The organism is Paenibacillus sp. DCT19 (assembly GCF_003268635.1).
Lineage (GTDB): Bacteria > Bacillota > Bacilli > Paenibacillales > Paenibacillaceae > Paenibacillus.
On sequence record NZ_CP029639.1, the window covers coordinates 583186 to 640213 of the forward strand.

61 protein-coding genes, 3 pseudogenes and 1 riboswitch are annotated in these 57028 nt (G+C 45.4%); of the genes and pseudogenes, 39 read left to right on the forward strand and 25 right to left on the reverse strand.

Annotated elements, in window-relative coordinates; all coding sequences use genetic code 11:
• The first annotated feature begins 53 nt into the window (after positions 1-53).
• Together DMB88_RS02670 and DMB88_RS02675 are read left to right on the forward strand one after the other, a co-directional pair.
• The gene (locus DMB88_RS02670) at positions 54-485 is read left to right on the forward strand and encodes a chemotaxis protein CheW (protein ID WP_128100098.1); all 432 of its coding nucleotides are present in this window, start codon (positions 54-56) and stop codon (positions 483-485) included.
• Positions 486-666: 181 nt separating this feature from the next.
• Positions 667-3878: pseudogene (locus DMB88_RS02675) on the forward strand (DEAD/DEAH box helicase).
• Positions 3879-3971: 93 nt separating this feature from the next.
• On the opposite strand, the gene DMB88_RS02680 reads toward DMB88_RS02675, so the two are convergent.
• Entirely contained in the window at positions 3972-4271 is a 300-nt protein-coding gene (locus tag DMB88_RS02680) for a hypothetical protein (RefSeq protein ID WP_128100099.1), read from the reverse strand.
• Between DMB88_RS02680 and DMB88_RS02685 the strand changes: the two genes are divergently transcribed.
• From DMB88_RS02685 to DMB88_RS02695, 3 genes are all read left to right on the forward strand, one after another.
• A complete protein-coding gene (locus DMB88_RS02685; protein ID WP_128100100.1) occupies positions 4249-4797 on the forward strand; it encodes a hypothetical protein in 549 nt (182 codons plus the stop codon). The two genes, DMB88_RS02680 and DMB88_RS02685, sit on opposite strands and share 23 nt — an antisense overlap.
• Positions 4798-5172: 375 nt before the next feature.
• Positions 5173-6147, forward strand: a complete 975-nt coding sequence (locus DMB88_RS02690) for a M15 family metallopeptidase (RefSeq protein ID WP_128100101.1) — start codon at positions 5173-5175, stop codon at positions 6145-6147.
• A 285-nt stretch (positions 6148-6432) separates the two neighbouring features.
• Positions 6433-6828, forward strand: coding sequence for a RidA family protein (locus tag DMB88_RS02695; protein ID WP_128100102.1), 396 nt, complete (start codon positions 6433-6435; stop codon positions 6826-6828).
• Between the two features lie 123 nt (positions 6829-6951).
• On the opposite strand, the gene DMB88_RS02700 is transcribed toward DMB88_RS02695, so the two are convergent.
• Positions 6952-8049 carry a copper amine oxidase N-terminal domain-containing protein gene (locus DMB88_RS02700; protein WP_128100103.1) on the reverse strand — a complete coding sequence of 366 codons (1098 nt, stop codon included), beginning with the start codon at positions 8047-8049 and terminating at the stop codon, positions 6952-6954.
• A 356-nt stretch (positions 8050-8405) separates the two neighbouring features.
• Here DMB88_RS02700 and DMB88_RS02705 point away from each other — a divergent pair, with 356 nt between their 5' ends.
• On the forward strand, positions 8406-9476 hold the full coding sequence (locus DMB88_RS02705; RefSeq protein ID WP_128100104.1) for a Gfo/Idh/MocA family protein: 1071 nt from the start codon (positions 8406-8408) through the stop codon (positions 9474-9476).
• Between the two features lie 94 nt (positions 9477-9570).
• Here the strand turns inward: DMB88_RS02705 and DMB88_RS02710 are convergent, their stop codons facing one another.
• From DMB88_RS02710 to DMB88_RS02720, 3 genes are all read right to left on the reverse strand, one after another.
• Positions 9571-9939 (reverse strand): hypothetical protein, encoded by a 369-nt coding sequence (locus DMB88_RS02710; RefSeq protein WP_128100105.1) that lies wholly within the window; start codon positions 9937-9939, stop codon positions 9571-9573.
• 154 nt (positions 9940-10093) lie between these two features.
• Positions 10094-10279 carry a hypothetical protein gene (locus DMB88_RS02715; protein WP_128100106.1) on the reverse strand — a complete coding sequence of 62 codons (186 nt, stop codon included), beginning with the start codon at positions 10277-10279 and terminating at the stop codon, positions 10094-10096.
• 304 nt (positions 10280-10583) lie between these two features.
• Complete coding sequence (locus DMB88_RS02720; RefSeq protein WP_128100107.1) at positions 10584-10985, reverse strand: hypothetical protein; 402 nt, start codon at positions 10983-10985, stop codon at positions 10584-10586.
• A gap of 189 nt (positions 10986-11174) precedes the next feature.
• On the opposite strand from DMB88_RS02720, the gene DMB88_RS02725 reads away from it, so the two are divergent.
• From DMB88_RS02725 to DMB88_RS02735, 3 genes and pseudogenes are all read left to right on the forward strand, one after another.
• Positions 11175-11993, forward strand: a complete 819-nt coding sequence (locus DMB88_RS02725; RefSeq protein WP_128100108.1) for a MerR family transcriptional regulator — start codon at positions 11175-11177, stop codon at positions 11991-11993.
• A 19-nt stretch (positions 11994-12012) separates the two neighbouring features.
• Positions 12013-13191 carry an MFS transporter gene (locus DMB88_RS02730; RefSeq protein WP_128100109.1) on the forward strand — a complete coding sequence of 393 codons (1179 nt, stop codon included), beginning with the start codon at positions 12013-12015 and terminating at the stop codon, positions 13189-13191.
• 322 nt (positions 13192-13513) lie between these two features.
• Positions 13514-14358, forward strand: a pseudogene (locus DMB88_RS02735) (hypothetical protein).
• Between the two features lie 139 nt (positions 14359-14497).
• Here DMB88_RS02735 and DMB88_RS02740 read toward each other — a convergent pair.
• Positions 14498-17068 (reverse strand): UvrD-helicase domain-containing protein, encoded by a 2571-nt coding sequence (locus tag DMB88_RS02740; RefSeq protein ID WP_128104279.1) that lies wholly within the window; start codon positions 17066-17068, stop codon positions 14498-14500.
• A 581-nt stretch (positions 17069-17649) separates the two neighbouring features.
• Here DMB88_RS02740 and DMB88_RS02745 point away from each other — a divergent pair.
• Complete coding sequence (locus DMB88_RS02745) at positions 17650-18441, forward strand: zinc ribbon domain-containing protein (protein ID WP_128100110.1); 792 nt, start codon at positions 17650-17652, stop codon at positions 18439-18441.
• On the forward strand, positions 18380-19315 hold the full coding sequence (locus DMB88_RS02750; RefSeq protein WP_254438424.1) for a TrmB family transcriptional regulator: 936 nt from the start codon (positions 18380-18382) through the stop codon (positions 19313-19315). The genes DMB88_RS02745 and DMB88_RS02750 overlap by 62 nt, the downstream gene beginning before the upstream one ends.
• Before the next feature lie 191 nt (positions 19316-19506).
• Here the strand turns inward: DMB88_RS02750 and DMB88_RS31885 are convergent, their stop codons facing one another.
• A complete protein-coding gene (locus DMB88_RS31885; protein ID WP_368028312.1) occupies positions 19507-19863 on the reverse strand; it encodes a hypothetical protein in 357 nt (118 codons plus the stop codon).
• A 116-nt stretch (positions 19864-19979) separates the two neighbouring features.
• Positions 19980-20234 (reverse strand): hypothetical protein, encoded by a 255-nt coding sequence (locus tag DMB88_RS31890; protein WP_368028313.1) that lies wholly within the window; start codon positions 20232-20234, stop codon positions 19980-19982.
• Positions 20235-20310: 76 nt separating this feature from the next.
• Between DMB88_RS31890 and DMB88_RS02760 the strand changes: the two genes are divergently transcribed.
• Complete coding sequence (locus tag DMB88_RS02760; protein WP_095291879.1) at positions 20311-20613, forward strand: hypothetical protein; 303 nt, start codon at positions 20311-20313, stop codon at positions 20611-20613.
• Between the two features lie 308 nt (positions 20614-20921).
• On the opposite strand, the gene mscL is transcribed toward DMB88_RS02760, so the two are convergent.
• Positions 20922-21416 (reverse strand): large conductance mechanosensitive channel protein MscL, encoded by a 495-nt coding sequence (gene mscL / locus DMB88_RS02765; RefSeq protein ID WP_128100111.1) that lies wholly within the window; start codon positions 21414-21416, stop codon positions 20922-20924.
• 263 nt (positions 21417-21679) lie between these two features.
• Positions 21680-21779, forward strand: a riboswitch (purine riboswitch).
• Between the two features lie 312 nt (positions 21780-22091).
• On the opposite strand from mscL, the gene DMB88_RS02770 reads away from it, so the two are divergent.
• A complete protein-coding gene (locus tag DMB88_RS02770; protein ID WP_128100112.1) occupies positions 22092-22679 on the forward strand; it encodes a xanthine phosphoribosyltransferase in 588 nt (195 codons plus the stop codon).
• 1 nt (position 22680) lies between these two features.
• Positions 22681-24033: a nucleobase:cation symporter-2 family protein gene (locus tag DMB88_RS02775; RefSeq protein WP_128100113.1), complete on the forward strand. Its 1353-nt coding sequence runs from the start codon at positions 22681-22683 to the stop codon at positions 24031-24033.
• A 184-nt stretch (positions 24034-24217) separates the two neighbouring features.
• Here DMB88_RS02775 and DMB88_RS02780 read toward each other — a convergent pair whose 3' ends face one another.
• The 11 genes from DMB88_RS02780 to DMB88_RS02825 form a co-directional block, all read right to left on the reverse strand.
• Positions 24218-24556: a DUF4870 domain-containing protein gene (locus DMB88_RS02780; RefSeq protein ID WP_128100114.1), complete on the reverse strand. Its 339-nt coding sequence runs from the start codon at positions 24554-24556 to the stop codon at positions 24218-24220.
• Positions 24557-24646: 90 nt separating this feature from the next.
• Complete coding sequence (locus DMB88_RS02785; protein WP_128100115.1) at positions 24647-25282, reverse strand: creatininase family protein; 636 nt, start codon at positions 25280-25282, stop codon at positions 24647-24649.
• Positions 25231-25395, reverse strand: coding sequence for a hypothetical protein (locus tag DMB88_RS30105; RefSeq protein ID WP_164848589.1), 165 nt, complete (start codon positions 25393-25395; stop codon positions 25231-25233). Before DMB88_RS30105 ends, DMB88_RS02785 begins: the two co-directional genes overlap by 52 nt.
• Before the next feature lie 30 nt (positions 25396-25425).
• Positions 25426-26415: an ABC transporter ATP-binding protein gene (locus tag DMB88_RS02790; RefSeq protein WP_128100116.1), complete on the reverse strand. Its 990-nt coding sequence runs from the start codon at positions 26413-26415 to the stop codon at positions 25426-25428.
• Positions 26412-27389, reverse strand: a complete 978-nt coding sequence (locus tag DMB88_RS02795; protein WP_128100117.1) for an ABC transporter ATP-binding protein — start codon at positions 27387-27389, stop codon at positions 26412-26414. The genes DMB88_RS02790 and DMB88_RS02795 overlap by 4 nt, the downstream gene beginning before the upstream one ends.
• Positions 27390-27469: 80 nt before the next feature.
• Positions 27470-28372 (reverse strand): nickel transporter permease, encoded by a 903-nt coding sequence (nikC, locus tag DMB88_RS02800; protein ID WP_128100118.1) that lies wholly within the window; start codon positions 28370-28372, stop codon positions 27470-27472.
• A gap of 2 nt (positions 28373-28374) precedes the next feature.
• Positions 28375-29307, reverse strand: a complete 933-nt coding sequence (gene nikB, locus DMB88_RS02805) for a nickel ABC transporter permease (RefSeq protein WP_128100119.1) — start codon at positions 29305-29307, stop codon at positions 28375-28377.
• Positions 29308-29365: 58 nt separating this feature from the next.
• On the reverse strand, positions 29366-30175 hold the full coding sequence (locus tag DMB88_RS02810; RefSeq protein ID WP_128100120.1) for a carbon-nitrogen hydrolase family protein: 810 nt from the start codon (positions 30173-30175) through the stop codon (positions 29366-29368).
• A gap of 108 nt (positions 30176-30283) precedes the next feature.
• Complete coding sequence (locus DMB88_RS02815) at positions 30284-31867, reverse strand: ABC transporter substrate-binding protein (protein ID WP_128100121.1); 1584 nt, start codon at positions 31865-31867, stop codon at positions 30284-30286.
• Between the two features lie 15 nt (positions 31868-31882).
• Positions 31883-32533: an RraA family protein gene (locus DMB88_RS02820; RefSeq protein ID WP_128100122.1), complete on the reverse strand. Its 651-nt coding sequence runs from the start codon at positions 32531-32533 to the stop codon at positions 31883-31885.
• 410 nt (positions 32534-32943) lie between these two features.
• Positions 32944-33225, reverse strand: coding sequence for a transposase (locus tag DMB88_RS02825; protein ID WP_128100123.1), 282 nt, complete (start codon positions 33223-33225; stop codon positions 32944-32946).
• A gap of 398 nt (positions 33226-33623) precedes the next feature.
• On the opposite strand from DMB88_RS02825, the gene DMB88_RS02830 reads away from it, so the two are divergent.
• From DMB88_RS02830 to DMB88_RS02900, 16 genes and pseudogenes are all read left to right on the forward strand, one after another.
• Positions 33624-33812: a hypothetical protein gene (locus tag DMB88_RS02830; protein WP_017690840.1), complete on the forward strand. Its 189-nt coding sequence runs from the start codon at positions 33624-33626 to the stop codon at positions 33810-33812.
• Positions 33813-34049: 237 nt separating this feature from the next.
• Entirely contained in the window at positions 34050-34811 is a 762-nt protein-coding gene (map, locus tag DMB88_RS02835) for a type I methionyl aminopeptidase (RefSeq protein ID WP_128100124.1), read from the forward strand.
• A gap of 597 nt (positions 34812-35408) precedes the next feature.
• Positions 35409-36461, forward strand: a complete 1053-nt coding sequence (gene coxB / locus DMB88_RS02840) for a cytochrome c oxidase subunit II (RefSeq protein ID WP_128104281.1) — start codon at positions 35409-35411, stop codon at positions 36459-36461.
• Positions 36462-36532: 71 nt separating this feature from the next.
• Positions 36533-38382 (forward strand): annotated as a pseudogene (gene ctaD, locus DMB88_RS02845) (cytochrome c oxidase subunit I).
• Positions 38379-39005 (forward strand): cytochrome c oxidase subunit 3, encoded by a 627-nt coding sequence (locus tag DMB88_RS02850; protein ID WP_128100125.1) that lies wholly within the window; start codon positions 38379-38381, stop codon positions 39003-39005. Before ctaD ends, DMB88_RS02850 begins: the two are co-directional and overlap by 4 nt.
• 3 nt (positions 39006-39008) lie before the next feature.
• A complete protein-coding gene (locus DMB88_RS02855) occupies positions 39009-39329 on the forward strand; it encodes a cytochrome C oxidase subunit IV family protein (protein WP_128100126.1) in 321 nt (106 codons plus the stop codon).
• Positions 39330-39436: 107 nt separating this feature from the next.
• Entirely contained in the window at positions 39437-40363 is a 927-nt protein-coding gene (ctaG, locus tag DMB88_RS02860; RefSeq protein WP_128100127.1) for a cytochrome c oxidase assembly factor CtaG, read from the forward strand.
• Positions 40364-40449: 86 nt separating this feature from the next.
• A complete protein-coding gene (locus DMB88_RS02865) occupies positions 40450-40914 on the forward strand; it encodes a DUF420 domain-containing protein (protein WP_128104282.1) in 465 nt (154 codons plus the stop codon).
• Positions 40915-41025: 111 nt separating this feature from the next.
• Entirely contained in the window at positions 41026-41397 is a 372-nt protein-coding gene (locus DMB88_RS02870; protein ID WP_128100128.1) for a hypothetical protein, read from the forward strand.
• Positions 41398-41743: 346 nt separating this feature from the next.
• Entirely contained in the window at positions 41744-42457 is a 714-nt protein-coding gene (locus DMB88_RS02875; protein WP_128100129.1) for a hypothetical protein, read from the forward strand.
• A 95-nt stretch (positions 42458-42552) separates the two neighbouring features.
• A complete protein-coding gene (locus tag DMB88_RS02880) occupies positions 42553-42942 on the forward strand; it encodes a GntR family transcriptional regulator (protein WP_128104283.1) in 390 nt (129 codons plus the stop codon).
• 13 nt (positions 42943-42955) lie between these two features.
• The gene (locus DMB88_RS31895) at positions 42956-43519 is read left to right on the forward strand and encodes an ATP-binding cassette domain-containing protein (RefSeq protein WP_368028314.1); all 564 of its coding nucleotides are present in this window, start codon (positions 42956-42958) and stop codon (positions 43517-43519) included.
• A gap of 53 nt (positions 43520-43572) precedes the next feature.
• The gene (locus DMB88_RS31900) at positions 43573-43854 is read left to right on the forward strand and encodes a hypothetical protein (RefSeq protein ID WP_368028315.1); all 282 of its coding nucleotides are present in this window, start codon (positions 43573-43575) and stop codon (positions 43852-43854) included.
• Between the two features lie 20 nt (positions 43855-43874).
• Positions 43875-44777 carry an ABC transporter ATP-binding protein gene (locus DMB88_RS02890; RefSeq protein WP_128104284.1) on the forward strand — a complete coding sequence of 301 codons (903 nt, stop codon included), beginning with the start codon at positions 43875-43877 and terminating at the stop codon, positions 44775-44777.
• A complete protein-coding gene (locus tag DMB88_RS02895; protein ID WP_128100130.1) occupies positions 44770-46068 on the forward strand; it encodes an ABC transporter permease in 1299 nt (432 codons plus the stop codon). Before DMB88_RS02890 ends, DMB88_RS02895 begins: the two co-directional genes overlap by 8 nt.
• A 228-nt stretch (positions 46069-46296) precedes the next feature.
• On the forward strand, positions 46297-46479 hold the full coding sequence (locus DMB88_RS02900; protein WP_128100131.1) for a hypothetical protein: 183 nt from the start codon (positions 46297-46299) through the stop codon (positions 46477-46479).
• A gap of 382 nt (positions 46480-46861) precedes the next feature.
• Here the strand turns inward: DMB88_RS02900 and DMB88_RS02905 are convergent, their stop codons facing one another.
• Both DMB88_RS02905 and DMB88_RS02910 read right to left on the reverse strand, forming a co-directional pair.
• Complete coding sequence (locus DMB88_RS02905) at positions 46862-47725, reverse strand: NAD(P)-dependent oxidoreductase (RefSeq protein ID WP_128100132.1); 864 nt, start codon at positions 47723-47725, stop codon at positions 46862-46864.
• The gene (locus tag DMB88_RS02910; RefSeq protein WP_128100133.1) at positions 47722-48093 is read right to left on the reverse strand and encodes a hypothetical protein; all 372 of its coding nucleotides are present in this window, start codon (positions 48091-48093) and stop codon (positions 47722-47724) included. Before DMB88_RS02910 ends, DMB88_RS02905 begins: the two co-directional genes overlap by 4 nt.
• Before the next feature lie 142 nt (positions 48094-48235).
• Here DMB88_RS02910 and DMB88_RS02915 point away from each other — a divergent pair, with 142 nt between their 5' ends.
• The 3 genes from DMB88_RS02915 to DMB88_RS02925 all read left to right on the forward strand — a co-directional run bounded on the left by DMB88_RS02915 (position 48236) and on the right by DMB88_RS02925 (position 51770).
• Positions 48236-49186, forward strand: a complete 951-nt coding sequence (locus DMB88_RS02915; protein ID WP_128100134.1) for a helix-turn-helix transcriptional regulator — start codon at positions 48236-48238, stop codon at positions 49184-49186.
• Positions 49187-49528: 342 nt separating this feature from the next.
• A complete protein-coding gene (locus tag DMB88_RS02920; RefSeq protein ID WP_164848590.1) occupies positions 49529-50089 on the forward strand; it encodes a DUF4367 domain-containing protein in 561 nt (186 codons plus the stop codon).
• Between the two features lie 925 nt (positions 50090-51014).
• Entirely contained in the window at positions 51015-51770 is a 756-nt protein-coding gene (locus DMB88_RS02925) for a hypothetical protein (protein WP_128100136.1), read from the forward strand.
• 69 nt (positions 51771-51839) lie between these two features.
• On the opposite strand, the gene DMB88_RS02930 is transcribed toward DMB88_RS02925, so the two are convergent.
• Together DMB88_RS02930 and DMB88_RS02935 are read right to left on the reverse strand one after the other, a co-directional pair.
• Positions 51840-52127: a hypothetical protein gene (locus DMB88_RS02930; RefSeq protein ID WP_128100137.1), complete on the reverse strand. Its 288-nt coding sequence runs from the start codon at positions 52125-52127 to the stop codon at positions 51840-51842.
• A 362-nt stretch (positions 52128-52489) separates the two neighbouring features.
• The gene (locus DMB88_RS02935) at positions 52490-53389 is read right to left on the reverse strand and encodes an AraC family transcriptional regulator (protein ID WP_128100138.1); all 900 of its coding nucleotides are present in this window, start codon (positions 53387-53389) and stop codon (positions 52490-52492) included.
• Positions 53390-53546: 157 nt separating this feature from the next.
• On the opposite strand from DMB88_RS02935, the gene DMB88_RS02940 reads away from it, so the two are divergent.
• From DMB88_RS02940 to DMB88_RS02960, 6 genes are all read left to right on the forward strand, one after another.
• Positions 53547-54167: a DMT family transporter gene (locus tag DMB88_RS02940; protein WP_254438425.1), complete on the forward strand. Its 621-nt coding sequence runs from the start codon at positions 53547-53549 to the stop codon at positions 54165-54167.
• Between the two features lie 151 nt (positions 54168-54318).
• Positions 54319-54453 carry a hypothetical protein gene (locus DMB88_RS30685; protein WP_254438607.1) on the forward strand — a complete coding sequence of 45 codons (135 nt, stop codon included), beginning with the start codon at positions 54319-54321 and terminating at the stop codon, positions 54451-54453.
• Positions 54454-54501: 48 nt separating this feature from the next.
• Positions 54502-54834 (forward strand): chaperone CsaA, encoded by a 333-nt coding sequence (gene csaA / locus DMB88_RS02945; protein ID WP_128100139.1) that lies wholly within the window; start codon positions 54502-54504, stop codon positions 54832-54834.
• A gap of 82 nt (positions 54835-54916) precedes the next feature.
• Positions 54917-55231, forward strand: a complete 315-nt coding sequence (locus DMB88_RS02950; RefSeq protein WP_128104285.1) for an ArsR/SmtB family transcription factor — start codon at positions 54917-54919, stop codon at positions 55229-55231.
• A gap of 138 nt (positions 55232-55369) precedes the next feature.
• Positions 55370-55783, forward strand: coding sequence for a DMT family transporter (locus DMB88_RS02955; protein ID WP_254438608.1), 414 nt, complete (start codon positions 55370-55372; stop codon positions 55781-55783).
• 20 nt (positions 55784-55803) lie between these two features.
• On the forward strand, positions 55804-56271 hold the full coding sequence (locus tag DMB88_RS02960; protein ID WP_251383809.1) for a DMT family transporter: 468 nt from the start codon (positions 55804-55806) through the stop codon (positions 56269-56271).
• Between the two features lie 130 nt (positions 56272-56401).
• Here the strand turns inward: DMB88_RS02960 and DMB88_RS02965 are convergent, their stop codons facing one another.
• Positions 56402-56872, reverse strand: coding sequence for a hypothetical protein (locus DMB88_RS02965; protein WP_128100141.1), 471 nt, complete (start codon positions 56870-56872; stop codon positions 56402-56404).
• Positions 56873-57028: the final 156 nt, after the last annotated feature.

Consider the following 57028-nt stretch of genomic DNA (forward strand, 5'->3'; position numbering starts at 1 on the left):
AGCGTGATGATGTAAGTTTCTAAAAATGGAAATGAGAAGGGTCTGAGGGATCTATGGATGAGAACATTCAATATATTAATTTCTCGGTAGGAGAACAGTTCTTTGCACTTCGGATTGATGAAGTTCAGGAGATCATTAGAATGGTGCCGGTTACAACAGTTCCTTTTGGAAGTCCGGAAATTAGAGGATTCACTTCGCTATACGGTAAAGTTGTCTCTGTTGTGAGTTTACGTGTGTTGTTGGGTATGCCGGATCAGGAGGACACTTCTTCCACACGTATTATTGTTGTACCGTACAAAGACGGGTTTGTCCCTCTTATTGTGGATACGGTGGATTCCGTTGTAACATACGAGCGATTTGAAAAGCCTGCGGAAGAGCACAAAAGCTTCATGAGTGGAATCTTCAATGAAATTGGATACGGTGAAGACCATACGGCGGGCATTTTGAACCTTGAAGTGTTGCTGGGCAGCTTGACTCACTCGTAATTTTTCCAAGGCTATATTATAAATTTCCCTAAATGCTCCTTAACCCCTTTCGGGGAATGAGGGGCATTTTTTGCATGCTAAACCATGAAAATAAGCAATTTTTATGGGTAAAGGTTTTTAAATCGACTCGTTTTCGTATATGATGGAGAGTAACAATGCGAAGGGATGACGGGAGACTGTAATGATGCAATCGCTGTATGGTGTATGGCTTGGTGACGTGTTTTTTTGTTTTTCCGGTGAAACATCGGAACCACGTGTAGATGCATGGAGTCACGTGGTAAGACGGCTAAATTTTGGCGACGGGGGTCGTTTATTTCAGCCTGCCGCTCTGCGCCTTGCGGAGTTGCGCTGGCCGAATCCGATGCGTAATGCTGCTGAAGCTAAGGGAACAAAGCGTCGGCAATTACTTGGAAGGACGCTCGAGGGACTGGCGATGTCGCCCAAAGATACATTTAAGCTGCTGCTTCATTGGGACGACAGCATACTGAATGCGGCGGGCATTCAAGCTGGAGAAGAGATTAAATATTGGGTAAAGGCAGCCGAGTTTACACAAGAATTGTTGCTGCGTGGAGAGATTGCGCCAGCGGCTGAATTTGCTGCGAAGACGGGAGCGCGTCGGCGTACGGGTCAAGAAACGTTAACGGGAGTATGGCGCCCACGCTTATTACATGAGGCGGACGTAGAGCGATTCCGTGAATTAGCTGAGGCTATGCCGCCAATTGGTCTATCTGCGCCGGGGGCATACGCGTCTTCGGAACCGGAATCACGAGAAGAGGCAGGCGCGGCTGTATTATTTTCATTTATGAGTGGTATGGTTCATGCTGTTGTCACAGGTGAACTGGAGAGCATGGATAGTGACATGTCACGGTATCGAACTCAGTTCCGGCGTGGATCTTCTCCGGTATCAGAGCTGTGGTGGAACAGTTTAATATCGATGTTCCGTCCTGTCACCGTTCAGGGGGCGACGGAGGAACTGACTGAATTCATGGAGATCATTCAGGAAGCAGGGGGCACATCTATGCCCTTGATGAGAACGGAAGAGATTGCTCCTACAGAAGGTGAAATTAAACTTGTATTACGGCTTGAGCCGCCCCTTGGAGAGCTGGAAACATTATGGGGCATTACGTTCTGGGTGGACAGTGTACAGGAGCCAGGGCTGAGACTGCCCGCTCGTACAATCTGGGCTCATCCAGAGCGTGATCTAGACCGGGGCAAGGTTCATTATGCCTCTATTGCAGAACAGCTGCTGATGGCGCTAGGGTACGCAACGGAGCTGGCTCCAGAGCTGGAGACAGCATTGCTTGAGCCGCGTCCTGAAGGAATCCAACTTTCACAGCAAGCCTTCTTCGAATTTTTAACACATGCCGTACCTCGTTTACAGAAGTCTGGAACGACGGTGCTCATGCCTTCTCGCTGGAGTCGAGCTGGCAAGCGTCGTGCTGGACTACGCTTGCAGATGCTGAATCGTAACACTGAACAGACGCCGAGCGCTCCATCTGCACTGGGTATGGAACAGCTTGTGGCGTTTAAGGCTGAACCGATGATCGACGGTAAACCTGTGACACCGGAGGAGCTGGCTGCACTGGCCGAAGCGACGGTTCCGTATGTCATGTTCCGCGGTGAGTGGATTGAAGTGGATACGAAGGAAATTCGCCAAGTTCTCCGTTATATGAAAAAAGAAGAAGAACAATACATGCCTCTATCGGAATGGCTGCATTTAGCCGCAGAAGAAGGGGAAGATGCCGCTTGGAAAGGTCTATCGGTCTTTGGCGCAGAATCGGAAGGTCTACTATCCTTCTTACTGGATGGACAGGTGCTACGCAGTATAGAACCGCGCCAAGTGCCAGGAGAGCTGCATGGCGAGCTTCGTCCGTATCAGGAACGGGGATATCAGTGGTTATCGGCTATGCGAGAGCTAGGGTTCGGTGTATGTCTGGCGGACGATATGGGTCTCGGTAAGACCATTCAGGTGATAACCTGTCTGCTCGACCTGAAGCACGAGGAGCAACAGATCGCCGCGCAGGAAGCGGAAGAGAATGATGGGGAGACATTGGAGACACGAGCAGATGGCACATCGGAATGGAATGCCGCTGCGTATTCGCAGGGAATTCATCTGCCTGCATTGATTGTGTGTCCAACCTCCCTTCTGGGAAACTGGCAACGGGAACTGAAACGGTTCGCTCCTGACCTAACCCTCTATATTCATCATGGAGGACAGCGACTGCACGGTGCTGCATTCCAGGCAGAAGCACAGGCGCATGATATTGTGTTAACGACATACCATCTAGCTGGACGGGATGGGCCTGATCTCGCTTCACTGCAATGGTCCACTGTGGTGCTTGATGAAGCGCAGTATATTAAAAATTATCGTACAAAACAGGCACAGAGCGTGATGCGTCTGTCTGCTCCCCATCGGATTGCAATGACGGGTACGCCGGTAGAGAATCGGCTCAGCGAGCTGTGGTCCATTTTCCAATTCTTGAATCCAGGGTACTTGGGCACGGCTTCGTCGTTCCGCCAGCGCTATACTGGTACCGGAACCTCGGAGGAGAATGGCGCTTCTTTGCGGGAGCTTCACCGACTCGTATCTCCATTCATGCTGCGCAGGCTCAAAAGTGATCCAGACATCCGAAAGGATCTGCCAGAGAAGCTGGAACTGAAATCGTACTGTTCCCTGACACCAGAGCAGACGGTGCTGTATCAACGTGTTGTGGATGATCTGATGGGGGATTGGATGGCAGAAATGGCATTGCCCGCAAAGGGATTGTGCTGTCATCACTGACTAAACTGAAGCAGATCTGTGACCATCCGGTGCTAGCGGACAGTAATCGCAAAGAGAATGCCAAGGTGGAGGCATCTGGCAAGATGGAACGCCTACTGGAGCTTGTAGACGCGATTCGAGACAATGGAGAGTCTGCATTGATCTTCACGCAGTATGTGGCTATGGGAGAATTGTTAGTATCGCGATTAACACAGCGCTATGAAGAAGAACCGTATTTCCTGCATGGTGGTGTATCCAAAATGCAACGGGACGAAATGGTCGAGACATTCCAAAAAGGGGAAGGGCCTTCGTTATTTGTATTATCTCTTCGTGCGGGCGGTGTAGGTCTGAATTTGACGCGTGCAAGTCATGTCATTCATTATGATCGCTGGTGGAACCCTGCGGTGGAGAACCAGGCTACGGATCGGGTGTTCCGTATCGGACAAAATCGCAACGTACAAGTGCATAAGCTGATCTGTCAGGGGACGTTAGAAGAACGGATTGATGAGCTGATCGAAAGTAAGAAGGCACTCTCCGAGCAGGTCGTAGGTTCCGGTGAGAACTGGTTAACTGAAATGTCAGACGATGAGCTGCGTGGACTGATCTCGCTTCAAGGCGAGACTTGGTTATAGGAATAAGTAAAGGGGGATTGTTGTGAGCGAAAAATGGAATGTCGAGCTGCATATGTCCCCCGCTGGATGGACAGCAGAAGTGAAGGAAGAGGTTCATGCATCAACGACTTCGAAGCCGAAAAAGGCTGCGCTAGATTCGGATGCAATAGATGCAGGAAGCGCTGCATCTGTTGCAACTGAGAAGGGTGTAAAACCCGCTGCCGCAGGTGAAGGTATGTTTACCGTAACCTGCACGCTGCCACAGCTTGGCGAAGCAGCGCGTGAGGCGATTCTTGCGGAGCTGCGCGAACGTCCACTCGCGCTGTATGCACTGCTGCGCAGCGGCGCGGCTAAAGCCCAAGCTCCGGTTCCAGCGGAGCTTGCAGCGCTGTTGCCTGCCGCAGCGGAGTTCACGCTGGCTGCGGAGCCTGCCGCGCAGGCCACGCTCGGCGCTGCCGCCACGTGCAGCTGCGGCAGCCCGGGCTGCGCGCATGTCGCAGCCGCCGTGCAGGCCGCAGCCGCGCGCTACGCGGCCGAGCCGCTGCTGCAGCTTGCGCATGCCGGCTTGCCGCGCGAAGCGCTGCTCGCTGGCGTGCTCGGTTCATGGGCGGAGGAACTCGCCCATGAACCCGGCGGCTCTGGCCGCGCAGCCGAGACGGCTGGCCGCCCGCAGGCGCGGGGCGGCGAAGGCGGCGCTGCCGTCGGCGAGTGGATCGCCGAGGCTGCCGCCGAAGGCGCCATGCACCAGCCGGGGCCGGGCTTCGGCGCCGTGCAGGTGCAGCTGGCGCAGCCGGGCAAGCCGCCGGCAACGCCGGAGCTAACGGCGCTGCTGCCAGGTGTGCCGGCCGTTGCGGGGCTTACGCTGATCCGCGAGCGTGTGGCAGCGCGGATCTGGCAGGCTGTCCAGAAGAAGAACAAGGACAGCAAGACGACCAAGTGATGCAAGGCGTTAAGCGGGGAGATCATAGATCATCCCTGCTTATTTGTCATGGTCATCCCCTAGGTATTTGTTTGACATTTGGAGGGGATTTCCATTGGGCTACTTGGAACGACAACAACTGGGATTGGGCTATAAAAGGCTGAAAAACAGTCTAATATGCAGATCATCCCATCTGGGGTAATAATGAGTTCGGGTGAAGGGAGTCTTTGGCGGTGGAGCTTCGCCCGCATATAAGGTATACTGTCGCAGGGGAAGAATGCTTTGCTGCAGATTCCCCTAAACTTAACAGTTTGCAATATATGAGGTTGTTCAAAAAATCCGCTTTTGATTACTTTGAACACGCACTATAATTTGGATGGCGATAGGAGTTTTTACATGAAATCACGTACAGGCAGACAACGGAGCATCACTGTGATGCTGTCCTCATTTATATTATGCGGCATGTTGCTATCAGCTTGTCAGGACGGTTCGAGTGCGAATGAGAGCCAGAATCCGAGCACAGCAGGCAACACACAGCAGGAATCGGATGGCACAACCATTCATTTTACAGATGATACGGGAACAGATGGTAGCACTCCTAATGAGGGGCAGGATACCCCAGCTACAGACAGCAGTGATAACACAGATAGCGGTTCAGATGCAGCGTCAGAAGGGGAGAACCAAGGTTCCTCGGCCGATGGCAATGAAGCGACAGCGGATGATCCTGTGATGCAAGAGCGTAGTGTCAGTGCATTGCAAAATACAATTGATAGTCAATCGGTCGTGACCAATGCGGAGGCGATGACTGTGATTGTCAACAAACAGCGTAGCTTGCCAGAAGGTTATGAGCCGAGTGACCTCGTTGAACCGAATGTGAAGTTTTCTTTTGACGAGCCACACGAGAAGCGGCACATGCGTAAGGAAGCTGCGGGGGCATTGGAGGAGCTGTTTGCAGGTGCCAAAGCGGACGGTATTGAACTTCGCGCCGTGTCTGGCTATCGTTCGTATCAACGCCAAGTATCGATCTACAACAATAATGTCAAAACCAAAGGTGAAGCATATGCTTCGCGTGTAAGTGCCGTGCCAGGTCGAAGCGAGCATCAGACTGGCCTTGCCATTGATGTGTCCAGTCCAAGTGTGGGCAATGTGCTTGAAGAAGTATTTGGATCATCGAAAGAAGGTCAATGGCTGGATGAGCATGCGGCTGAATACGGTTATGTGATTCGTTATCCCGAAGGTGAGGAGGATGTGACGGGTTATGTTTATGAACCATGGCACATTCGCTACGTAGGTAAGGAACTGGCGCAAGACATCGTGAAGAGTGGATTAACCCTCGAAGAATACTTTGATGAAGCAAATATCAAGTTGTAATGGTGTAGCCCGTCTAATCTAGATATTTTATGTAAGCCCTTATAGAGGTTGTTCAAAAAGCCGAAAACCATCCTTTTTGAACACGTACTTATACAAACATGGAATGATCCAATCGTTCCTGTTTGTGCAGGGCTTTTTTGTTTTTTTCATAGAGGTTTTGAATTTATACATACATTTTGTGTTCGCACAGTGCGGAGTATTGAAGCTTGAAATGAATGGTCTAGAATGACGAAAGTTGGTATAGTTAGGAAAATAAATATGATGATAAAGCGAGGGAAATAGAGCATGAGCAGACAGCAGGTGTTTACGGGTTCTCCTTGGGAGCCGCTTGTCGGTTATTGCCGGGCGATTAGAGTAGGCAATCGGATTGAAGTGGCAGGCACAACGGCGATGCAGGATGGTGTTGTGGTTGGCGCGGGTGATCCTTATGCGCAGACCAGATTTATTTTGCAGACGATTGAGAAGGCATTGCAAGAATTGGGTGCTGATCTCACCAATGTTGTGCGAACTCGAATGTTTGTCACGGATATCTCTCGATGGGAAGAAGTAGGTAAGGCGCACGGGGAGTTTTTTGGACAGATCCAGCCTGTTGCCACCATGGTTGAAGTTAGTGCTCTTATTGATCCTTTGCTTATGGTAGAGATCGAGGTTGAGGCTGTAATCGAGTCTGAGAAAGCGTGAAAAAATAGAAAATAACCTTACCCTGTCCCAAACGGACAAGCGGGTAAGGTTATTTTGCTTTCTAACCATTACTACAAGGTATGCTAGAAGTAGTCTACCTTCAGGTGAGCGTGCAAAATCTTATTATTTTGCTTGTTCAGTGTCCGCTTGTCCATCTGTTTGAGGCTGAACGTCGGATATCTCTAACACCACTTTCCAGGCTGTTCCGATCGGTGGGAGACTACGCGTCAGCACAGGGCTGTAAAATCCAATGACTTTAGCACCCTCTGTCAGCTCGGTTAGCTCCACAGGGTTCCCTTCGTGATCTACAAGCTGTGTCTCTTCCGTAATATTCAAGATAACATGATCCGGACCTGTCTCTGTCAGTCGTGTGCCGGATATTTCGATCTGTGTAATACCCGCTGTAGTTTGAACGCGTTCAACTGTACCTGCTGTACCCAGAACATCTAGGGGTGGTGTCTCAGCTTCTGACCCAGCTACATCCAATACCGTGATTTGATAGGTTGGTGTTTGTGGTGGTAAGCTGCGCGTAGTAATCGCGGAATGTACAGCTTCTACATTCATCCCTAGAGTGAGATCACCCAGTGAAATCTCCTTACCTTCAGCGGATTTGAATACGGTATCATCGTTGAGGTTAAGAACGATTCCATCTTGACCAGCACCACCAATTTGCACAGATGGATAGCTACCGTCCTTATGAATTCTCGTAATAACGCCACGTTCGGTCACATTTTTCACTGCTTCCTCCGACACAATTGTTAAAGTGTTTCCGCTAGCCGTCACCTGAGCATGGAGAACCTTCTCGGCAAATGAAGCAGGAACATACAATGTGCCATTGATGATTTCCGGTGCTGCCCCTAGTGTGAGTAGCATCTTATTCACGGAATATTGATCCTGCCCTGTGACTACACGTGTCCATGAGTTACCTTGCGTTAATTCAGCAGACTTGTCTGCTTTGTTCCAATCGAGCTCATAGCCTAAAGCTTCGGTAAGGCTCCGTAGTGCCAGCATTGGCTCTTTATCCGCTGTAGCCTTATAGCCATCAGCTATAGATACGCCGTTAACAAGTACTTTAATCGTAGAGGACTGATTCGCTTGATCTGCTGCTGTAATGAGGGGAGCGGGCTGTGTTGTGTTTGGAGTGGCTGCCAACGCCGATCCTCCACCCAAAGCTAAGGAGAGTGCCATAAGGGCACTTATTTTTTTCGTGTTGTTGTTCATAGTTGATCTTCCCTTCTTATTCTAGATTGATTCGCATTAAGTATTATTTTCAAACCAACTTTCATGTTCTAGACGGGATATGTTGCTCCAGTGTTGCACTTTAGGACGCATTAGCGGGCGATATCTGTTCAATATAGTGTCAACATGTCTGTTAGTTGAATCCAATGTTATCCAGTATAAATGGAAAGTTTACTCAACGATCAGGTTACGCTGAACCAGATCAGGTTAAATTCAAGTAAGTGGAAATTTCTGCGAGAGCTAGTTGTCGCACGGTCTGGTTGGACGTAGCGTATTGATCCAGCCCAACTGCGGGCACAATATTGACTACAGGTTTGGAAAAGGAAGGGAGGATGAAGATGAGCACCAAACAAATGCTGCACATCGGTATGATCGGAACAGGCTCCATTTCAGATCTGCATATGAGGTGTTATGCCAAGAATCCTAACGCGGTGATCTATGCCATCTGTGATTTGAATGAACAGCGTGCAACAGCGGCAGCCCAGAAGTATGAGGCACAGTCGGTGTATACCGATTATCGTGAAATGTTGAAAGACCCACATGTAGACGCCGTAAGTATCTGTACGTGGAATAATACACATGCTGATTTTGCCATTGCCGCCCTTAAGGCAGGTAAGCACGTCTTGTTGGAGAAGCCCGTGGCGACCAATGTGGAAGATGCGTTACGGATTGAAGAAGCGGTGAAGAGCAGTGGATGTACCTTCGTTGTGGGGTTTGTCAGGCGGTATGATAACAACATGCAAATGCTTCATCAATTCATTCAGGCTGGAGAGTTTGGCGAACTGTACTATGCGAAGGCTTCTATTCTGCGGCGTTTAGGTAATCCTGGAGGCTGGTTTGCCGACAAAAATAGATCCGGTGGTGGCCCACTTATTGATCTGGGTGTACATATTATTGATCAGTGCTGGTATCTGATGGGGCGCCCGAAGCCTGTATCAGTCAGTGGCAATACGTATTATAAGCTGGGGAATCGGGCTAATATTGAACATCTGTCCTTTTATAAAGCCGCTGATTATAGCTCTGCCGTGAACAATGTGGAGGATATGGCGAATGCCTTAATTCGTTTTGAGAATGGCGCATCACTGGCAGTGGATGTGAGTTTCACTCTACATGCGCGCAGCGATGAATCATCCGTTAAATTATACGGGGAGCGTGGTGGATTCGAGCTGGAGCCGGAAACGCTGATGGTTACAGAGAAAAATAATACGATCCTTAACATAGAGCCGCAAGCCGATAATCCAGGTCTGCATATGCATACCGCTTTTCAGAATCAGATTGATCACTTTGTAGATTGTTGCCTGAATGGAACCGAGCCAATCAGCCCAATCGCCGATGGGGTCGCCTCCACCCGGATGTTATGCGCAATTTATGAGTCCGCAGAGAAGGGGCATGAGATTCGTCTGGACTAAGGGCGCAGAATGCAACGCCAAAAAGCATGCCACATCCGCATCGCGTGCGGGAAATGCATGCTTTTTAGGTGTCGGTTCGTTCATTCGGCTGCTATTATTTATTCAACGGTGAATCCTCGTACCCGGGATCTTCATAATCCGTATCCTGCAGCCGGGACAGCACATTCATGCTCTCTATGGATTGCCGAGTGTCCGACGTGCCGTGGTCATATAGAAATGTGTATAACAAGGTCATCCCATCCGAAAATTGCGCTGTCGCTTCGTCGTGATCTGCGGATTTATAAGGCACCGGAGCTCGCTGCAGTGTGTATGCATCATCCTCTTCTAGTACCTTCATCAGATCTTTTAACTGAATAAGCTCTTCATCGTCCACCATGACTTCAAAAGGTGTTGATTCATTACGTTCGCGTTCGATCAGATTGTGGCTTACCGAGACATAATAATGATGTTTGCCTTCCTGCATTTGTTTAACCTCCATTCCAAAATGGAAATATCATCCTTCTACTGTTAATAAACAACAGGTTCCATCCTGAAACGAATAGCAAACGCATGGTCATATCCCTTCAACCAAGTTCTGCCTTAATCGTTATGCCGCTGAACACGAACCATCCATCTCCTTAAGGCTGTCCTCGTTTACTTTTATTCTGGTTGGATTGAATTACTTGCACGAGTTGTGATAAGGATTGATCCAATCGATCTAGCTTTTCACCAATCGTTTGCAGCACATAGCGGATTAATATAAAACATAACGTCACAGGAAATCCTATGTTAGTGACCAGCGAGATCATGTCGGTTGTTTGCATCCGCTCTTCCCTCCTCTCAAATGGCTTTGTATATAGGGAAGAAATATCAAGGAAAGTACAACCCAGATCCCTAACAATAGTTAAAGAATCTCAGCATTCGTAGCTCTATATCTTCATCCAAAATTTCTGATAACAAGGTCATTCTTTAGTTGTAAAGGATGCTTTGAAATCTCCCTATGTTATGAAGGCGAAATAAGTGAACCAGAGATTGGACTTATCTTGCCCAACTAAATGGATAAGGAGATGTATCTATGGCAACCGATAGCAGCAGTGTACATAAAGATTGTGAGCTTCATAATATTGATTACGTTCTATATCTTGCATATACGATATCTTCTATTTGTTTATTATAATTGTCTTCGGGAGCAGATAAGGATATGTATATCAGTAATACGTTTCCCGTTTGATAAACGTAGGAGGGCGCATTGAATAGTTGCTCTACATTTAACTCTTTAGAAGCTTCAATACGTTGTTCCTCCGATTCATAAACGTAAATATAGAGGCTATCATCCAATAATTCATATACACTCGGCTTAACGTTTAAGATCTCCGGATAGTTGTCCTCAGCTTGAGGCTTAAGGTGGAGCTCGGCATCTTCAAATCGTTGAGTAATGTTGTCTAAACTATATACTTTGGTGTTGTTGCTACAAGCTGTAAGTATCAGAATCATTAGAATGGACAGGAACAGTAACGCTTTGTTTTTCATAATCATGACAATCTCCGATCTCAATTTTACTTTTACTATTTTACCAAAGGTTGTGCCAGAACGATTGAACTATACTTCTATATTTGTTGGCGCTATAAGCGAAAGATTACTTTAATTCGCAACCCTTGACTTTCCCCTATACGGGAGACTGTATACTCACTTTATGTTGTGGAATGGAGGTGATATTTTTTGTTCAAAATCAGTGCATTTTCCAGGCTCAGTAAGGTCTCCTTAAAAACACTGCGTTATTACGACCAGATTGGCATACTTAAACCGCGAAAGGTAGATCACGATACAGGTTATCGTTATTATTCGGCGGATCAGCTTCTTGAGCTTAACCGAATCTTGATGTATAAGGAACTAGGTTTCACACTGCCACAGATCTCACAGTTGCTTCAAGAAGATATTACATTGGAGAACATTCAAGGCATGTTCAAGCTGAAGCGAAGTGAGATTCAACAAATGATCGATACAGAGCAGGCTAAACTCCTCCGAATTGAGGAACGTATGAAGCTGATCGAACAAGAGGGGCAATTGGAAACAGAGCAAGAGATTAGAATTAGGGCGGAAGGTGCCCAACCATTCCTTTATCAGAAGGCATGTGGGCGGGAAGAGGATATCCCGAACCTGATTCGTCACATGGATCAATCCATCACCAAGGACATTCGTGGATGTATTCAAGGTCCTCAGGTTGTCCTGTGGAAAGAAATCGAGGGCAAAGAGGATGAGTTTGAGTTTGAAGTGGGTTACTTTTTGACCTGCGAACTGCGTACATCCCCAGAGCCATTCGAGCTACGGATCCTTCCTGCTGAGCCAATGATGGCTACGATGGTTTTTCATTCGGATTCAACGTTTGATGGTGCCGCCTGTGTTCATTTGGCGAAATGGATTGAAGCCAATAACTATCAGATCAATGAGAATGAAGCGGGCAGAGAGCTGTATTTACCGTTATCACCAGAACAAGATGCACAGTGTATAGAGATACAGATTCCAATTCGAACGAGATAACAGAAGAAGGTGAAGTGAGTTGAAGAACAAAGGAATTATTTATATTCTGGCCCTGGCTGTTTTTCTAATCGGGACGATTGAATATATTATTACAGGCGTCATTGAGATGATTGCCGCAGACTTGGGCGTACCAACCTCCGAAGCCCGGTTACTAGTAACGGTATTTGCTCTGGCAGCAGCTATTGTTGCTCCGATTATGATCACACTTACGATCAATGTTGATCGTAAGAAATTGCTAATGACGACCCTTGGTGTGTTTATTGCGAGTAACGGACTTATGTTCATAGATCTTGCTTATGAAGCTGTACTATGGATACGAATTGTGCAAGGGGCAAGTGGTGGCATGGCTACCGTGGTAGCGATGGCGGTGGCGACACGACTCGTTGAACAAGAGCGAAGAGGCAATGCGATCGGAATCATTCTGATGGGGCTTAGCAGCTCGCTAGTGCTGGGTGTGCCAATCGGTACATTTTTTAGTGAGATGTTTGGATGGAGAGTTCTATTTATTCTAATTGGTGTATTAAGTATTGTTCCGTTGCTGATCATCTATAAGAAGGTTCCGTCAATTAAAGAAGAAGAGAAAGCTAGCCTTAGCATGCAGCTTTCTATTATGAAAAATCCGACTATTCTGACCGCTTTGCTTATCACATTATTGTATGTCGGCGGCTACGCTACACTGTTTACGTATATTACGCCTTTCTTGCAGGCGACATCGTCACTTTCCATGACCGAGATTAGCGGCGTCCTCTTCCTGGCGGGCATTTGCAGCTTTGTCGGTTCTAAAATAGGCGGGCAATTGGCTGATGCCAGAGGTGTAAAATTCACTGTTTTCCTAGGGCTGATTTTACAAGGCGTTACACTGCTTTTATTTGCACTAGCTGGAGTTAATCTGGTCGTATTAATCTTGGTCTTAATGATCTTTATGTTAGCAACGTGGAGCATTTCTCCAGCGCAGCAACTATATCTGGTTAAACTAGCACCTCGCAATCCGGATGTTGCCCTGAGCGTAAATACATCGTTCATTCAATTTGGCTTTGCACTTGGATCTGGATTAGGCGGGCTTGTCATCAGCTGTACCTCTGTCCTGTATTTGAATTGGCTGGGTTTCGCCTCTGTAGGTATAGCCTTGCTTCTTGCTACTGTACTGTTCACGAAAAGGAGCAGAGCTGAAACTTCTATCGCTACGAAATCTCTATGATTCGAATGCGATTGTAGGATTCTATTCATGATGGTAATATTAGTCATGAGATGCATACAAAGGAGCATATACCTGATCATGTGGACTACTCTGTAAAGATAAATTATTTGAAAATATGCCGATAAACGTTTGTTGAAAAAGCTCGCTGTACAACGTTTTATTTGGTATCTTTTCTAATCATCTTACAGGGTATGCAGGTAAGGTATGTCATAAACCATACTGCGGATACCTTTGGGTATCCGTTTTTAGTTATATGGATAAATGCATCTCCATTGGAATCTTACCTGCCGATCCTCCTTAATATGAAACGGAGGAACATCGTATGCAACCAAAATTAGTTCTCATAGAGGGTTTACCCGGCTTTGGCAAAACAACAACGGCTCAGCTCGTTCATGACATTCTTATCGATATGAACATCAATACGCAGTTATTTTTGGAAGGGAATTTGGATCATCCTGCGGATTATGATGGTGTTGCTTGTTTTAACGATTATGAGTACCAGGAATTATTACTTGATCATGCGGAGTTTAGCGACTTATTGCGTACACATCTCATGAAGCAAGGTAACCATTATTTTTGACATATCGCAAATTAATGAATGACGTTGGAGCCACTCTTTCAAAGGAACTCATCGATAACATCTTTAAATATGACATTTATGAATTGCCGTTAGCGCAGAATAGAGAGCGGATTACGGAAAAATGGGAGCAGTTTGCTAAGCATAGTATGAACGGCACAGACACGTATATTTTTGATTGCTGTTTTATACAGAACCCTGTGACCATCGGGATGATTAAGCACGGAGCAACCAATGAAGAGGTAATCAGTTATGTGAAGCAGCTAGCCTCCATTGTAGAACAACTGAATCCGTTGTTACTTTACGTAGATCAGGATGATCTTGATCATTCTTTCAGAAAGGCAGTCAAGGAGAGACCAGCAGCATGGTCAGAAGGTTTTATTGAATATTACACAAACCAGGGTTTTGGCTTGAATCACGGGTATCATGGGGTAGAAGGGGCGCTTCAGGTTCTTAAGGCTAGAAGGGAACTGGAAGAAACCATATATAACGACCTAAGTATAGCTAAGGAAAAAGTTAATAACTCTTCGTATGATTTAGATGCATATAAGCAACGCCTAGCGAAGATTTTGGCAGCACATTTCAGTTAGAGTGTGTCTTAAATCCAACTTACTTTACGAACATACCTCACAGACTCTACGCCGCGAAAATAATGCATAAAGCAAAAGAAAGCAGCTCCTAGTGGGTCTGCTTTCTTTTGCTTGTCATATATAGTTCAACGGCTGTTATCTATCGCCCGTATCTTCCTGTCATAGGAACCTGGCGAGTACTCGCCTCCATGGCTCCCGAACACAAGGGGCATGGCGGCGGGCTGGATTTGGTATTTTTGGATGCCTTGGCAGAAGGCACGGCTGGTTTCTGACGTAGCCAGGCTTTACATGTCGATGAGCTACATTTCCAGATCGCCACAGTTTCCATACGTTCCGAGTGACCTGAGGTATGCGATCCTGTACTTGAAGAGGATGAGCTCTGAGCTTGCTTAACACCTGCCGTGCTGAACGCTTTATGGTTACGAACTTCACCGCTACCAAGCCGTTCTTTACGTGGGTGAAGTTCATCTTCCCGGTGGCGACGCTCATCATGCCCATTAGAGTGAATTGGGCGACGATGAAGCACATCACGATCTTCATTGCGTGAACCGGATCGGTAGCTCTGACCTTGGTTCTTGCCATAAGAACGCGAATTCTCCGTTCGATTACCCTCACTATTTTTACGTTTATCCGGAACCTCCATGCCGAATGCTTCCAGCAAAAATCGGGATACATCGGCAGGTTTACCATGGTGGCTGGCTGGAGAAGTAACGTATAAGAACTGTTTGGCACGTGTGATGGCAACATAGGCAAGCCGCCGTTCCTCTTCCAAAGCCATATCCAGCTCGCTATCTGTTTGTTGTACAGTAAGAGCGGCCTTCTGATCCTCAGGCAGATCTTGTCGCAATGAAGAGCTGTGAGGAACGATCCCTTCACTTGCACCAATCCAGTAGACACATGGGAATTCAAGACCCTTCGCACGATGGATGGTCATCAGCTGAACCGCATCACTGTCCTGTGCTCGGCGTAGAGATTCCATCTCCCGATGTCTGCGCGAGAGCTCGTCTGCGAATTGAATGAATTCTTCTACTGTTTCGAATTTTTTGGCGGCTGCTTCGAATTCATCGAGTGTCTCCAGCATCGTTTCCCGATAGTGGGTGAAGATGCTAGGATCACCGCTTTCCATATATTTGTCATAGAATTGACGGCGCATCTCCTGAATGGCAATGACAGGTTTCAGTTTCTGCAGTGATTTAATTAATTTGATACGTTCCTTGACCTGCTCCTGCTGAAATGGCTTCAGCTTGTCCCATTTCGCCAGATGGATCAATGGATACTTCTTCGCTTGTTGTTGTTCGCTGCGTTGAATCCAATCTAATCCAGCATCACGGGACACGTAGAGCGGGCCGAGTGCGCTTGGCAGAGCATCCGCAGACCGTGGATCAAGGGATAGACGCATATGATCCATCAACGGTCTAATCAGCGATTGGTCATAGAATACCGGTGAAGCACCGTGCTGGACAAAAGGGATATCCTTCAGCACAAGCTGCTCGAATACGGCCCGGCTGCTGCTGGCTGTCCGGTGCAGAATTGCGATATCACGGTACGTATGCAGCCCTTCCTCTACCTGCTCACAGATCTGGTTCACGACCCATGCGGCTTCTTCCTCAGTATTGGACGGTGTGGCGAACCTTGGAGCGTCGCCTCGATGACCTGCTGCACGCAGACGCTTATCCCGTCTCCGTTTGTTCTTCGCTACGAGTTCGCTGCCAAGCCCAAGGATGCGTGCATCACTGCGATAGTTAATATCTAGCGTCACAATGCGTGCGCCTGGGTATACTTTATCGAATTCTAATATGGATTCCTGCCTTGCGCCATTAAACGTATAGATGGTCTGATCATCGTCTCCAACGACCATCAGGTTACGATGAGCCGAGGCGAGCTTCTGCACAATCTCATATTGCAAATGATTCGTATCCTGGAATTCATCCACCATAATGTATTGAAAACGTCGCTGGAGTGGTCCTAGTACAGCAGGGTCACGTAATAATTCAGCAGCGCGCAGTAAAATATCGTCAAAATCGATCTTGTTACGTTCCTTCTTCCAGTTCTCGTACCCGAGAAGCACACGCTTCGCGTCGCGTTCTTCCTGCGACTTCTCGGGCAGATCAGCGGTCTGTGAACCTTGCATCTTCCATGCAGATAGCATGGCCAGCAGGCTCTCGGGCTGGAAGGCTTCGCTCATGCCGTACTGTCGTAGTAACATTTTGATGACGGTATGTTGGGCACGAGTTTCGCCAAAAATCTCCTCCTGAACGCCGTAATGACGCAGTAACGTCAAGGCAAAGGAGTGAAACGTACGCGCCTGTACCGCTCTTGCGGCAGCAGGACGAATACCTGGCAAGGCGGCAATACGATCCTTCATCTCGGCCGCGGCCTTGTTCGTGAAAGTCACGAGCAGGATGCTGCCTGCGTGAACGCCGCTGACTTCCATTAAGTAGCCCGCCCGTGCTGCGAGCACAGTCGTTTTGCCACAGCCGGCTCCAGCCAAGGTCAATAATGGACCTCTGCCGTGACGAACTGCGGAGATTTGAGGGCCGTTCAGACGGATGCCAGCTTCCTCCAGAGAACGGAAATAAGGCGCATCCAGTTCATCCTTGCTTACAAGCTGCCGGCTGGTCTCCAGCGGAGCTGAAGGTGACTGGGGCAGGGATGCCGCCGGGGTAACCCCGAGCGGACGGGGGTAAAACGTTGAGTTCGGACTTAACATCATTCATCCACCTCTGTATACATTCAGGGATCGTCTATCCCGGTTCAAAAGTAATCCATTTGCCCTTTTCACAATCACATTGTAAATTGGTATGATAGGGTTAATCGCATCAGTGTCGGCGATATGCCGGGACAAAGTTTCATTATACCCGAACATATGGTCCTAACGAAAGCCCCGAATTCATCCAGCATCGGCATAATACGGGCATTAGCGTAGGATTTCGCAACTTTTTGGCTACTTATCGTATAAGTTATATACCGAGCAATTTGCATAGATTTTATAGAATGAACTTGTTCATTACACGGGAACGGAGAGGACAGAAATAACGTTGAAGAAGCGAAGCGTTCGCCTTTATCCCCGGATGTTTTCCTTGGAAAAGGGAATCAAAAAAAATCTGGGGATAAGAGCGATCGGAAAGTTATTCTGTCATCGGAGTAGCAAGTGTAATATTCTTTAGTACATTTTATATAGTAAGCAAGCTGCTCTATGAGAATGAAATGAACATAACATGTATGCGCAACGAAGAGATTCACTTGAATGAAACAATTTTGCGCCTGACGGGGAATAGAGGAGGAGATGTCATGAAACTGCTTCAGCGAATTAAGAATGGAGCGAACAAAGCAACAGAACGTGCTCAGCATGCCGTGGAGATTGGAAAATTAAACAATCAGATCGTGGGCTTGCAACAGGAACAGGAAGTCCATTTTACAGATATGGGTCGAATTTTCTACGAGGGCTATCGTGCCCAAGATATGACACGTGCGGAGAAAGATATGGTCGATTTGTCGCATCTGTGTGACGAATTGCAAGATGAGATCGATAGCTTGCGCAGTAAAATTGCCGAGCTCAAAAATGAACGGTTATGCGAGTGTGGACACGTCGCTTCACTGGATGCGAACTTTTGTCCTAAATGTGGACGTAAGCTTGGTGATTTTAAACCAGCATCTGCCGCAGCAGCACCTCCTTCTGCCAGACAAGAGGCTGCTGTTGCACAGCAGCAGGTAGGAGAACCGGTCTACCACGCACCTGTGGAAGAAGAGCTGGAAGAGAATGAGCCATACCATACTGTCATTCCATCCATTGCTGATCTGGAGACAGATACAGAATACAACAGCACGGAATTCACCCAGGAAGAGAAGGAAGCGTTCGACGCAGAGTGGGAGCGACGCCGGGAAGAAGAAATGCTGCGTGAGCGTGAACGCCAGCAGGAGCTGGATGAACGCATCCGATACTGGAAAGAGAATAACCCAATTGTAGACACCGTGGAAGTACAGACTGAAGTGCCGCGCGAAATGGTGAATTGTCAGATCTGTGCATCAGAGCTGCCCAAAGGTTCCAAATGGTGCCCGCGCTGCGGAGCAGAACAGATCTGATGCAGTAGAAGCGCTGCCACATCATGAGTGGGTAGCAGTGCAGGTTGCTGACAGCATGGGGGACGGGAATATGGACCAACTGCTGCATCATTTGCGTCATCTGGGATTTACGGAGATGGAATCAAAAATTATGGTGGAACTCGCCCGTCAAGGCTCAGCCTCAGGTTATGAGGTAGCGAAGCGACTGGGCGTGTCCCGTTCCAATGTGTATGCGACCCTGCAACGGTTAGAGCAGCGTGGATTCCTGCGTTGTAGTGCAGGCGAGCCAGCCAAGTACAGTGTGCTTAAGCCGGAGGAAATGACTCGGATGATCTCTGGGCAGATGCGAGATTCCCTTGACTATGTACAGAGCAGCATGCCGCAGCATGAACCAGAGAAGCCAGCCTTTTACAATATTGAAGGGGATAAGAAAGTGTTTGAGACCCTGAAACGGCAATTAGCTGAGGCGAAGCATGAGATTGTGATTGATGTCTGGCGCGAAGAAATAGAGTTGCTCCATGAGGATCTGCAGCAAGCTGAAAATCGTGGTGTACGTCTATTATGGTCATGTGAAGAAGGGGAGGGTATGCTGGAACAGCCGCTGCCTTGGCCTGGAATGCCGATCTATGCCGATGGTGAGGGGCGGAAGTTCTCACTTGTGGTGGATCGCTGCTGGTGCATGCTGGGGATGCGTGGTAAAGGGAGTGTTACGCAAGCTGTTGTCACAGAGCATCCTGTGATGACAGGACTGCTGCTGAATCATTTTGCACAAGATCTGGTATTATTCGAGTTGGAACAGGATATGGGAGAAACGCTGGAGGCTCGTTACGGGCGTCGTTATGAGCATCTCTCAGCACGATACTGGTCTAAGCCTGAAGATAATGGATCAACGTGATCCGAGTCTGTGCAGTTAATCGCTCACGAGTCATAGCTTTACAAATATCAGTACCATAAATCAGGCGCTGCCACACGGCAGACGCCTGTTTGCTTATCTGGTTAATCCTCGTATACCTTATGAATTAGAAATCAGTGGTATGAAGTTATACCGTTCTTGGGAGAATGAAAGTAGTACAGATGATGCTTACCTCACAAGGTGCTCGATTTGCTAGAGGGTACGTCATACAGTGCTTCAAGTACACGGATATAATAGTCCGCCCCATGAGGCACAAACTCATGAGCATGCACCGTAACAGTCTCTCGCACAGAAGGTGGGGATGAAGATACATCGTCGCTTGTCCCTAGTTCGGTACGTTCATCTGTGTTTTGATTCGTGGATGAAGCCAGCAACTCTGTCTCCATACGGATTCCAGTAGCCTCGATAGCTTCACGTTCACCGCGAATTAGAGCGAGCAGATCATTCAAAGGCACTTCATATAAGCCATGCACTTCGCTTGACTGTAGGATGTATTCTTCAAGCGGCTGATTCAGACAGAGACCATACACAGAGCTGAATTCCCGATCTATAAATGGTACCCCGCGAACCTCTCCTTGAAGCTCCTGCTTCGCAGTGAGTAGATAAGTCAGCGTTTCGAATGCAGCCTGAACGCCCAGTTCTTCTTCTAATTCTCGACTTGCTTCATGAAGCTGTTCGCCAGCAGTGAGGTGACCTGCGGCTGTAATGTCGTAGTAGAGGGGAATGTATCCTTGATATCACGTCTTCGTTGAAAAAGAACCATTCGCTGCGCGCCTTCGTCACGCACGATCCAACAATGGAATGAACGATGCCAATATCCTTTGGCATGCACCTCAGTTCGTGGTGCCGTGCCTAACCAATTTTGCTGATTGTCATAAAAATCGAAACGTTCTGGGGTCATGAAACGTATCTCCTTATATAGCAAGTTTTAAAGTTCAAAATTTCACAAAGTTTTATTAAGAAAGGGGAACCACCACATGGAATGCATTGTACACTTTCAAGTCATTTATCCGCAACCTCAAGAACGTAAAAGCCTTAGAGGACTCATCTTTGTAGGACAGGGACAGGAGCCGGCAAACAATCAGTTAACGACAATGTTCAAAGACATGGGATTCAATGTACGTTTGGAAGATGAAGCACAGCTATTGTTCAAACCGGTGGATGCTTCGGCCAACTTTGAGTATATTCGTGTAACTGAGCTTGATACCGGAGAAGAAGTCTATAAGGAAGATAAGGATCTAAAATCGATTCTGGAACACCTGTTACCCCGCCGCTTCTAAAAAAGGCCCCACCGATTCGGTGAGACCTTTCTGAGAATTAACAAGGAGCCGTTCTGCTCCGCCCCATCTGTCATCATACCTAAGGAATCAACGTGGATGGGGAATCGATACGGACAGACAAGCTGAATTTTTCTTTTACATAACCGTTGCACCATAGACATCCGAACGATGGCAGTCGAGCAGAGATCACTTGAGTAGCCCGCCTGAATGTCCGTCTTCTAAAGGATCAGAGTAGAACATTCCTTTGAGGTGCGAGAAGGCTCGTCATGATGAAGTTACTTCGTTATGGCGAGCCTACTTGCGTTTCCTTAAGCAGGACTACCGCTGCCTTCAGCTTCTAACTCTGATGTACAGTGGGAACAACGAGTAGCTGCTGCTGGAATTTCGGATAGGCAGTATTTACAAGCCTTGGTCGTTTTCTTCGGCTCAGGCTTTTTGTGTTCTTTGCTTTTGAGGTAATTAATACCTTTGACCAGCATGAAGATACAGAATGCCACAATAAGAAAATCAATCATAACGTTAATGAATTGACCATACGCAATCACGGTAGCGCCAGCTTCATTCGCTTGAGCGAGTGTTGTGATATCTTGTCCATTTGCCGTTTTTACGTCTGGATCAAGATTGATAATCTTCTGGCTGAAATCGATGCCCCCCATTATTTTTCCAACCGGTGGCATGATGATATCATTCACGAGGGAAGTCACAATTTTGCCAAAAGCAGCCCCGATAATAACCCCGACCGCCAGATCAATGACGTTGCCACGTACAGCAAATTCCTTGAATTCTTTAAGAACGCCTTTCATAGTTGCATGTCTCCTTTGACAGATAGTGTCGTTGCAAAAGTTGTTTTGAACCCGCTCTTCCGTTTTCATATTGTACATAAAAATGACGCTTCAATCACCCCTGTTATGCAAATTAATACAACTTTCCGCAACTTCCATGAAAATACTTCTTTATTTCACGCGAGCAATTCGGTATACTTCTAACATTGTCAGTGAAGTTTAACTATATTTATTTACAGATTCACGATCATACATCGTTCAGAATCATGGGAATTATCGGTTCAAAAATTTAATACGCCGTTACTCGTATATGTGCAGGAATAGGCCTGCATGTCTCTACCCGATCACCGTAATGATCGGACTACGGGAAAGATCTGATATATCGTTAGTGTTATGAATGATGGAAATCCAAAATAGGCAAAGCATAGCGCTCATCGCGAGCGTCCGTGTGAGTCATTAACTTGTTCTTTGTGCTCTAGCTCAATATGCATATTTGAAAAGGCACGCAATAAGCGTGGGATTCCATCCGCAATATCATTCGAAATTTCAGTTCCAATGGCTTGTCATATATGTACAAGTCTGTCTTTCCTGTCTCCGGTTCAACCGCAGCGGTGGAAGGCGGGCTTTTTGTTTTTTGCAGCCACAAGGGAAGAGCATGTAGAACCGACTGTGCGAGAGGCACAAGGAGAGAACAACATGCAATTGCTAAAAGATAAGGTAAGACAGGAAGGTATTGTGCTGTCTGAACAAGTCCTGAAAGTGGACTCATTTTTGAACCATCAGATGGACCCGGTTCTCATGAAGGAAGTAGGTAAGGAATTCATCCGCCGCTTCGAAGGAGAGAATATCACACGTGTGCTTACGATCGAATCCTCAGGTATAGCCCCAGGCATCATGACTGCGTTGGAGCTTAATGTACCGCTGATTTTTGCACGGAAGCAGAAGTCACTTACACTTACAGAAGATATCCTGGTCGAGAAGGTGTATTCATTCACGAAGCAGGAGACCAATGAGATTACGGTTGCCAAAAAGTTCATGCAGCCAGGTGATCGCGTACTTATTATCGATGATTTCTTGGCGAATGGTGAGGCGGCATTTGGACTGGCACGCATCGTAGAGCAGGTTGGAGCCGAAGTCGTTGGTATCGGAATCGTAATCGAGAAAGCCTTCCAGCCAGGCGGACGCTTGCTTCAAGAAGCAGGATATCGGGTTGAATCACTAGTTCGCATTGGAGCCCTGTCGAACGGACAAGTTACATTTGCGGATGAGGAGGGCACGAACTGATATGGCACGCGAACGTATTTTCCAGCGGCATCGGCACCCTGTCCAAACATTCTCCTTAGGTCTCCAGCATGTATTAGCAATGTATGCAGGTGCCGTGATTGTGCCTCTGATCGTAAGTAGAGCATTAGGGTTTACCGCTGAGCAACTGACATATCTGATTGCAATTGATCTGCTTGCCTGTGGCGTGGCGACATTGCTTCAAGTGTGGGGCAACCGTTATTTCGGAGTGGGGCTCCCTGTTATGCTTGGTTGTGCTTTCCAGGCGGTATCTCCGATGATTATCATCGGTCAGAGCAGCGGTGTATCGGCTATTTATGGTGCGATCATTGCTTCCGGACTATTTGTTCTTATTTTCTCCGGTCTATTCGGTAAATTGATTCGACTATTCCCACCAGTGGTTACAGGCTCAGTCGTAACGATTATTGGTCTGACACTGATCCCCGTGGCGTTCAACGACTTGGGTGGTAGTACGAATTTTGGTAGTGCTGAAAATCTGATGCTCGGTTTTGGTGTACTGCTGTTCATCATTTTGTTGACGCGTTTTACAACTGGATTTATCCGTTCGATTTCGGTTCTAATTGGTCTTCTCGCAGGTACAATCGCAGCAGGCTTCATGGGTGGAGTGAACCTTGCACCTTTACGTGAAGCAAGCTGGTTCCATATGGTGCAGCCGTTCTACTTCGGTACGCCAACGTTTGAGATTGTACCGATCCTGACGATGATTCTGGTCGCCATTGTGAGTGTTGCTGAATCAACGGGTGTATTTATGGCTTTGGGCAAAATTTTAGATAAAGACCTGACTTCCAAAGATCTGGCTCGCGGTTACCGTGCAGAAGGTCTGGCGATTGTACTGGGTGGTATCTTCAACTCCTTCCCATATACAACCTATTCGCAAAATGTAGGGCTTGTACAGATGACGCGGGTGAAAACGCGTGATGTCATTGTTGTAGCAGGTGGATTGCTTGTCGTGATTGGATTTGTACCAAAGATTGCTGCGCTGGCACAGCTTATTCCGAGCTCGGTTTTAGGTGGAGCCATGGTTGCTCTGTTCGGCATGGTGGTATCGTCAGGTATTCGTATTTTGGGAAGCCAAGTGGATCTGAACCGTCATGAGAATTTGTTCATTATCGCTTGTTCTGTAGGTATGGGTCTAGGGGTAACGGTTGTTCCTGAGCTGTTTGCGAATACACCGGCCTGGGCACAAATTATGTTAGGTAACGGCATCATTGCAGGTAGTTTTACAGCGATATTTATGAATCTCTTGTTCAACGGCATTGGAACGAAGGCTGAGGCAGCTAGAATGGCGGAGAAACAAGCGGACGATATTATTGGCGAATCTAAACAGCCTGCGTAAATAGATGTTAAGAATACCAGCAAGTAGTTTCCGTCATGCATCATATGTTAACTCGTGTCATGAAATACTTATGTCATGAGTCATTCACGTGATGAATGATCTATAGCATGAACAACAACACAAAACATCCGATTCTCTGCCTTGCAGGGAATCGGATGTTTTTTTGATTATGAGCCGTAAGCAATTACAAATGCCGCATCTGTTTTTCCGCAAAATCGCCGATCCAAGGCAGCTTTAGCCATTTCCCCTGTAGACTGGTTACAACCATCAGGAGCCATACAACCACACCAAGCAGGGATAACAGTGAGGCGACCAATGGGCCAAATAAGGGGAGAAATGTGCATAACACATGACCGACCATGATAAGGCCAAATACGGTTACCGATTGGAGCGCGTGGAACATAACGAATCGGCTACGCTTTTCTACGGCAAGAAACACGATCCCACCAACAATGGTGAATAGATAACAGAGCATACCTGCAATATTTTCATCTAGACCGCTCGATGATTTAATGGGGGACATCCGGTCAAGCCTCCTTTGTCCTTTTTATATAGGCTATGAGGAGAAGGGACAGAACTGAACCGGAATGATGAAGGAATGCAGGATATAGAATTATAGCGGTTTGATATCCCAGACGTCATGGAGAAACTGAACGATGCGATCCACCGAATGCTGTACAAGTAATTCTCCTTTTTCCACCGTAGCGAATGATGGAGAACCGACCACACCAGACTTGGAGATAGAAGAAAGGCGGCCGTATTTCACGATTTCGGGGTATGCATCTTCATAATCAGGCACTTCGTCTGCAATCTTATCCTGATGAACAAGTTCGGGGTGTAGATGTAGCAGAACGGAGGTGCCAATCTCTCCAGCATGACCGTTTGCCAATTTGCCAGTTTCAGATATACCGTGATCCTGTGCTTTGATGAATCGCCAGCAATCAATCTGCGCTGCCTGTACATCACTATGCTGTCCTCGTAGCTGATGAACAATCTGATTGATAATGGGGACATTGCCAGCATGACCATTAATAAATAGAATGCGTGTGAAGCCCCAAGTAAGCAGACTATGTACAATATCGCCAAGATACGCTTTTAGGCTCTCGGGACGAATCGTGATGGTTCCTGGAAAATCATTAAGCACATTGGAATCGCCAGCTTCCACGGTTGGCCCGATTATCGCACCAACACGCTCGGCTACAAGTTTGGCAAGCTGATCTGCGAGCAGACTATCCGAACCGAGCGGCAGATGGGGCCATACACTTCAATGGCACCTACAGGGATGATTACAAGGTTGGTATGCTTTTTATATTCTTCAAATACTGTCCAGCTCATTTCTTTCAATTTACGGCTCTGTGTCATGATGATCTCTCCTGTCAGCTGAGTTGTAGTTTAAGTAGGATAATGTTGTGAAGCGTTAGTGTATAAATGACATGCGACGTAACGACCACCAACATCCTGTAATTCGGGTTTATCTGTTCGGCAGATGTCCATGCAAGCGTGACAGCGTGTATGGAAGCTGCATCCAGAAGGAGGGTTTGATGGACTAGGCACATCACCCTGTAATACAATTCGATCTTTTTTAATCAAGGGATTCGGGCTAGGGACAGCAGACAGCAATGCCTGTGTGTAAGGATGCAAAGGGTTTTCGAATAAGTCATGCTTATTGGCAAGCTCAACGATACCGCCCAGGTACATGACACCAATACGACTGCTGATATGTTTCACAACACTTAGATCATGGGCGATGAACAAGTACGTTAGCTTGAACTGTTCTTGCAAATCCTGAAGTAGATTAATGATTTGGGATTGAATAGACACATCCAACGCAGAGACGGGCTCGTCAGCAACGATCAGCCTAGGGTTCAAAGCAAGTGCTCTTGCAATGCCAATCCGTTGGCGTTGTCCTCCACTGAATTCATGACCGTAACGTTCGGCATGCCGGCTGTTTAACCCGACAATCTCCAATAACTCATCGATCCGTCTTGCTCGTTCTTGCCCTGTAACGACCTGATGGATATCAAGAGGTTCGGCGATTAACTCACCTACGGTCATGCGAGGATCGAGTGAGGCATAAGGATCTTGGAATACCATCTGCATGTCTTTGCGCATCTTGCGCAGCTCTTCTGCGGGTAATCCCACCATGTTACGACCCTCATATATAATTTCCCCTTCTGTTGGACGAAGGAGCTGTAATAGTGTCCGACCTGTCGTTGATTTGCCACATCCGCTCTCGCCAACAAGTCCAAGTGTCTCGCCTCTGAAAATCGTAAATTTCAGACCATCTACAGCTTTCACATGTCCAACCGTGCGATTGAAGATGCCTTTTTTGATCGGAAAATATTTCTTCAGATTGTTTACCTTAAGCAGCGGTTCATTCATTGGATTACCTCCTTAGCGACTGTATGGAGCCAGCATCTGGCTGTGTGTCCAGCCTCTACAGTCTCTAGTTGCGGTAGCTGTTCAAGGCAAATATCTTGTGCATATTCGCAGCGAGGACTGAAGCGACAGCCTTGTCTTAAACTGCCTGGTGGTGGAACGCTACCTTTAATGGAATACAGCCTGCGCTCGTTTGTATCTAGTGTGGGCATCGATTTGATTAGCCCTTGGGTATAGGGGTGCTTAGGATTAGTGAACAGTGTCAGCACATCGCACTCTTCGACAATCTGACCACCGTACATTACAGCTACACGGTCACACATCTCAGCAACGACACCCAAGTCATGCGTAATTAGCAAAATGGAAGTTCCCTCACTAGCTTTTAGCTGCTGCATAAGCTCCAAAATCTGGGCTTGAATCGTAACGTCTAGTGCGGTTGTTGGTTCATCGGCAATGAGTAGCTTGGGGCTGCATGCCATGGCCATGGCAATCATAACCCGTTGCCTCATGCCACCGGATAACCGATGGGGGTATTCATACAGAATTTGCTCAGGTCGTGGAATACCGACAAGGCGCAATAATTCAATCGCTCTCTCTTTGGTTTGGGCTCGGCTCGCTTTCCGATGATTACGAATGGCTTCTCGAATCTGGTCACCAATCGTGAACACTGGATTGAGTGAGGTCATGGGTTCCTGAAAGATCATCGCCATGTCATTGCCTCGTACCGCTCGCATTTCTTTCTCCGAGAGGCCAAGAATATCTCTGTCATCAAAAGTAATGGAGCCTTCGACCTTTCCTTGGGTTAACCTCATGGCGGTTAGGGAGGTGACACTTTTGCCAGAGCCAGATTCACCAACGATGCCGACGGTTTCACCTTCATAGATCGTAATGTCCAGACCGTCTACAGCCGGAATGATACCTTCACTCGTGTGAAAATAGGTTTTGAGCGACTTCATTTCAAGTAATTTGCGTTTCAACGCGAGCCCTCCTTGTCATTTCTGGTACCACCATATGCTGCGCTCTTGTTATCCCCAACTTTACGATGAACGGGAGCAAGCTATAGCTTCATTTTGGGATCAAGGGCATCACGCAGTCCGTCACCCAGCATATTGAATCCCAGAACAACGAGCATAATGGCCACGCCTGGTACGATGGAGATATGAGGGGCAGTTCGAAGGAACTCCCTGCCTGTGCTTAGCATCGTTCCCCATTCGGGTGACGGTGGTTGAGCACCCATACCGAGAAAGCTTAACCCTGACGCAGATAGGATTGCTGTTGCAATTCGTAACGTGGACAAAACGATGATAGGAGCAATACTGTTCGGGATAATATGCTTGAAAATAATGCGACTATGCTTCGAGCCCATAGACCTCGAAGCTTCAATGTACTCTTTATTCTTAATGGAGAGAACCGCGCTGCGGGAGATCCAAGTGAATGATGGAATGGAGAATATGCCTATGGCAATCATCAGATTCATCATCCCTGGGCCAAGCACACTTACGATAGCAAGGGCGAGCAAAAATCCAGGGAAAGCCATAAAGATATCGGTAATCCGCATAATAAGTGATTCGATCTTGCCCCCGAAATAACCAGCGATTGTTCCGAGTGCTACACCGAAGAAGACAGAGATGATTACGCCAACAATACCAACCATCAACGAAATACGTGCACCGTAAAAAATACGAGAGAGGATATCCCGTCCATACTCATCGGTTCCAAATGGATGGCTGAGGGAAGGGGATTGCAGCAGCTTGTCCATATTTTGCTCCAGTGGGTCATACGGAGAAATCCATGGCGCGAGAATCGCAATTAATATAAACAGTGTGACGATCCATAGACCGATCATGGAGCGTTTATTGCTGCCCACTTTTTTTATCATCTGGCTCAGTGAACGTCGTCTAGCAGATGCAGTGGATGAACTGATCTGGACAGATATAGGCACAGCCTTTGGTTCATTCATGGTCATGCCTCCTTCCGGTCATAGCGAATTCTCGGATCTACTGCGGCGTAACATAGATCAACAAGCAGGTTGATGATGACAAAGATAAAAGCAACAAATAAGATGCTTCCCTGCACAGCGGAGTAATCCCGAAATTGAATGGATTGAATAATGTATCTGCCCAGTCCGTTCATTGAAAATACAGTTTCAGTCAGCACTGCTCCTCCCAGCAGATTGCCAATCTCCATGCCAATGACCGTAATAATTGGAACGAAGGCATTTTTGAGTGCATGCTTGTAGATGATGAGCCACTCGCGTACCCCCTTGGCTTTGGCTGTCCGAATGTAGTCCTGATTGATTACCTCAAGAATACTGGATCGCGTTAGACGGGCAAGGACAGCGGCAGAGGAGATGCCCAGCACGAGAGCAGGCAATATAAAATGCTTCAATTCGCTACTACCTCCTGAAGGCAGAATCGGAATATAGTAGGCGAACACAAGAATGAGGATAATACCTAGCCAGAACACTGGCATGGATATGCCAAATAATGAAAAGGCCATCGAAGCATGATCACGGGCGCTCCCTGGCTTCGTTGCCGCTATAACCCCTGTGATTAATCCAATGACGACGGTCACGATTGTTGCCAATATCGTCAATATCACCGTGTTTGGAAAACGTTCAAGAATTTCCTGGAGCACTGGATTATCCGAGCGCATGGACGTACCTAGATCTCCCTGAAGTAGCTGAACGTTGTATTGAAAATACTGCTCATATAGCGGCTTATCGGTTCCGAGTCGCTCCCGAATAATCTGCACTTCCTCAGGGCTGGCATCTAGCCCTGCAATCAATTCAGCCGGGTCACCCGGAACGAGCTGGAGAATAATGAAAGAGAGCAGAGATACACCGATTAAGGTTGGAATCATTTGAAGCAACCGCTTCAGAATATAGTTGAACACGTGATACTCCTTCCTGGCTTTTTGCCGGGATTAGGCTACTCTGTTCTGAAAGGAAAGGTTAACCGTATAGATGAGCCTGTCTGTGTAGATGGGAAGGCAGCTTAGAACGTACTTCACGTACACGCTCGAGATCTATGCGATGGGGGATGAGGGTCTCCGTCTCAGCTCCACGTGCAACGACAACACCCATTGGGTCAACAATGAGACTTTGTCCGATATAAAATTCGTTAATTTGGTTAACGGCAACGACATATGCTGTATTTTCGAGTGCGCGTGTAGTGACTAGACTTTCCCAATGTTGCTCTTTGACGTGACCACGTACCCAGCCGGAAGGAACAAGAAGGATATCTGCACCGTGCAAAGCTTGATAACGGGCAATCTCTGGGAATCTCAGCTCATAACATACGAACAGCCCTAACTTGCCAAAAGGTGTATCGATCGGCTCAAACAATGATGTGCCTGGTTTAATATCACGCGACTCCTGAGCCCCGAAGGCATCGTACAGGTGTGTTTTGCGATAACTGCTCACAATCTCCCCATCTGAATTGAGGATGACCGACGAGTTATAGACCCGATCATCGTTCACATCTTCTGTTGTCTCCCGTGTGCCGAACACAACCCATACGCCATATTGCTTGGCAAGAGCACGCATGGTAGTGACAAAGTGCCCATCCAGCGGCTCTGCATCTTCCAGCTTCCTTTCTCGGGGTGTGCCAATCTGATAGAAGCTCATGAAGGCTTCAGGGAAAACAACGATATCTGCGTGATGAATACGAGTCGCTTCTTCAAGTGCTTTTTCTGCTTTGTCCAGATTCTCTTGCTTGGTGCTAGAAGAACCGAATTGAGCCATAACGAGTTGGAAGGCCATTGATAATTTCACTCCTATGATTGGATTGTTGAGAATCATCTTATTGAGGAAGGGGGATGAGGGTGCTTCACATATGTTAAAGGTGCCGTCTGCACGGCACCCTTATGGTTATTTGAACTTCACACCGCGCAGATCCCATAACAAGGAAGGTAAAAATGTAATTCCTTCAACCTGACTGGAATAACCGACCTGAACACTATCTTCGTACAAAGGAATCCATGGCGCATCAGCTTTGATCAGCTGTAACGCTTCGTTGTATATGGTTTGGCGCTCTTCTCTGTCCAGTGCCTGTCCACCAGTAACAATAAGCTCATCTACCTTTGGATTGTTGTAGAAGGCATAATTGGATTTGCTTGTAGAGAGGAAGCTGTCCCGCAATAGAGCATCTCCGTCTCCCGTAAGAGAAGAGGCACCTCGAACGAATAAATCGTAGCTATCCGGATTTTTCAGTGCATCGAGATATGAGGCAAGTTCCAGTACTTGTAACTCAGCTTTGAACCCTAACTGCTGGAGGCTATTCTGTACAAATTCGGCAGCAGGACGATCTTGAACGGTGTTGGCTGCGAGAATGATTCGAAGCGGTGTACCAGCTTGAACCCCTGCTTCTTGCAACAGCTTCTTCGCGGCTTCAACATCATAGGCGTAAGCTCCAACATCTGCGTAACCAAACGAATTTTTGGAAATAATCGAAGTAGCTACCTCAACCCGTCCTTCATAAAGTTTGTTTACTAAGGTTGCACGGTCGATGGCGAGATTAAGTGCATTGCGCACCTTCACATTGTCAAACGGAGCATGCTTTGTGTTAATTCCGATGTAGCCAACACGGTTGGTAGAACGAGTATTAATGGTGAAATTGCTGTTATTGGACAGACGCTCAATATCTGTGCCCGGAACCTTGTCGATGATGTCGGCTTCGCCGGACTCCAGCATGATGACACGAGCGGCATTTTCAGTTACCGTTTTGAAGGTAATACCACTTACGTTAGGCTTACCGCCCCAGTAGTCCTGATTCGATTCAAGCACAAGTTCATTGCCAGAACTCCAGCTTTTGAGTTTGAAAGGACCAGTGCCGACAGGCGTTTTGGCAATGCCATCTTCATCTTCCTGAATAGATTTGGGGCTTATAATACTGCCAGACGTTACTGCGATATTGTTCAGAAAAGCACCCTGCGGCTCCTTCAACGCAAAGACAACCTCAGATTCACTCTTTGCAGTAACCGACTCAATGAACTGTCCTAGCGTTGCGTATTGGGATAGCTTTTTGTCCGGATCGATTAAACGATCAAAGTTTGTCTTCACAGCCTCTGCATTAAAAGGTGTTCCATCCTGGAACGTCACACCTTGGCGCAGTTGGAATGTCCACGTTTTACCATCTTCGGATGTCTCCCAGCTCTCTGCTAGCTGTGGAACAATCTCTAGCTTGTCATTGAATGTAACGAGGCGGTCATAGATCTGATAATTGATAAAGTTAGAGATCGAGTCGGTGGAATTCTGCGGATCGAAGCCAATGGGATCGCCGGTTAAGGCAATGGTGAGGTTTTTGAGCGAAGCAGTCTCCGCAGAGCCCCCTGAACTGCTTGCAGCCGAAGTGCCACTCGAATTGGAGTCATTCGCATTGCCACATCCAACGGCAAATAGTGCAAGAGCAATAAGGATACTACTAAACTTGTAGATTAAAGGTCTCTTTTTCATCGTGTTGCATCCCCCTTAATTATCGGTTGTGCCATGAGTAGTGGAATGAGTTGCAAGCAGCTCCCCATATCCAAGTTCTTTGCGGCGTTGCTCTTCTTTTTGCTGTTTTTCCTTCGCAATAATTCCGATTTCCTTCGCATGCAGTGGATTAATAACAAAAACACCATCATCATCACCGACAATCAGATCGCCGGGCTGGATACTCACACCGCTGACGCTGACTGGAGTGTTAACCTCGCCTTCAAGTTGAAGGGAACGCGTAGTTAGCGCGCTGATTCCTTTGGAATAAATGGGGAATCGGAGCTGGGTAATTGGACGAACGTCTGTCACACATCCGGAAATGATGGCTCCGGCGATTTTTTTGTCCAGTGCTGCATAGGTAACAAATTCACCCCAGCAAGCGCGTTGGTCATCGCCAGACATATCCACGACGATAATATCGTTTGGCTGGGCAATCTCAAAAGCGTGGCGAATGGCTGAGGCATCGAGATGGGGAATTCGTACGGTGAGGGCATTTCCTAACAAGCGAATAGGGCGAAAGAGTGGCTGTAAGTCATGGAGAAAACCGAAGTCGGTTAAATGTCCGATAGTTGATGGACTAATATCCTGATATAGTTCCAGTAATTCAGGAGTAACGCCTTGGACTCGTGGTTGGATGCGAAACATAAGATGAATTCTCTCCCCGCTAACTAAAATGGTAAAAATTAAATCTGATAGGAATAGTGTGAAATTGACTTGATGAAGACATTACAGGGTCAGTTTCGGATAGTCAATTGATTAGAATATAGATAATATCAATTACCAAATTGAAAAAATCTATCGAGCTGGTAATGAATGTGAATTGCACTATTGGTATTGAGAGAGAGTGGATTATTAAAAATACTATATTTAAACAGAGGGGTGTATTAAGAAGGGAGTGAGGTGAATTTTGGTGGTGTACAAAATTGAATAAATCGAATTTTTTTATAATGTGGTTTGGTGTGGTGTAGCTAAGGAGGAACAGACCATTTATTGTTATGTGTTGCGTCTGCCCCCAGAGCTACGATCAAGCATCTATAATCTGTTTACCTACAAGATTAATTATCCCCTTGCTCAAGCTGTCTACGCGGATTTGTCACTTTACCGATTTTGTCAGTATCATTCTCTTTAGGTACCAGGCGTTCGTCCGTACGACCATCGTGATGGTTCTCAAAGGCAAACTCCGTCAATTTCCATTCCGTCTTGCCAAGAATGGGATCGGCGGGAAAGTGCTGACCTCGATGCAGATGCTCTTCGCGTCCCGCTTCGTTGATGTAGATTCCGTCCACTTCCACGACTTCATGCGAAAGGGGCAACATGTCCTGTTCTTTTCGTTCCATGAAACGGCGCCTCCTTAAAATCCAGAAATTTAACTGAAATGGTTGTCCGTGATAATATCCCCCGAATAGTTACGCGTTATGCTGGATACATTAATTCCGTATACAATAGGCTTTTGCATTAAATATGATTCGGGATTAAACTTTTTCGGTATAAAAACCGTTATAAATATTAAGGAAAAATCGTCAAGTCGTAACATACTTCCGAATATGCTACAATAAGATCATGATTCAATTTGAATCATATCGGGTATTTATAGTGTCAGGTACTTGCGTTTAGCGAGGTTCCCGACCTAAAGCTTGCTTTAAGCCGCGCACACAACTTCATGAATGGCATTTAAGACTTATTCGGCGTTCTCTAAACGGAGCATTCACTTTCAACGTTTTGGGAGGGAATTACAATGGCAACGAAAGGTCACAATGAGGTCAAAGAAAGTTTGAGGGAAATGACTCGGATTTTCCGTCCTAAGGATCCAAAAAAATTCGTGAAGGAGTACGTGAGAAAATACCGGATTACGGGTGGGTATGAAGAAGAACTGACTTCTGTGGTCGAGCATGAGCTTGTCAAGATGGATTCTTCCGTATCCTGAAGCACTCAACTTAGAATTTTACTGTTCCGATATGAATAGAACCGTCTTCCGGGCGTTAAGCTCCGGTAGACGGTTTTTTTTGCTTCGCACAGCTACATATTTTCAGCCTTAGGATCACAACGGTATCTGAGTAAATAGAGCCTTGTTATTCCGCCTGAAGAGTTTACCAGCACTTTTCGGGCTTTGTTGCGTCTAGCTTGCATATATATGGAAGTACACAACTTCCAGGAAGGATGTATGCATGTGGATCCTATTTTGAAAACAAAAGAAGAGATTGGCTACATGCAGGAGGCAGGGCGAATCCTGCACAACTGTCACAAGCTTATTGAACAGCGGCTAGCCCCGGGTGTAACCACACGGGACATGGATGAATTAGTGGAAGAATTTCTGGCGAAGAATGGTGCAACGCCTGAACAAAAAGGGTATAAGGGATATCCCTATGCGACCTGCGCATCTGTCAATGAGGTGGTATGTCACGGTTTTCCTAGTGAACAGGAATTGGCCGAAGGTGATGTCGTGACCATTGATATGGTCGTGAATAAGGATGGCTGGCTTGCTGACTCTGCCTGGACATATGGGATCGGAGAACAGCGGCGGACAATTCGTAAGTTGATGAAGCGTACAGAGAAGGCACTACATCGGGCTATTGCCCAAGCTGTACCTGGGAATACGCTGGGGGATATCGGCAGTGCTATTGAACGCACAGCAAGATTATATCGATACGGCATTGTGAAGCCACTCATTGGTCATGGGATTGGTCAATACATTCATGAACCACCCAATGTATTACCTTACGGTAAACGTGGTACGGGGCAGATGTTGACTGAAGGCATGGTCATTACGATTGAGCCAATATTCACGAAGGGCAGCTCAGGAGTCGTGGTATGGGACGAAGATGGATGGACTGTGCGAACGGTGGATGGCAGCTGGGGAGTCCAATACGAGCACACCATCGCAATCACGAGCAATGGCCCACGGATCTTAACCGATGGAACATAATGTGGTGATTGTGATTTGCGCCAGGTCATGTCATGTACAGGATAGCTGAAAGCAACGTTGGATTCAGAAAGGGAGGAGCGCAACTCCATGCCGCTTCGAATGGCCAAAAGAACGGTGTGGAGTGAAATTTCCCTGCTGTACAACTGGAAGCTATCTTGCCAGGAAGAGATGGATTTCCTTTTGCATAATTTCGCATGTTTTGTGTGTGATAAAAGTCTGGTGAAAAATACGCTCAATCACCGAAATATGGCAAAAATTTTCAAATTTATATTAATGGTTTTTTAATTGAAATCGCTTGCAAATCTAGTTGTGGTGCGGTTTTCTACATAAAGTGAACAAATTGTGAACATGTGTCCAAAGATTGACAAAATCATACCCTCAACTTATATTTAATATGTGATTGAACCATATAGAATGAATTGGAAGAATGCGTAGACATGCCCTTTGAAGGAAATTAAGGGGGCGATGGAAGCGTTATTTCTGGAAACGTTCTATGTGACGGAGAGGATTATACGTATTGTGCCAGAACGTAGTGAGCAAAACTCTTTTGGGACGATGGCGGTAATCTACGAAAACGTAAAAAAGTGGGGTAGATCAATGATGAAACAGTGGCAGGTTGCAAAGCGAATTCTCCCCTTGCTGGCGGTGTTCTCTTTGCTGCTATCCGCATGCGGGCGGGAAGACTTGTCTGTAATGAAACCTCAGGGTCCTGTGGCGCAAGGTCAATATGATCTGATGAAGCTGTCCATCGCGATTATGATCGTGGTACTCATCATTGTATTTGCCATTGCGGCCTATGTATTGATCCGTTTTCGCAGACGGTCTGGACAGAATGACATACCCGAACAGGTCGAAGGAAGTTTCAAGCTCGAAGTCATATGGACAGCCATTCCGTTACTGCTTGTTATTGTACTAGCTGTACCAACGGTTAAGGAGATCTTTGCTCAAGGCGCAGATCTGTCCAATGATCCTAATGCAGTACAGGTCAAAGTCACCTCGCATCAGTACTGGTGGGAATTTACTTATCCTCAATATGACGTAACCACCGCTCAAGACCTCATTATTCCTACCGACAAGAAGATCGCATTCGAATTGAAAACCGCTGACGTGATTCATTCCTTCTGGGTGCCGTCACTTGCGGGTAAAATGGACACCAACCCAGATGGAACACTGAATAAGTTTAGCTTCTCAGCACCGAATGAAGGCGTTTACCGCGGGAAGTGTGCCGAATTATGCGGCAGGTCTCATGCTTACATGGAGTTTAAAGTAAAAGCGGTCAGCCCTGAAGCTTTTGACAGATGGGTTGCTGAAATGAAAGCACCTGCTGTTCTTCCGGAAGATATGCAATTGGCTGAAAAATTCAAAACAAATTGCCTTTCTTGTCATGCTGTAGGTGATCAAGGTGGCCCAGTCGCGCCAAATCTCACGGGAATCGGTGGCAAGGAATCCGTCGCAGGTATCCTGCTTAATCAGCGTGAAGGACAAGAAGAGGGTAACCCTGTCTTGGATAACATGAAAGAATGGCTGCATGATCCACAATCCGTGAAGCCAGGCAATACGATGCCGAGTCCCAAAGACTTCGGACTTACAGATGAAGAGATCGACGGAATTGCCGAATATTTGGCCAATTATAAATTGGACTATGAATAGAACAGCAAGGACGATAAAGGGGGTACACAACCTTGGCTCAAGCTCATAGCGTCAAGCGTTACCGTGGCTTGATGGATTGGATCACTACCGTCGATCACAAAAAAATCGCCGTTCTTTACTTAGCTGCGGGCGGATTGTTTTTCGGCATCGGTGGGATTGAAGCCATTTTGATTCGGATTCAGCTGATGAAGCCGATGAATGATTTTGTCTCGGCACAGGTCTTCAATGAATTGATTACGATGCATGGAACCACAATGATCTTTCTAGGTGTAATGCCAATTATATTTGCGATTATGAATGCGGTTGTACCATTGCAGATTGGAGCACGGGATGTAGCTTTCCCGTTCGTTAACGCGCTGGGCTTCTGGACATTTCTGTTCGGTGGTCTGTTGCTTAATCTGAGCTGGATCATGGGCGGAGCGCCTGATGCCGGATGGACATCGTATACACCACTATCAGGCAGTGAGTATAGCGGGACACATGGTGTCGACTTCTATACGATCGGGCTCCAGATTGCAGGTCTAGGAACACTCATCGGGGGCATTAACTTTCTCGCCACGATTATAACGATGCGTGCACCAGGCATGTCATACATGCGGATGCCGATGTTTACATGGACCACATTTATTACTTCTGCTATTATCCTATTTGCTTTTCCTGCAATTACAGTTGGTTTGGTGTTGTTGACCTTTGACCGGATATTGGATGCCAACTTCTTCGATGTGGCAGGCGGAGGAAATCCCGTGTTATGGCAGCATATCTTCTGGATCTTTGGCCATCCCGAAGTGTACATTCTCATTTTGCCAGCATTCGGGATTATCTCAGAGGTTATCCCAACGTTTGCACGCAAAAGATTGTTTGGTTACAGCTCCATGGTGTTTGCAACGATCCTGATTGCGTTCCTGGGCTTCATGGTCTGGGCGCATCATATGTTTACGACGGGTCTTGGAACGATTGCTAACGCTTTGTTCTCCATCTCCACCATGCTGATTGCTGTACCAACAGGGATCAAAATCTTCAACTGGCTCTTCACCATGTGGGGAGGTCGAATCCGATTTACAGCGGCGAACCTGTTCGCAGTTGGATTTATTCCGACCTTTGTTATGGGGGCGTAACAGGTGTCATGTTGGCGTCTGCTCCGGCTGACTTCCAATTCCATGATACATATTTTGTTGTAGCTCACTTTCACTATGTCATCGTAGGTGGCTTGGTGCTTGGTATATTCTCAGGTCTTCATTATTGGTGGCCCAAAATGTTTGGACGTATTCTCAGTGAAACGTTAGGAAAATGGACGTTCTGGACATTTATGATTGGTTTCCAGCTCACATTCTTCGTGCAGCATTTCCTTGGACTGATGGGGATGCAGCGCCGGATCGTGTCCTACTTGCCGAATCAGGATTTTGACCTGCTTAACCTGGTGAGTACAATCGGGGCGTTCCTGATGGGCGTTGGTGTTATCATTTTCCTCGTCAACATCGTCATTACGACGAAGAAACCGGTGGATGCACCGAATGATCCGTGGGAAGATGGGCGTACGTTAGAATGGACGATTCCATCTCCACCGCCAGAGTACAATTTCAAGCAAACGCCGCTTGTACGCGGTATTGATGCATATTGGAAAGAAAAGATGGCTGGGAACACAGAAATGACACCGGCCGAGCCGGTAGGGTCAATTCATATGCCATCTGCAACACCGTTACCGTTTGTCATGTCTGTTGGTATATTCATTGCTGGGCTTGGGCTGATGTTCAGTAAGGATGACTTCGGCAATGCGTTCATGAATGGACTGTTTAACAATTACATTGTGCTTATTATAGGACTTGTCATTACATTTGGAGCCATGATGCTCCGTTCACTCTATGATGATCATGGCTGGCATATTGAGCCAGAGGATCAGGACGAGAAGGGGGCGAGAACATGACAACATCACATGCTGAACCTGTGAACGGTAATTTACTGCATGAACCGGAGAAGGCAACGCTGGAGGGACGTAATAAGCTCATTGGCTTCTGGTTGTTCCTCGGCGGCGAGACCGTGTTGTTCGGTACCCTTTTCGCTACTTTCCTAGCGCTCAGGAACCAGACGAATGAAGGGCCGACGGCGAATGAGTTATTCCATCTACCGCTGGTGGCGGCAGCAACCTTTATCCTCCTAGTCAGCAGTTTGACGAGTGTGTTCGCCATTCAGGCGATGCATAAAGGTAAGGTGAAGGCACTCAGGTTATGGCTCGGTATTACCGTTTTGCTAGGGCTCGGGTTCTTAGGGCTCGAAATCTATGAGTTTTATGAATACGTGAAGCACAAAGAGTTCGGTATGACAACGAGTGCATTCAGCTCGGCATTTTATACACTAGTCGGATTCCACGGAGCTCACGTAGCCTTCGGTATTCTCTGGATCGGTCTCATTATTGGACAATTGTTCAAAAAAGGACTGACGGTCGTAACTGCACCTAAAGTGTACGTCTCTGCAATGTACTGGCACTTTATCGACGTTGTCTGGGTGTTTATCTTCACGGTCGTGTACTTGCTCGGAAAGGTGGGGTAACACATGTCGGTACAGGATAAAGTAGATCAGGAACCAGTGAAACACCGTCACCGGACAGAAGGGCCACAGAAACACGTCGTGGTGTTTATCTTCTCCATCATACTGACACTGATCGCATTCGCAGCTGTTAAGGCCGGTGGTGTTAATGCAACGTTTACGATCATCTTGCTGGTCGTCATGGCGATTTTACAGGTGTTTGTACAGCTTGGTTATTGGATGCACTTGAAAGACAAAGGTCATTTAATGCCAATTCTGTTCATGGCATTTGGATTCTTCGTAGCATTTACGTGCATTATTATGTCACTCTATTGGGTTTGGTGGTAAGAGAAGATGGCGGCGGCTTATTGTCGCCGTCTTTTCCCCTTTTTGGCGAACCATCGGAATAGGCGTTACAAGTACCAACCAAATTAGTTCACGGGGAGGTTTCCCGTATGCTCGGGTTGCAATATTTTAGTTTTAATGATCTGTGGAGCCCTGCCATTCTGGCATTATTTCTACTTATCGGAGCAGGTTACCTCGTGCTGGTAGGACCCGTCAGTGAGAAAGTCAGTGGAGCAGAACCAGCAACTGCAGGACAGCGAGTTTTGTTTATTACCGGACTTCTCGTTTTTTATTTAGCTCAAGCGGGGCCTTTCAACCTGTTGGGACACGTCATGTTTAGCTTTCATATGATCAGCATGGCTCTATCATATTTGGTGGCTCCTCCCTTACTTATGAAAGGACTGCCTAACTGGGTCTGGCGTAAAATCGTAAGTTATCTGCCAACAAAGCAGTTATCTTTTCTAGCTCATCCGATCGTGGCAGCCCTATTGTTTAATGGGTTGTTCTCCATCTATCATCTGCCGGTAGTGCATGATTATGTCATGCTCAATTTCACGGTTCATCGTCTGTATTACATTGCGCTTTTCATCACTTCAATGCTGATGTGGTGGACGCTCCTTAATCCGTTACCGGAAGGCAGACAGGCGTCGGGACTATCCAAAGTTGGGTTTATTTTTCTCAATATGGTGTTGCTTACGCCAGCTTGTGGTTTGATTATTTTCGCCTCAGAGCCTCTATATGCAACCTATAGCAATCCTGCTGTGTGGGCTGAGGCCATGCGTTATTGTGTATCAGGTGATACATCGGCATTGCTGCGATCTTTTGGAGGGCCTGCGTTCTTCAACTTTCTGTCATCTGCGAAAGAGGATCAGCAGGTTGGCGGCATCATTATGAAATTCATTCAGGAGGGCATCTTCGTGTCCATGCTGGCACTTGTTTTCTTCCAGTGGTATCGCAAGGAGAAGCAGGAAGATGACGAGGATGATTCCCACCCAAAGGAGCCACCGGTGATGCCATTTAACCCTGCTACAAAATAATAAATATTGCTTATAGTATTGTTCAAGAGACTCCTAAGAAGACTAACTTATTCGAACTACAAGATATGAATAAAGGGGGATACATGATGGATATGTATTTTCTTCTGCCTACGATCAGCACGTCTTTCATTGTGATTAGTGCCGTACTGGTGGGAATTGGCTGGATACTTATTATTCGCGGTAAACGGGAAGCGCATCAGTCCATGATGGTGGCAGGTGCGGTAGCAGCATTAATATTTTTTGTTATTTATATGTCTCGAACGATCTTTGTGGGCAACACGGCATGGGGCGGCGAACCGGATATGGAGATCTTCTACCGAATCTTTCTGATCTTTCATATTATTCTCGCAACTGTGGCTGCGGTTTTCGGTATCTCAACACTTGTACTTGGGTTCAAAAAGAAGTTCAAAACACACCGTCGTTGGGGGCGGTTCACATCTATGATCTGGTTCAGTAGTGCCATGACGGGTGTGATCGTGTATGTTCTACTGTATATCCTGTATCCAGGTGGGCACACGCGACCTGTGTGGGAAGTTATTCTTGGGGTCTAAACGTACGGTGTAAACTGCAAATCTATGAAATTGGACGAATCTAGTGGAAGATTCGTCCAAGCTCTCTCTTGAACACATTCATAGAATGAGTTTGAGAGGGGGATACAATAAATGAAAAAAACAGTCCATGTCAGTCAAACGTATCCACGTCTCACAGTGTACTCGGATGAGAACTTCACAGGAAGAAGCCGGATTTACCGTGGCAACACGGGTCTGCGTAACTTGGAGAACATCCTTGGAGGCGTTGAGAGTCTGCGTTTCTTCTCGACAAGCTCCAATGCAACACTCGTTGTGTTCACAAGACCTAACTTCCAGGGTGGATTCCGTGTTTACCGCGGGAACACCAGCTTGAGAGACTTGGATGACTTGATCCGTGGCAACGATGTGGAGTCCTTAATCTCTACGAATGAACGCTTAACACTAGCTGAGATTCGTGCAATTCGCAGTAACCGTAGTTTGCCTAGCGGCTACGACCTCGTGTAATGGTTAGACCTCTTCTGCAATCAGGTGACGGGTAAATTGAACAAGCTGTATCTTTAGTGTGTATATACACACTATGGATACAGCCTTTTTTTGTGCCCAAAATTCCGGAATACAACCCCATCAAACATAAAGTTATTCAAGTCCAAAATATGCCGTTTTTCCCGTAGTGACGCTGTTTATTGCAGTTTAAGTAATGTGTTCAACCTCCGCGAATTCCTGATTCAGGAAAAAAAGTGTTGACGGGAAAAGTGTTAGGTCTGTATACTGTGTATATTGATATATACAGTAAACACAGTGAGCACACAGAACACAGTAAATGAATGAAAGTTGAAAGGCAGGCGTGCATATGAACGCATGGAAGCAAGCGTTGTGGTTGACCCGCAGTGAGATGAGTAAGGATCGATTCCAGTGGTTATGGAGTGCAATTTTTATGATTTACACGGGCAGCATGAGCGGTGTTATGTTGATTCAGCAACATGAGGTTAGCTTCATTAACCCTGTTGTAGATACCTTTTTTCTAATCATGGTGCCCTTTCAGGGATTCCTGTTCAGCAGACGTTCATTCCGTTACATACAGGAGGATTCCTATACACAGATGCTGGCCTTTTACCGCAGACTCCCAATCCCGAATGAAACGGTGATGTGGTCAAGACTTCAGCAGTCGATTCTGACGTTTGCTTATAATGGTATCTTCTTCTACGGATCGTTGTATGTGGTCAGATTACATGAGGAAGCCTTCCGATGGGATCAATATCTGGCGTTTGCCATGACATGTACAGGATATGGACTTTTTATGACAGGCTTGTACATCTACGGAGAGTTTCTCTTCAGTGGCAAAAAATACTTACTTCTCAGTGCGCTGCTCTTGCCACTTACCATCGGTTTATCGTTATTAATTCGATTGTCAGGCAGCTACGGATTATGGATTGTCATGGATCACAGTAAGAAATGGAGCTTGTTATCCCCGATCATGTGGATTGCTCTGGTGGGTGGTTTAACCACACTATGGCTATTCAGTCGTCTGACATTGAAGAAGCTGGCATGTCGGGATTTAAGTTAATCGTATGAGAGAAAGATGTCACTTGAGAATACAGAAGGAACCGGCGGTACCAGCTTGTAACTGGGCGAGATGTACCGGAGGGCGAGGTGCAAAATGTGAAGATACCGATTCAAATCAATGAAAATAGCGCTGAACCTCTATATCACCAGATTGAAAATCAATTAAGATCATTAATCATTACGGGTCAATTAGGGGAGGGAACGCATTTGCCGTCCATTCGTGAATTCGCCGGAGCACTGAACTGTAGCGTGATTACGGTCAGACGGGTCTATCAGGATCTGGAGAATGAAGGTCTGCTTCGTACGAAGCAGGGGACAGGTACATTTGTAGCCCAAGTTGAAGCGGATGATAGAGAAAATTATAGATTGAAGGCTGCGCAGGAAGCGATGCAAGCTGCGGTGCAGTCTGGCAAATCGGTCGGATGTACAGAAGAAGAGATGGAAAGTTTGTTCCGAGAAGCCCTAAGAATTATTTATCCGAAGTAGGGGAGGGATTACCATGATGGAGCCTGTGGCTATTCAACTGAACGGCGTATCCAAAATGCGAAAACGTAGAGTGATTGGCCCGATTGATCTGACCATCCCGGAAGGGTATGTCATTGCAATCCTCGGTCATAACGGTTCTGGCAAAAGCACACTATTGAATATGCTGCAACAAATTGTACTGCCAGATAGTGGACAGATCATATGGTTTGGAGAAGAGCACAATGGACCGCTACCGATAGAGCTGAGACAACAGATTGGTTTTGTGGCAGATAACAGCGGGCTTGAAGAGAACCAGCTTACGGCGGAGGAAGCAGTCCGGTTTCGCGCTTACTGGTATCCGCGCTGGGATATGAAGCTGTTTGACCAGCTGATGAAAGAGATGGACGTGCCGCGGGACGTGAAGCTGATCAAGATGTCCAAGGGAGAACGGCGGAAGTACGAGATTGCAGCTGCACTCGCAGCGCGTCCCAGACTTCTTCTGCTGGATGAACCGTCCTCCGGACTTGACCCTTTTGCCTGGAAAGTGATGGTTGAGCAGTTCCGAAACTTCATGGCAGGGGAGATACCACGATACTGATTGCTACACATATCGCAGATGAGGTCAAGCGGCTTGCGGATTACATCGTACTGATGCACCGTGGTCAATCCCTGGGCATGGCGGAGAAAGACAGCGTGCTCGATCAGTGGAGAGAGGTCTGGTATGAAGGAGATCTTCGTCCAGAGAGTATCCCTGGCGTGGTGGAATCTTCTACAGATGAGAATGGTCTGGTGCGTATTGTGACAACCCGGATCAGTGAAGCACAGGAAAGACTGGAGCTGTCCAGTAATCGGGTGCTGAAAATTCGTAACTTGGAGCTTGATGAAGTACTCGCATTCTGGATTGCCGGGTATACACCCATACAATGGAAATAACCGAAGGGAGACGATAAATGATGAACCGATTGGAATTGACGCAAGTCGTTAAGCAATATGCAGACAAAACAGCTGTTAATGGAGTCACGCTCAATGTAAAAGAAGGTGAGATTTACGGACTGCTCGGAGCCAATGGTGCAGGTAAAACAACAACGATGCGAATGGTACTTGGCTTGATCCACCCGGATGGTGGAAACATCCTATACAACGGCAAGCCGTACAATACGGAGCTGCAACAAATTATGGGCTATCTTCCGGAAGAACGCGGACTTTATCCGAAGGTGAAGGTTAGTGAGCAGATTAATTATCTGGCTAGGCTTCGTGGGATGAGTGCTAAGGATGCAGATAAGAGCCTGAAGTACTGGCTTGAGCGTTTCGAGGTTCCTGAATATTATGACAAAAAGATTGAGGAGCTGTCCAAAGGTAACCAGCAGAAAATGGGCTTTATCGCAGCTGTCGTGCATCGCCCTCAAATTCTTATTCTAGATGAAGCCTTCAGTGGACTGGATCCGGTGAACGTGGAGTTGCTCAAATCAACCGTTAAGGAATTACGGGATGAAGGTACAGCTATTCTTTTCTCCACACACCGTATGGAACATGTTGAAGAGTTATGTCGTCAGATCACCATCCTTCATCGCTCTAACACTGTAGTGCAAGGTGAGATCAAGGAAATTAAGAGTCGCTATCCACGTGAGCAGGTTGCTCTAAGCACTGTAGGTCAAGTGGATGGTCTGGAATTGTTAACAGGTGTAACGAAGGTAGATCAAAATGAGCGTGGCTACACGATCCATATCAGCCATGTTGATGCAGCTCAGGAGATCCTAAAGCATGCGATGTCCCAGACAACTGTCGAGCATTTTGAGATTAAGGAACCAACGCTTAACCAAATCTTTATTCGTGAGGTAGGTGAGTCGAATGAATAAAATGGGAACGATTACGGGATTTACGTTTAAAAACAAAGTTAAAACCAAATCATTCATGGTAACGACGATTGTACTTGCAATTCTGATTACGATTGGACTCAATGTGCCATATTTCATTACTTTATTCAATGGTGGCCCAATTGGTGGCGGAACTTCAGGTAATAACCCGGTAAACATCGGGCTTCTCACATCAGGACAGCCGGAAGTGTCTGAGAAACTGGAGAGCTTCTCTTCGGCGCAAGGAGATCAAGCATATCGTTTCATCGCGGGTGGTGACAAGGATGAAGCGGCTCTACAAGCTGATACAGAAGCAGGGCTTACGGATGGTTACTTGAAGTTTGAGGCTGTAGCTGGACAGGAGTTCCCGCAGCCAATCCTGTACTCATCCGACGAGGTATCACCGCAGATCATTGCTTCCATTGAAGCGGCTCTGCAAAGTGTGAAGCTTGATGTAGTTGTAAGAGACGTGCTCACAGCAGAACAAAAAGAACTGATCACAACACCTGTGAAGCTTACCCAGGAAAGTCTGAGCACAGAAGAAGGGGCAGTTGGTGCGGAATCGGATAATGGTATGAGCCCGATTAACTACATTGTTGTGTATCTCCTCATTATCCTGCTGTTCACTTCAACGATGATGACAGGCAATATGATCGCTTCTGAAATTACAGCAGAGAAGAGTTCCCGCATCATGGAGATTCTTATCACGAGTGTGTCTCCGCTGAGTCAGATGTTCGGTAAAATCATTGGTATTTTCTTAGTAGGTATCCTGCAGATTGGAATCTTCGGAGCGGTGGTTGCTGCTAATATGTTGCTTCCTCATAACGTTGATGTACTAGGTGATTTCAATATGAATCTGAGTGACATCAATACGGCTGTCATTGTGTATGGACTTATCTTCTACATCTTAGGTTACTTCTTGTATGCAGTAATGTTTGCTGCGATTGGCTCAATGGTAAGCCGTACAGAGGAACTTGGTCAGGCAGTTCTGCCAATTACGATGCTGTCGCTCGTCTCGTTCTACATCGCCATCTTCAGTATCGCTACACCAAACATTTTGTTGTTGAAAGTGGCTAGCTTCATTCCGTTCACGTCGCCAACTGCAATCCTTGTACGGATCGGTGCTGGCGTTGCCCCAACGTGGGAGATTCTGACGTCACTTGTAATTCTCGCTGTATCTATTCTGGTCTTTGGCTGGCTCGCAGCTAAAATCTATCGCACGGGTGTACTGATGTACGGTAAACGCCCAACCTTTAAAGAGCTCTTTAAAGCAATGAAAGCATATAAGATCTAAATAAATTGCAAAAAAAAACAAGTGTGCGCTGTCATAATTAGTGATAATGTTTTCATAATTTATGACAAAGCTTTTTCAGAATAAATGAGAAATGTATGTTTATGCATAGTTATTCACCCGAAACAGCGTAATATAACTCTGAGCTAAATAATGTTGTAGTGGGTGAGTTAAACACCCACTACAACATAAAATTAAAAACAATTCCAATACACTATGGAGGTAATTAATATGATTAATCAATTAAATACAAAGGCCTATAAGTTAATGAGTGCAGGAGTAGTTGTTCTATTATTAGCATCAGTCATCAGTGGAGAAGGCTCTGTAGTGAAGGATGCCGTTCAAGGGGTAATGATGGGAGCTGGAGCTGTTTTCGCAGCTGTTGGTCTCTGGATGGCTGGTAGCAAGAATTAAGAAGAGTTAAAAAAGAGAGGTGCTACTCTAGAAATGGAGTGGCGCCTTTTTTAATATTTACTCAAGTAGATTTTTTATTTTGAAACTTATAGACTGGTCATCCATAATCATTGCTGAAATTACTGTAAATTTGTAATTATTATGAATTAGGCTAACGGGTAGGAGAGTTGAACAAATGCATAGAATGAGTTGAATTTTACGGCTTTATTCTATAGAACTTAATGCATCTAATGAAATGTAGATTAACGAATAGGAGGGAGAGAAATTATGAAGCTGAGGAATACCTCTCAGCTTCATGAAAAAATCAATAAACAATCAGAGTACCACTTCTAAAAATATCTACACGGTAAGTAAAAGAACAACGCTTCACGCTTGGGGATTGTTACCTTAAAGTCTTCACAAGTGCGGCAACTTCCTCGTTTCCATACCCATCTTGTATCGCTCTGCTGAACATATTCTTGGCAAATTCGGGGAAATCATCATTGATTCCAGCTTCATGAGCTTGCTGCTGTAGTAATTTGATTGTTATCATACAGTTGTTAATTGAAGTTTGGGGCGTGGCATATTGTTCATTATGAATAACTTCACTCTCGTACTTCATGACAGCTCCGATCATAGGTGAGATGCTCGCAATCAGTTGGCCCAAGCCGTTGACTTCGAGGCCATCCGATTCCATAATACGCGCTGCATGGAAGAAACCGATATAAGATGCAAATAAATAGGCGAGAAATGCCAGATCTGTTGTCGAAGCTGCACTGACCTTTTCTCCAAGAAAAGGAGCGTACCCTGCTAAACTCTCAATGATATCTATATTCCCATCATAAGCAGCCTTCGTACCGGAAAAAAATATGGCCGCTTCCGGTTGTCCAATTTGAGAGGGCGATGCTGCGATGGCTCCATCCAGATAACTGGTTCCCTGAGCAAGCATCCATTCGCCTAAGTCTCTTGCCTGCTGCGGACTTCCTGTACTTAATTGTATTACAGTACGCCCCATAAGGGTGGAGCGAACGTCTGATTTATCCAAAATTTCATAGGACGCTTCATAATCGGATACACAGACAATCGATGTCTTACTGGCACGGATAGCTTCGCCAACAGTGGATACATACCGTGCCCCTTTTTGAACAAGTTCCCCTGCTTTATCTGAAGAACGATTCCACACATAGACCTGATATCCTTTTTCCAGCAAAACACTCGCCATTGCATTTCCCATCGAGCCAAGTCCAATAATCGAAATATTTTTCATGCTTTTGTTCCTCCTTTTTCTGCTGGCATTAAATGCCTCATTACCATATCATTCGGATCTATCATGGATACAAAGTTTCTAAATTCCAAGGTGGTAGGCAATTGCTTCAATGCAGATAGAGCTGATTGCATATCCTTCCAGGAGATCAAATCAGTCCAACTTATCTCGTCCTCCGTACATAATAAGCTTCGCCGTACAAAACCAGGAACTTGATGTATAAGTAATTGCTCCAATTCTTCCGCGGCTCTAATAAATTGTACGCGGTTGGATCCGTCCTTCAGTCTGAACATGACTAGTTCCAGCACCTCATCCGGGTTGTTATTTATCTCAGTTTGCTGATCCGTTCCCTGTTTCAACATTTGTTCCATTCCTTATCCATTCCTCTCATCGTTCAGTTCAGTGTTAGTTATATTTGCTTGACTACATGACTCAGTATACGAAATAATAGTGACAACTAATGACACTATTTATAGGTGCTTTTAAAATATATTTAGGAGTTGTAGTATCCAAATGAACAAAGCACAACGTCTTGTCCAGCTCATCATGCTGGTAAACGAACGTAAAACCTTTACCATTCAGGAATTAGCAGATGAATGCGGTGTATCTCGTCGGACGATGACCCGCGATCTCATGGAGTTAAGCGAACTTGGTGTACCCCTATATTCACAGCCAGGACCCGGTGGGGGTTACCGTGTGCTACGAGACAAGGTGCTTCCGCCCATACTGTTCACCGAGCACGAAGCAACTGCATTATTTCTTGCTGGACAGTCATTGAAGAACTATCGCCATCTGCCATTTGATAATGAAGTAAACAGCGCTCTGCACAAGTTCTATCATTACCTTCCGAATGAGATGAAACAGAAGATAGATCATATGCAGCAAAAGCTTGTATTCTGGATTCCACCACATCAATTAGAAATTCCGCACCTGAAGGGTTTACTCGATGCCGCACTGAACCCGCATCCAGTTCGAATTACTTATGAAGCTGCACAACGTAAAGAGAGAATTATTCATCCCATTGGACTCTATACGATGAACGGATTGTGGTATTGTCAGGCATACTGTGAGTTGGCACAGGACCATCGAGTATTTCGAGTAGACCGGGTCCAGGAACTGATTGTGCTCCCACAACAGGATGTAGTTGAGATTAAATTAACGGAGAAAGAGAATATACGACCGTGGATCATGAGGATGGATGACACGGATACAATTGAGCTTGAAGTCCATCTGACTGCTGAAGGCGTCAGGCGTTGCCAATCCGAGTTATGGTTGTCTTCTTCAATCAATATCCACGAAGATGGTTCTGGGATTATAAGGCGCTCTATTAGTTCTTCTTACCAGTTGTGGGCTGTACACTTTTTCTTAGGGCTTGGTATCGAAGCCAACGTCTGCCGACCCGCTAAGTTAAGGAGCCTTGTTCAAGAGAAACTGCAGCAATTGCTTGAACTCTATCAGAGCTAATGATTAAAATTCCAACATAGATTAGTAGCATGTAACTCTAAAAAAGGCTGCTACTGTGAACATTAGAGCAACAACCGCACTTCTAACTCGATAGGCTATATCCTTGGGCGTACAAAAAATAATGACAGACTACTTAATGAATACTGCTATCCGACAATCATTTTTATAAACTATGAGAATCAACATATCCATAACTTATTAAGCTAACGTAGAAACGATAGCTCAATAGTAAAACCAAGAAAGCAGCTGATCATTACGATTGGCTGCTTTTATTCAACTAACGGGCAGGTTAATTGAACTTGACTAGGGCATAATACTGACAAAAATATGGAGGCAATGCTCTTGTCTAAATGGATTATTTCATTGGTTATAATGTTTATCATTTCTGCTGAAATTAACAATAGTCAGCTCATCGTATTAGCTAAACCTACGTCAGCTTTTTCATATGTTGAACTGGACAAGCTAAAACCTGTTGCGGACTTCAAAATAATAACACCTTCTTTCTCCATACAAAGCTATAAATTGGAGATTAAAGAACCATATCCGTTTAATCCAGATCAATCTGTTTCCAAAGTTAGGCTTCACTTTTTTGATGAATCAGGAGAGTCATATATGTTTGGTATTGAAGAACATAAGGCGGTTGGTTATAAAATAAACCGTGATATTACTACGATCGATGTTCGTAACCAAACAAGTACAACAAGAACTGTAGTCGAAGACTTTAAATTTAGTGAACGTAGAGAGAAAATTAACATAAATGGAATTAAAGGGAGTTTTGAAGCATGGGTTAACCATGTACCAGGTGGATACTTACGATGGGTACATAATGGTACTTTCATTCAAATGGATAGCGGAGAATTAACTAAAGAGGAAATGACCGCGTTGGCAAGATCAATGAAATGATTTAGTTAACGGGTAGCAATAGCTCAATAAAAGCAGGAAGGCATCAAACATGAGTCGCTAAGTTGTTCTACTCTCAGCATCAGTCATCAGTGGAGAAGGTTTTGTGGTGAAGGATGCAGTTCAAGGGGCGATGATGGGGGCTGGAGCTAATATCGCAGCTGTAGGTCTCTGGATGGCTGGTAGCAAGAAATCATGAAGGTAGAAGAACACCTTTTATAAGATTGTGAAGGAGTTCGAGAAGATGAATGCTTTATAATTTGAAAAAAACAACAGGAGGGCAATTTTATCGACTGTTGTTTTTATTGAGGTAAGTGCTCTTTTTTAAGAAATCCACTGCATATCATCAATTTTCATGGGGCAAATATGAAGTGAAATAATCTTTATAAAAATGACTAACATACACTACCACCATGGGGAGGCATTTTTAGTTTTATAGAGAGTGGATATCAGTTAATTGCGTATTGATATGAGAAGAGCTTCTGCTTCTGCAACAGGAGCGAAGTTTTTGCACCTAAGATGCTTACACCCATTAAGAAGAATAAGGAAAAATTAAAACTTTAGGGCGGATGCTAGTGGCTCTAAAGCGACAAGAACGGCTACTTATTGGATCGCTACGTCCAGCTGCAGTGTTGCTCAGATCCATTACTATAGCGCCTAAGCTTGGATCAAAGCGTCTTGGCACGGCGCTCTACGTTCATGTCTCCCGCTTCATAAACTTAAGGGAGCCAAATTCAAGAGCAAAGCATCCTGATGTGTGTATCATTGACTCTATCAGAGGTACCATTATGGAATGAGATAGTTTTCAAAGAAATTATATAACATAATTTTAATTTAATTAGTAAATAATGTTAATTTTATGTCACTCATAAGCTCAGTAGCACTGATATAATTTCTCCTAGGTGCTAGATGAAAGGGGAATATAGTGTTGAAAAAAGAGCTTGGTGTAGTAATGCTGTTGAGTGCTGTTTTGCTTTCAGGTTGTGGGTCAGATAAGCTCGAAACAGATACGCAGGGTGCTGGGGATTCTTCGAGTACACAAGTAACGACACAACCGGAACAAGGGTCAGACTTAAATAAAAAACTAATTCAGAGTTCGGATGATAATAAAGTTAAATTGTTTGCAATTAATGAAAAAGATAATGAAGTTCAAGGCACTACATTAGAGCTCAATGGCAAAACGAAGGACTTTAATTGGACTTTTCCAGCTGTAGAAGAATATAAACCTCAAGTCTACTTTGCTGATGTTACAGATGATGGAACAGAGGAAGCAGTTATAACAGTTTTCAAAAATAGAAGTCCAGGAGTTTACCTCGAAGAGATCCATGTTGTAAAGTCGGATGATTTGTCTGAAATTAATATTGAAAACCCCTTAGAGATTATAACAAAATCTGTTGAGACCAGTGTTCAGAACAATGAGGGTTCATTAAATGTGACAGTTAAGATTGGTGACAAGCAACATGAGTTAGTTCACGAAGGCGACTCAGATTTTGAGTACAAGAAAGAACTGAATTTTGGTGGTGTTGTTGACTATAACGTAGTCAACAACAAAATTGTTGCTAAAGTGGATGGAAGTGTTGGCATAGGTGAATATGTTTGTTCCTTAACAGTGAATTATAAATATGACAGTGCTACCAAAATGTTTACTGCGGACAAGATTGAATTTTCTCCAATAAATGAATAAAAAAGATAGCTGAACCATAAAAGATTCAGCTATCTTTTGTCTTAGGCGACATAACATCTTGCTTAATTTTTAAGGAATGATGTTAAAGAACATGTGACCACCGATAGCGATTTTAGAAGAGACCTGGAAAGTGCCTGTTCCCGGCATTTTGTAGTACAGCTTACCATTTTCAGTGTAGGATAAATTGTTGAATAGTGATGTGGCGGTGTAGTATAACTTGTCTCCAATGGGATTTTTGTGGGCGGTCACATTGGAAGCAAGAGATACACAGTTTTTCCAAGCTGCACTGTTTAATTGTGCGCTGTCATGATTAGTCGTAATGCTTTCATAATTTATGAGAAGTGTATGTTTATGCATTGTTATACAGCCAATCCTCTAAAAATACGAGAAAAAGTCAGCTTTATAATAAATGTTGTTGTGGTTGATTTTAAGAATCCATTACAAAAAACTACAAAACAAACAATGGAGGCGATTAATATGATTAATCAAATTAAATACAAAGTCCTGTAAGTTAATGAGTGCAGCAGGAGTAGTTGTTCTACTATCAGCATCAGTCATAGGTGGAGAAGGTTCTGTAGTGAAGGATGCCGTTCAAGGGGCGATGATGGGGCTGGAGCTATTATCGCAGCTGTTGGTCTCTGGATGGCTGGTAGCAAGAAATAAGAAGTGAATGAAGAGGTAAAATGAAGAGATAGGCTACTCTAGTGGAGTAGCGTCTATTATTTCGTTTTCTCCAGTTCACTTCTGAATTCCCTGAAACCTTTAGGGGTTCTTCCTTGATCCTTTTTGAAGGATTGGATGAAGTGATTCACATGATTGAAGCCTACTTTGCCAGCGATTTCGGTAATCGTATCATCTGAGGTCACGAGTAGTTCGCAGCTTTTCTTAATCCTATATTTGATAAGGTACTCATATGGCGTCATGTGAACTGTCTTTTTGAAACTTCGTGTACACTCCGAAATGCTCAAATGCGCTGTATCGGCAATCTCCCGTAGCGTGATCGGACTCGAGTAGTTCTGATGGATAAAACTCAGCATAAGCTGCAGCCTTTCCTGCTGCCGTTTGGCATGTTTTGGCACATCCTCTTGCGATAGCGAAAGGTTGGATATCAGGCTGAACCAGAGCTGTACGGTCATGATCGAAATCTCATACTCCCAACCCCAATTTTTGTTTCTAATGAATACTCGTCTCATGTTCCAAAGCATGTCCAGAGCTTGCTTTTCCCACTCGGCATTATCAGCAATCACGATCGAAACGAAAGAAGAACGAGTGTAGGGGAGCACATACTTCTCTTCCATGGTGCTGTCTGCGTGGAACGCGAGTAGCTTCTCGGGAAAGTTAAAACTTACATATTCGCCATCCTGGCTCAGCTGTGTCGTGACATGAAGAATTCCTTTGTTAATGAGAATCGCCTGCCCGGTCTTTAACTCATGATCAACTCCGTTGACTTGAATGACGAGTGTTCCTTTCGTGACTAACGTGATCTGTAGCTCTTCATGCCAATGCAGGTCGTTGAATCCTCTACCTTCGGGAACACTTGTATAGAGCGTATGGGTGTACATGATATAGGGAAATGAATGATCGGGATATGCAATTGTCTCGTGCAACGGTTTGGGCATATCAGAGAAACCTTCTTTCGATGACGATATATCTATATTTTTCAGCGATATACTTGCACGTTTTATATAAAAACGATGATATTATCATATCATATCTATGGCTTATCACTAGAGCCTGTGCACAGATGATCGGATAAGACCTCTTGGAGGGTTTTAAGTGAAAGAACGTAAAGCATCGTTACCTCATCCTTATGTACTTCTTTTTATCGCCATATTAGCAGTTTCCGTTTCTTCGATTATGATAAAATTTTCAGATACACCAACCGCTATAGCAGGTATGTATAGGCTTTACATTTCAGCGTTCATTATGCTTCCTTTTGTCTCATGGACAACGATTCGCTCCCTACGTTTGAACGTCAAGGAGTGGGTGATGCTCTTTCTGGCAGGTCTGCTCTTGGGACTGCATTTCTTATTCTGGATGGAGTCGCTCGTGTATACTTCGGTGGCAAGTTCTATGGTCATCTTAGCGCTGCAACCACTGTTTGTCATGATTGGTTCATATTTTGTCTTCAGGGAAAGAGCCGGTATATTGAGCGTACTCTGTTTAGTGACTGCGCTACTTGGTTCCGTCATAATTGCTTGGGGAGATATCGGTGTATCTAGAGAAGCACTCATTGGGGACGGATTATCTTTAATCGGAACGATATTTATTTCAGCTTATATGTTAGTAGGGCAGAAGTTGAGTAAACGAATTGAAGCCAATCTATATAGTGTCGTGGTCTTCTTTATTGGGGAAGTGTGCTACTCGTCTACAGCATATTTAGGGGCTTTTCCTTAACCAACTATGCTTCTTCGGACTGGATCTATTTTGTCCTCCTTGCGATTATTCCCACGATTTTCGGCCAATATATTTTCAATCGACTGCTCAAAACGATAGGGCTACAACGGTATCCGTAGGTATTATTGGAGAACCAGTTCTGGCAATTATTCTGGCTTATCTATTCTTGGGAGAAACCGTTACCACTTTTCAGTTTATAGGTGGATTAATAACGCTGCTGGGTATGCTGATGTACTTTTGGCGACAATCCATACAATATGCAGCTTCGAAGCGTCTATCCTATTAAATTAACTGTGAAAGCAACAGGGAAATTCTAAATTTGGAGGAATGTTGAATGGCAACTTTTGATGACTTTCTAAAACTGGATCTTCGTGTGGGAACAATTATTAATGCAGAATTCTTTGCAAAAGCTAAAGTCCCGGCGATCAAACTTGAAATTGATTTTGGTTCAGACATTGGTATTAAGTCCTCCAGCGCACAAATCACAAAAAGATATACAGCTGAAGAAATTATCGGTAAACAGATTGTAGCAGTTGTGAACTTTCCACCTCGCCGAATTGCGGGATTCGATTCGGAAGTTTTGGTGCTGGGCGGAGTGCCCGAAGCAGGGGATGTTGTATTGTTAAAACCGGATTCTAATGTACCCAATGGAACACAAATCGGATAAATTAACTGAAGCCCACCAGAGGATTACTACTTTGGTGGGTTATTTAATTGACATATCGAGAAAAAACGATATACTAAGTTTCATGGAATTAATCGATGTATTTAAAGCTTTATCGAATGAGACTCGTCTAAACATTCTGAAGTGGTTGAAGGAGCCGGAGCTGCACTTTCCTAAACAAGGCGCACACATTCCGAAGGAGGAGAATTTTGATGGTGGAGTGTGCGTAGGTGATATTCAAGAAAAAGCTAAGGTTTCCCAGTCTACAGTATCCCACTATTTAAACATAATGCAAAAGGCGGGTTTACTGGAATCTGTACGTTATGGTCAGTGGACGTATTATAGGCGAAATGAAAGTTTTATTCGAGAAGTAATTGAATTTATGGAAATAGAAATCTAAAAAAATAAAACTAACCATTTTTTTTGTTCTAATTTATCGATTATTCTCGATATCTAAATTAACAATAAATTATCATGATCCGGCATGGATCAGGTTCAAAAATAGGAGATGACGTGCGTGAAGAAAATAATTTTTTATATGATTGCCATTTTTACTGGAGCTTTACTCAGTCTTGAGGGAGCTTTATATGGCAAGCTAGGGGAACAGGTTGGGACGTTGGAGACGAACTTTTATAACTTCTTTATGGGAGCAATCATTGCGCTTATCCTTCTTATTTTTTTTGGACGAGGCAACTTAAGACAAATTACCACATTTCCTAAATGGAATCTAATTGGCGGTGTTTTGGGTGTTACGTACTTATTGGCCTTGGTTATTGGTGTTCCTATTGTAGGTGTGGGAATTTCCATGATTGCGATTGTTGTAGGACAGATGGTTACCAGCATGTTGATTGATCATTTTGGTTGGCTCGGAAGTACTCGTAAACGGATTGGTTCTAAACGAGTGGCTGCTTTGATACTCATGTTGGCTGCACTGGTATTTACTTTATTTTAAGTAAGAAGGAGAATTTTATTATGGGAATTGGATTATTAATTGTAATTGTGACGTTGATAGGTGGTGCTGTGCTTGGAGCCCAATCTTCCCTAAATGGTAAGATCAGTCGCACAATTGGACTTTTAGAAACAGTATTTTTTACCTTTGCCTCTGGCGCCTTAGTTTTAGCGGTGCTCGTTGTTTTTTTTGGAAGTGGACATCTTTTTGATCTTATTCATGCACCAAAGCTGCAGTTGGCAGCTGTTTTCTTAGGATTTGGTTACCTATTCTTATCAACATTTTCTGTAAATATGATTGGAGTTACTCCTGCCAACCTAACTGCAATTGTTGGACAACTGTTAGCAGGATTTGTGATAGATGCTATGGGTCTCTTCGGTAGTGAAATCATCAACTTCTCGTGGCAACGAGGCGTTTCACTTGTACTGATGTTAGTTGCACTGGCGCTGATTTTTAGTGAAAAAACAGGTAGAGTCGAGAGTGTAAAATAAAGTCGGATTTTATCGTGAATATCTGGGAACAACAGCAGCGGGAAGTCGAAACGTTCACCGGAGTCACGTTAATTCCAATATAAAAAATGGAGCCATTGTCTAAAACAATGGCTCCTTCTTTATGAAATGACTATTTTGATAAACTTGATGGAACATCAGGATCAGTCGGGTTTTCATCATTTAAGGTTTTACCTAAGAGCAACGAATTGGGATAATTTTTAGAAAATTCTGCTTCATCTACTTTTAAAAAAAACTTGCCTTCAAAAATCAGTTGATTCGTATTAGGCTCGATTTCATCTATAGTTCTTGCGATCTCCGATTCCTTAAAGATACTTTGTTCATCTGCTCGGACGAACATGCCATCAGGTGTATAGAATTGAGTAGAATACCCGTTTGCGATTTTTGATTCTACGGATTCTACGTTTTTTACGGGTTCTTCGAATTTCACGTTATTTTTTGAAATATTCGTGTTAACAGGGATTCCATCTGTCTTATTTTCGGCTTCCGCTTCTGGATAGGTGTCCGCTTGTGAATTGGATAGTAAGGTTACTCCTGAAATAATAGTCATTGCAAAGGCTATTAAATATATTTTTTTGAACATAATGTCCCCACCCTTCATACCAACAATTATTTCCTACTTTATAACGGTATATTCAGTAAAGTAGTAAGAGCCTATTTCGTTTTGCTGTGCAACTGGTTTCCAAAAGGATAATAACGCAGAATCCCGACTCATAGCGAGCATAATGGAGCCAAACGG

What these genes read in the sequence shown, in the direction of transcription:
- DMB88_RS02670 (WP_128100098.1), top strand. Translation starts at nt 54, where the DNA reads ATGGATGAGAACATTCAATATATTAATTTCTCGGTAGGAGAACAGTTC.
- DMB88_RS02690 (WP_128100101.1), top strand. Translation starts at nt 5,173, where the DNA reads ATGAAATCACGTACAGGCAGACAACGGAGCATCACTGTGATGCTGTCC.
- DMB88_RS02695 (WP_128100102.1), top strand. Translation starts at nt 6,433, where the DNA reads ATGAGCAGACAGCAGGTGTTTACGGGTTCTCCTTGGGAGCCGCTTGTC.
- DMB88_RS02700 (WP_128100103.1), bottom strand. Translation starts at nt 8,049, where the DNA reads ATGAACAACAACACGAAAAAAATAAGTGCCCTTATGGCACTCTCCTTA.
- DMB88_RS02705 (WP_128100104.1), top strand. Translation starts at nt 8,406, where the DNA reads ATGAGCACCAAACAAATGCTGCACATCGGTATGATCGGAACAGGCTCC.
- DMB88_RS02710 (WP_128100105.1), bottom strand. Translation starts at nt 9,939, where the DNA reads ATGCAGGAAGGCAAACATCATTATTATGTCTCGGTAAGCCACAATCTG.
- DMB88_RS02715 (WP_128100106.1), bottom strand. Translation starts at nt 10,279, where the DNA reads ATGCAAACAACCGACATGATCTCGCTGGTCACTAACATAGGATTTCCT.
- DMB88_RS02720 (WP_128100107.1), bottom strand. Translation starts at nt 10,985, where the DNA reads ATGAAAAACAAAGCGTTACTGTTCCTGTCCATTCTAATGATTCTGATA.
- DMB88_RS02740 (WP_128104279.1), bottom strand. Translation starts at nt 17,068, where the DNA reads ATGTTAAGTCCGAACTCAACGTTTTACCCCCGTCCGCTCGGGGTTACC.
- DMB88_RS02745 (WP_128100110.1), top strand. Translation starts at nt 17,650, where the DNA reads ATGAAACTGCTTCAGCGAATTAAGAATGGAGCGAACAAAGCAACAGAA.
- DMB88_RS31890 (WP_368028313.1), bottom strand. Translation starts at nt 20,234, where the DNA reads ATGACCCCAGAACGTTTCGATTTTTATGACAATCAGCAAAATTGGTTA.
- DMB88_RS02760 (WP_095291879.1), top strand. Translation starts at nt 20,311, where the DNA reads ATGGAATGCATTGTACACTTTCAAGTCATTTATCCGCAACCTCAAGAA.
- mscL (WP_128100111.1), bottom strand. Translation starts at nt 21,416, where the DNA reads ATGAAAGGCGTTCTTAAAGAATTCAAGGAATTTGCTGTACGTGGCAAC.
- DMB88_RS02770 (WP_128100112.1), top strand. Translation starts at nt 22,092, where the DNA reads ATGCAATTGCTAAAAGATAAGGTAAGACAGGAAGGTATTGTGCTGTCT.
- DMB88_RS02775 (WP_128100113.1), top strand. Translation starts at nt 22,681, where the DNA reads ATGGCACGCGAACGTATTTTCCAGCGGCATCGGCACCCTGTCCAAACA.
- DMB88_RS02780 (WP_128100114.1), bottom strand. Translation starts at nt 24,556, where the DNA reads ATGTCCCCCATTAAATCATCGAGCGGTCTAGATGAAAATATTGCAGGT.
- DMB88_RS30105 (WP_164848589.1), bottom strand. Translation starts at nt 25,395, where the DNA reads ATGACACAGAGCCGTAAATTGAAAGAAATGAGCTGGACAGTATTTGAA.
- DMB88_RS02790 (WP_128100116.1), bottom strand. Translation starts at nt 26,415, where the DNA reads ATGAATGAACCGCTGCTTAAGGTAAACAATCTGAAGAAATATTTTCCG.
- nikC (WP_128100118.1), bottom strand. Translation starts at nt 28,372, where the DNA reads ATGAATGAACCAAAGGCTGTGCCTATATCTGTCCAGATCAGTTCATCC.
- DMB88_RS02810 (WP_128100120.1), bottom strand. Translation starts at nt 30,175, where the DNA reads ATGGCCTTCCAACTCGTTATGGCTCAATTCGGTTCTTCTAGCACCAAG.
- DMB88_RS02815 (WP_128100121.1), bottom strand. Translation starts at nt 31,867, where the DNA reads ATGAAAAAGAGACCTTTAATCTACAAGTTTAGTAGTATCCTTATTGCT.
- DMB88_RS02820 (WP_128100122.1), bottom strand. Translation starts at nt 32,533, where the DNA reads ATGTTTCGCATCCAACCACGAGTCCAAGGCGTTACTCCTGAATTACTG.
- DMB88_RS02825 (WP_128100123.1), bottom strand. Translation starts at nt 33,225, where the DNA reads ATGGAACGAAAAGAACAGGACATGTTGCCCCTTTCGCATGAAGTCGTG.
- DMB88_RS02830 (WP_017690840.1), top strand. Translation starts at nt 33,624, where the DNA reads ATGGCAACGAAAGGTCACAATGAGGTCAAAGAAAGTTTGAGGGAAATG.
- map (WP_128100124.1), top strand. Translation starts at nt 34,050, where the DNA reads ATGCATGTGGATCCTATTTTGAAAACAAAAGAAGAGATTGGCTACATG.
- coxB (WP_128104281.1), top strand. Translation starts at nt 35,409, where the DNA reads ATGATGAAACAGTGGCAGGTTGCAAAGCGAATTCTCCCCTTGCTGGCG.
- DMB88_RS02850 (WP_128100125.1), top strand. Translation starts at nt 38,379, where the DNA reads ATGACAACATCACATGCTGAACCTGTGAACGGTAATTTACTGCATGAA.
- DMB88_RS02855 (WP_128100126.1), top strand. Translation starts at nt 39,009, where the DNA reads ATGTCGGTACAGGATAAAGTAGATCAGGAACCAGTGAAACACCGTCAC.
- ctaG (WP_128100127.1), top strand. Translation starts at nt 39,437, where the DNA reads ATGCTCGGGTTGCAATATTTTAGTTTTAATGATCTGTGGAGCCCTGCC.
- DMB88_RS02865 (WP_128104282.1), top strand. Translation starts at nt 40,450, where the DNA reads ATGGATATGTATTTTCTTCTGCCTACGATCAGCACGTCTTTCATTGTG.
- DMB88_RS02870 (WP_128100128.1), top strand. Translation starts at nt 41,026, where the DNA reads ATGAAAAAAACAGTCCATGTCAGTCAAACGTATCCACGTCTCACAGTG.
- DMB88_RS02875 (WP_128100129.1), top strand. Translation starts at nt 41,744, where the DNA reads ATGAACGCATGGAAGCAAGCGTTGTGGTTGACCCGCAGTGAGATGAGT.
- DMB88_RS31895 (WP_368028314.1), top strand. Translation starts at nt 42,956, where the DNA reads ATGATGGAGCCTGTGGCTATTCAACTGAACGGCGTATCCAAAATGCGA.
- DMB88_RS31900 (WP_368028315.1), top strand. Translation starts at nt 43,573, where the DNA reads ATGCACCGTGGTCAATCCCTGGGCATGGCGGAGAAAGACAGCGTGCTC.
- DMB88_RS02890 (WP_128104284.1), top strand. Translation starts at nt 43,875, where the DNA reads ATGAACCGATTGGAATTGACGCAAGTCGTTAAGCAATATGCAGACAAA.
- DMB88_RS02895 (WP_128100130.1), top strand. Translation starts at nt 44,770, where the DNA reads ATGAATAAAATGGGAACGATTACGGGATTTACGTTTAAAAACAAAGTT.
- DMB88_RS02900 (WP_128100131.1), top strand. Translation starts at nt 46,297, where the DNA reads ATGATTAATCAATTAAATACAAAGGCCTATAAGTTAATGAGTGCAGGA.
- DMB88_RS02905 (WP_128100132.1), bottom strand. Translation starts at nt 47,725, where the DNA reads ATGAAAAATATTTCGATTATTGGACTTGGCTCGATGGGAAATGCAATG.
- DMB88_RS02910 (WP_128100133.1), bottom strand. Translation starts at nt 48,093, where the DNA reads ATGGAACAAATGTTGAAACAGGGAACGGATCAGCAAACTGAGATAAAT.
- DMB88_RS02915 (WP_128100134.1), top strand. Translation starts at nt 48,236, where the DNA reads ATGAACAAAGCACAACGTCTTGTCCAGCTCATCATGCTGGTAAACGAA.
- DMB88_RS02930 (WP_128100137.1), bottom strand. Translation starts at nt 52,127, where the DNA reads ATGCATAAACATACACTTCTCATAAATTATGAAAGCATTACGACTAAT.
- DMB88_RS02935 (WP_128100138.1), bottom strand. Translation starts at nt 53,389, where the DNA reads ATGCCCAAACCGTTGCACGAGACAATTGCATATCCCGATCATTCATTT.
- csaA (WP_128100139.1), top strand. Translation starts at nt 54,502, where the DNA reads ATGGCAACTTTTGATGACTTTCTAAAACTGGATCTTCGTGTGGGAACA.
- DMB88_RS02950 (WP_128104285.1), top strand. Translation starts at nt 54,917, where the DNA reads ATGGAATTAATCGATGTATTTAAAGCTTTATCGAATGAGACTCGTCTA.
- DMB88_RS02955 (WP_254438608.1), top strand. Translation starts at nt 55,370, where the DNA reads ATGATTGCCATTTTTACTGGAGCTTTACTCAGTCTTGAGGGAGCTTTA.
- DMB88_RS02960 (WP_251383809.1), top strand. Translation starts at nt 55,804, where the DNA reads ATGGGAATTGGATTATTAATTGTAATTGTGACGTTGATAGGTGGTGCT.
- DMB88_RS02965 (WP_128100141.1), bottom strand. Translation starts at nt 56,872, where the DNA reads ATGTTCAAAAAAATATATTTAATAGCCTTTGCAATGACTATTATTTCA.